The organism is Microbispora sp. NPDC046933 (assembly GCF_040644635.1).
Taxonomy (GTDB): Bacteria; Actinomycetota; Actinomycetes; order Streptosporangiales; family Streptosporangiaceae; genus Microbispora.
This window is the reverse complement of sequence record NZ_JBEYWW010000038.1, coordinates 1-57,671: the sequence shown is the minus strand read 5'-3', so window position 1 is coordinate 57,671 and position 57,671 is coordinate 1. Positions and strand designations below refer to the sequence as shown.

At 71.6% G+C, this 57,671-nt stretch carries 38 protein-coding genes and 2 pseudogenes (1 of these 40 running past the window's edge); 15 read left to right on the top strand and 25 right to left on the bottom strand.

The genetic code is table 11. From position 1 onward, the window contains the following. Positions 1-1,543, bottom strand: partial view of an FdhF/YdeP family oxidoreductase gene (locus ABZ857_RS36435; RefSeq protein WP_357052796.1) — the 5' portion only. It extends 803 nt beyond the left edge of the window; only the first 1,543 of its 2,346 coding nucleotides appear in the window; its start codon is at positions 1,541-1,543; the stop codon falls past the left edge of the window. A 362-nt stretch (positions 1,544-1,905) separates the two neighbouring features. Here ABZ857_RS36435 and pdhA point away from each other — a divergent pair, with 362 nt between their 5' ends. Continuing rightward, positions 1,906-2,991, top strand: coding sequence for a pyruvate dehydrogenase (acetyl-transferring) E1 component subunit alpha (pdhA, locus tag ABZ857_RS36430; protein ID WP_357052794.1), 1,086 nt, complete (start codon positions 1,906-1,908; stop codon positions 2,989-2,991). A gap of 195 nt (positions 2,992-3,186) precedes the next feature. On the opposite strand, the gene ABZ857_RS36425 is transcribed toward pdhA, so the two are convergent. Both ABZ857_RS36425 and ABZ857_RS36420 read right to left on the bottom strand, forming a co-directional pair. After that, positions 3,187-3,972: a DUF2071 domain-containing protein gene (locus tag ABZ857_RS36425; protein ID WP_357052791.1), complete on the bottom strand. Its 786-nt coding sequence runs from the start codon at positions 3,970-3,972 to the stop codon at positions 3,187-3,189. Positions 3,973-3,982: 10 nt separating this feature from the next. Next, complete coding sequence (locus ABZ857_RS36420; protein ID WP_357052788.1) at positions 3,983-5,476, bottom strand: GMC oxidoreductase; 1,494 nt, start codon at positions 5,474-5,476, stop codon at positions 3,983-3,985. 291 nt (positions 5,477-5,767) lie between these two features. Between ABZ857_RS36420 and ABZ857_RS36415 the strand changes: the two genes are divergently transcribed. From ABZ857_RS36415 to ABZ857_RS36395, 5 genes are all read left to right on the top strand, one after another. Beyond that, positions 5,768-7,618: an HSP90 family protein gene (locus tag ABZ857_RS36415; protein WP_357052785.1), complete on the top strand. Its 1,851-nt coding sequence runs from the start codon at positions 5,768-5,770 to the stop codon at positions 7,616-7,618. Further along, entirely contained in the window at positions 7,615-10,341 is a 2,727-nt protein-coding gene (locus ABZ857_RS36410; RefSeq protein WP_357052782.1) for a hypothetical protein, read from the top strand. Before ABZ857_RS36415 ends, ABZ857_RS36410 begins: the two co-directional genes overlap by 4 nt. Before the next feature lie 239 nt (positions 10,342-10,580). Then, positions 10,581-16,106: a ThuA domain-containing protein gene (locus ABZ857_RS36405; RefSeq protein WP_357052780.1), complete on the top strand. Its 5,526-nt coding sequence runs from the start codon at positions 10,581-10,583 to the stop codon at positions 16,104-16,106. 378 nt (positions 16,107-16,484) lie between these two features. After that, positions 16,485-17,651 carry a histidine kinase gene (locus ABZ857_RS36400; protein WP_357052777.1) on the top strand — a complete coding sequence of 389 codons (1,167 nt, stop codon included), beginning with the start codon at positions 16,485-16,487 and terminating at the stop codon, positions 17,649-17,651. After that, complete coding sequence (locus tag ABZ857_RS36395) at positions 17,648-18,322, top strand: response regulator transcription factor (RefSeq protein ID WP_357052774.1); 675 nt, start codon at positions 17,648-17,650, stop codon at positions 18,320-18,322. The genes ABZ857_RS36400 and ABZ857_RS36395 overlap by 4 nt, the downstream gene beginning before the upstream one ends. A gap of 35 nt (positions 18,323-18,357) precedes the next feature. On the opposite strand, the gene ABZ857_RS36390 is transcribed toward ABZ857_RS36395, so the two are convergent. Continuing rightward, positions 18,358-19,482: a Gfo/Idh/MocA family oxidoreductase gene (locus ABZ857_RS36390; RefSeq protein ID WP_357052772.1), complete on the bottom strand. Its 1,125-nt coding sequence runs from the start codon at positions 19,480-19,482 to the stop codon at positions 18,358-18,360. Then, on the bottom strand, positions 19,469-20,509 hold the full coding sequence (locus tag ABZ857_RS36385; RefSeq protein WP_357052769.1) for an aldo/keto reductase: 1,041 nt from the start codon (positions 20,507-20,509) through the stop codon (positions 19,469-19,471). Before ABZ857_RS36385 ends, ABZ857_RS36390 begins: the two co-directional genes overlap by 14 nt. A 105-nt stretch (positions 20,510-20,614) precedes the next feature. Here ABZ857_RS36385 and ABZ857_RS36380 point away from each other — a divergent pair, with 105 nt between their 5' ends. From ABZ857_RS36380 to ABZ857_RS36370, 3 genes are all read left to right on the top strand, one after another. Next, entirely contained in the window at positions 20,615-21,070 is a 456-nt protein-coding gene (locus ABZ857_RS36380; RefSeq protein ID WP_357052766.1) for a MarR family winged helix-turn-helix transcriptional regulator, read from the top strand. 216 nt (positions 21,071-21,286) lie between these two features. Then, the gene (locus ABZ857_RS36375; RefSeq protein WP_357052763.1) at positions 21,287-23,050 is read left to right on the top strand and encodes a discoidin domain-containing protein; all 1,764 of its coding nucleotides are present in this window, start codon (positions 21,287-21,289) and stop codon (positions 23,048-23,050) included. Positions 23,051-23,067: 17 nt separating this feature from the next. Then, positions 23,068-26,541, top strand: coding sequence for a discoidin domain-containing protein (locus ABZ857_RS36370; protein ID WP_357052760.1), 3,474 nt, complete (start codon positions 23,068-23,070; stop codon positions 26,539-26,541). 8 nt (positions 26,542-26,549) lie between these two features. On the opposite strand, the gene ABZ857_RS36365 is transcribed toward ABZ857_RS36370, so the two are convergent. The 10 genes from ABZ857_RS36365 to ABZ857_RS36320 all read right to left on the bottom strand — a co-directional run bounded on the left by ABZ857_RS36365 (position 26,550) and on the right by ABZ857_RS36320 (position 38,261). Beyond that, a complete protein-coding gene (locus ABZ857_RS36365; protein WP_357052887.1) occupies positions 26,550-27,482 on the bottom strand; it encodes an MBL fold metallo-hydrolase in 933 nt (310 codons plus the stop codon). Between the two features lie 182 nt (positions 27,483-27,664). After that, complete coding sequence (locus ABZ857_RS36360) at positions 27,665-28,150, bottom strand: DUF4265 domain-containing protein (RefSeq protein ID WP_357052757.1); 486 nt, start codon at positions 28,148-28,150, stop codon at positions 27,665-27,667. Then, on the bottom strand, positions 28,147-28,275 hold the full coding sequence (locus ABZ857_RS36355) for a hypothetical protein (RefSeq protein ID WP_357052754.1): 129 nt from the start codon (positions 28,273-28,275) through the stop codon (positions 28,147-28,149). Before ABZ857_RS36355 ends, ABZ857_RS36360 begins: the two co-directional genes overlap by 4 nt. Before the next feature lie 13 nt (positions 28,276-28,288). Next, positions 28,289-29,761, bottom strand: a complete 1,473-nt coding sequence (locus ABZ857_RS36350) for an ATP-binding protein (protein WP_357052751.1) — start codon at positions 29,759-29,761, stop codon at positions 28,289-28,291. 322 nt (positions 29,762-30,083) lie between these two features. Then, a complete protein-coding gene (locus ABZ857_RS36345) occupies positions 30,084-30,974 on the bottom strand; it encodes a MurR/RpiR family transcriptional regulator (protein WP_357052748.1) in 891 nt (296 codons plus the stop codon). 146 nt (positions 30,975-31,120) lie between these two features. Beyond that, positions 31,121-32,581 carry a M14 family zinc carboxypeptidase gene (locus ABZ857_RS36340; RefSeq protein ID WP_357052746.1) on the bottom strand — a complete coding sequence of 487 codons (1,461 nt, stop codon included), beginning with the start codon at positions 32,579-32,581 and terminating at the stop codon, positions 31,121-31,123. A 321-nt stretch (positions 32,582-32,902) separates the two neighbouring features. Next, entirely contained in the window at positions 32,903-33,046 is a 144-nt protein-coding gene (locus tag ABZ857_RS36335; RefSeq protein WP_357052743.1) for a hypothetical protein, read from the bottom strand. A gap of 100 nt (positions 33,047-33,146) precedes the next feature. Next, positions 33,147-34,697 carry a hypothetical protein gene (locus ABZ857_RS36330; RefSeq protein WP_357052740.1) on the bottom strand — a complete coding sequence of 517 codons (1,551 nt, stop codon included), beginning with the start codon at positions 34,695-34,697 and terminating at the stop codon, positions 33,147-33,149. A 71-nt stretch (positions 34,698-34,768) separates the two neighbouring features. Then, complete coding sequence (locus ABZ857_RS36325; protein ID WP_357052738.1) at positions 34,769-36,904, bottom strand: PQQ-binding-like beta-propeller repeat protein; 2,136 nt, start codon at positions 36,902-36,904, stop codon at positions 34,769-34,771. A gap of 13 nt (positions 36,905-36,917) precedes the next feature. Further along, the gene (locus tag ABZ857_RS36320; protein WP_357052735.1) at positions 36,918-38,261 is read right to left on the bottom strand and encodes a hypothetical protein; all 1,344 of its coding nucleotides are present in this window, start codon (positions 38,259-38,261) and stop codon (positions 36,918-36,920) included. A 669-nt stretch (positions 38,262-38,930) separates the two neighbouring features. On the opposite strand from ABZ857_RS36320, the gene ABZ857_RS36315 reads away from it, so the two are divergent. Both ABZ857_RS36315 and ABZ857_RS36310 read left to right on the top strand, forming a co-directional pair. Beyond that, positions 38,931-39,134, top strand: coding sequence for a cold-shock protein (locus tag ABZ857_RS36315; RefSeq protein WP_139577431.1), 204 nt, complete (start codon positions 38,931-38,933; stop codon positions 39,132-39,134). A 295-nt stretch (positions 39,135-39,429) separates the two neighbouring features. Beyond that, entirely contained in the window at positions 39,430-39,681 is a 252-nt protein-coding gene (locus tag ABZ857_RS36310; protein ID WP_357052732.1) for a hypothetical protein, read from the top strand. Between the two features lie 270 nt (positions 39,682-39,951). Here the strand turns inward: ABZ857_RS36310 and ABZ857_RS36305 are convergent, their stop codons facing one another. Continuing rightward, positions 39,952-40,875, bottom strand: a complete 924-nt coding sequence (locus tag ABZ857_RS36305) for a HAMP domain-containing sensor histidine kinase (RefSeq protein ID WP_357052729.1) — start codon at positions 40,873-40,875, stop codon at positions 39,952-39,954. 299 nt (positions 40,876-41,174) lie between these two features. Between ABZ857_RS36305 and ABZ857_RS36300 the strand changes: the two genes are divergently transcribed. Both ABZ857_RS36300 and ABZ857_RS36295 read left to right on the top strand, forming a co-directional pair. After that, positions 41,175-42,104, top strand: a complete 930-nt coding sequence (locus ABZ857_RS36300) for a hypothetical protein (RefSeq protein ID WP_357052726.1) — start codon at positions 41,175-41,177, stop codon at positions 42,102-42,104. A gap of 7 nt (positions 42,105-42,111) precedes the next feature. Then, positions 42,112-42,618, top strand: coding sequence for a hypothetical protein (locus ABZ857_RS36295; protein ID WP_357052723.1), 507 nt, complete (start codon positions 42,112-42,114; stop codon positions 42,616-42,618). On the opposite strand, the gene ABZ857_RS36290 is transcribed toward ABZ857_RS36295, so the two are convergent. Next, positions 42,566-43,582, bottom strand: coding sequence for a LacI family DNA-binding transcriptional regulator (locus ABZ857_RS36290; protein WP_357052720.1), 1,017 nt, complete (start codon positions 43,580-43,582; stop codon positions 42,566-42,568). The genes ABZ857_RS36295 and ABZ857_RS36290 overlap by 53 nt on opposite strands. Positions 43,583-44,070: 488 nt before the next feature. Between ABZ857_RS36290 and ABZ857_RS36285 the strand changes: the two genes are divergently transcribed. After that, on the top strand, positions 44,071-45,645 hold the full coding sequence (locus ABZ857_RS36285; protein WP_357052717.1) for a cellulase family glycosylhydrolase: 1,575 nt from the start codon (positions 44,071-44,073) through the stop codon (positions 45,643-45,645). A 61-nt stretch (positions 45,646-45,706) separates the two neighbouring features. On the opposite strand, the gene ABZ857_RS36280 is transcribed toward ABZ857_RS36285, so the two are convergent. The 8 genes and pseudogenes from ABZ857_RS36280 to ABZ857_RS36245 all read right to left on the bottom strand — a co-directional run bounded on the left by ABZ857_RS36280 (position 45,707) and on the right by ABZ857_RS36245 (position 56,680). Continuing rightward, positions 45,707-47,116 carry a nitronate monooxygenase gene (locus ABZ857_RS36280; RefSeq protein ID WP_357052714.1) on the bottom strand — a complete coding sequence of 470 codons (1,410 nt, stop codon included), beginning with the start codon at positions 47,114-47,116 and terminating at the stop codon, positions 45,707-45,709. A 233-nt stretch (positions 47,117-47,349) separates the two neighbouring features. After that, positions 47,350-47,853, bottom strand: coding sequence for a hypothetical protein (locus ABZ857_RS36275; RefSeq protein WP_357052712.1), 504 nt, complete (start codon positions 47,851-47,853; stop codon positions 47,350-47,352). A gap of 69 nt (positions 47,854-47,922) precedes the next feature. Continuing rightward, entirely contained in the window at positions 47,923-48,675 is a 753-nt protein-coding gene (narI, locus tag ABZ857_RS36270; RefSeq protein WP_357052709.1) for a respiratory nitrate reductase subunit gamma, read from the bottom strand. Then, entirely contained in the window at positions 48,672-49,379 is a 708-nt protein-coding gene (narJ, locus tag ABZ857_RS36265) for a nitrate reductase molybdenum cofactor assembly chaperone (protein WP_357052706.1), read from the bottom strand. Before narJ ends, narI begins: the two co-directional genes overlap by 4 nt. Further along, positions 49,376-51,022, bottom strand: a complete 1,647-nt coding sequence (gene narH / locus ABZ857_RS36260) for a nitrate reductase subunit beta (protein ID WP_357052703.1) — start codon at positions 51,020-51,022, stop codon at positions 49,376-49,378. The genes narJ and narH overlap by 4 nt, the downstream gene beginning before the upstream one ends. Beyond that, a pseudogene (locus tag ABZ857_RS36255) lies at positions 51,022-54,201 on the bottom strand (nitrate reductase subunit alpha); the annotation flags it as partial. The pseudogene ABZ857_RS36255 and the gene narH, both read right to left, overlap by 1 nt. Positions 54,202-54,759: 558 nt before the next feature. Beyond that, positions 54,760-56,019 carry an MFS transporter gene (locus ABZ857_RS36250; RefSeq protein ID WP_357052701.1) on the bottom strand — a complete coding sequence of 420 codons (1,260 nt, stop codon included), beginning with the start codon at positions 56,017-56,019 and terminating at the stop codon, positions 54,760-54,762. Between the two features lie 232 nt (positions 56,020-56,251). Continuing rightward, positions 56,252-56,680 carry a pyridoxamine 5'-phosphate oxidase family protein gene (locus ABZ857_RS36245; RefSeq protein WP_357052698.1) on the bottom strand — a complete coding sequence of 143 codons (429 nt, stop codon included), beginning with the start codon at positions 56,678-56,680 and terminating at the stop codon, positions 56,252-56,254. 163 nt (positions 56,681-56,843) lie between these two features. Here ABZ857_RS36245 and ABZ857_RS36240 point away from each other — a divergent pair. Beyond that, positions 56,844-57,671: pseudogene (locus tag ABZ857_RS36240) on the top strand (cupin domain-containing protein); the annotation flags it as partial.

Here is a 57,671-nt window from a genome sequence, read left to right as displayed (position 1 = left end):
GGATGAGCGCCTGCTCGCCGCAGACGGCGTGCGACCGGTTCAGCTTGGTCGACACCTGCACGGTGAGCCGGCAGCGGCGCAGGGCCGCCTCCGTCGCGGCGGTGTCCGGCGTCGCCGAGACGAAGTTGCCGCCCATGGCGAAGAACACCCTGGCGTCCCCGTCGCGCATGGCGCGGATGGCCTCCACGGTGTCGTGGCCGTGCTCGCGCGGCGGCGGGAAGCCGAACTCCCTCTCCAACGCATCGAGGAACTCCGGTTTGGGCTTCTCGTAGATGCCCATCGTCCGGTCGCCCTGCACGTTGGAGTGCCCGCGTACGGGACACACGCCCGCGCCGGGGCGCCCCACGTTGCCCCGCAACAGCAGGAAGTTGACGACCTCCCTGATCGTCGGGACCGACTTGCGGTGCTGGGTGAGGCCCATCGCCCAGCAGACCACCACCGAGCGGGCGGCCAGCACGTCACGGGCCGTCTCCTCGATCTCGGCGCGGGTCAGCCCGGTCGCCTCGAGCACCTCGGACCAGTCGAGCCCGCGTACGTGCTTCTCCCAGGCGTCGAACCCGTGCGTGTGCGCCTCGACGAACTCGCGGTCCACCACCGTGCCGGGCGCGGCGTCCTCGGCCTCCAGCAGGAGCAGCGACAGCGCCTGGAACAGCGCCAGGTCACCGCCGAGGCGGATCTGCAGGAACCGGTCGGACAGCGCCGTCCCGGTTCCCGCGAGGCCGGAGGGCCGTTGCGGGTTGCGGAAGCGCAGCAGCCCCGCCTCCGGAAGCGGGTTGACCGCCACGATCCGCGCCCCGTTGCGCTTCGCGCGCTCCAGCGCGGTGAGCATGCGCGGGTGGTTGGTGCCCGGGTTCTGGCCGACCACGAAGACCAGGTCGGCCCGGTGCAGGTCCTCAAGCAGCACCGTCCCCTTGCCGATGCCGAGCGTCTCGGTCAGCGCCGAGCCGCTCGACTCGTGGCACATGTTGGAGCAGTCGGGCAGGTTGTTCGTGCCGAAGCGGCGGACGAGAAGCTGGTAGACGAAGGCGGCCTCGTTGGAGGTGCGGCCGGAGGTGTAGAAGACGGCCCTGCCGGGGTCGTCGAGCGAGCGCAGTTCGCGCGCGACGACGCCGAAGGCGTCCTCCCACGAGATCGGCTCGTAGTGGTCCGAGCCCGCCGGCTTGTACATCGGCTCGGTGAGCCGGCCCTGCTGGCCCAGCCAGTAGTCGCTGCGCCGGGCCAGCTCGTCCACCGAGTGCTCGGCGAAGAACGCGCGGGTGACCCTGCGGACCGTCGCCTCCTCGGCCACCGCCTTCGCGCCGTTCTCGCAGAATTCGGCCGGACTGCGGTGGCCGTCACCCTCGGGCCAGGCGCATCCCGGGCAGTCGAAGCCGGACTTCTGGTTGACCCGCAGCAGGGTCAGCACCGTCCGCCCCGCACCCATCTGCCGGTACGCCGTGCCGAGCGCGTGGCCGACCGCCGGGACCCCGCCCGCCCAGGTCTTGGGCGAGCCGATCTCCAGGCGTTCGTCACCGACGTCCTCCCGAGGCGCCTTACGCGTCACCTCGCATCTCCTCCAACCTCATGAACCGGGCAACCTCACTGCCGAGCTTGCCCCACGCACCCAATCACGGAAAGGCCGATGTGGTGCACTCCGGTCGGGTGACGACCGGGGCGAGCAGGTCGTCCGGCCCTCGTAAGAGGACCGCGGGCGCGCGGTGCGCTCACGGCCAGGTCCCGCCGGGCCACGTCCCGCGCGCCGCGGGCAGCGGCGGAAACCCGCAGCTCATCGGCGTGGCGGGCACGTCGTGTGAACCCTCGCGCCGTACAGCCGGAATGATTGGCTGCGCACGGTGCCGACGACCCCGTCGAGGGAGACGGGTCTGGCGCGCCGGCACCGGTCACCGTTGTCAGAGAGGAGACGACGTGCGGCGCCAGGACGAGGCCGAAGATCTGGTCCAGTTGCTCACGCCCGAAGGCGAGCGTGTCGCGCACCCCGAGTACGACCTGGACCTGTCGAAGAGCCAGTATCGGGGGCTGTACCGCGACATGGCGCTGGTGCGCCGGATCGACCGGGAGGCCTTCGCCCTCCAGCGCCTCGGCGAGCTGGGGATGTGGATCCCCTGCCTGGGGCAGGAGGCCGCCCAGATCGGCTCGGGGCGGGCGCTGGCTCCGGACGACCACGTGTTCCCCTCCTACCGGGAGCACGGCGTCGCCTGGTGCCGGGGCATCGCCCCCCTCACGCTCATGGGCATGCTCCGTGGAACGACGAACGGCGGCTGGGACCCGCGGGAGACCCGCTTCCACCTCTACACGATCGTCCTCGGCGCGCAGACGCTGCACGCCGTGGGGTACGCCATGGGGGTCCGCAGGGACGGCGACGACTCGGCCGTCGTGGCCTACTTCGGCGACGGCGCGGCGAGCGAGGGGGACGTCAGCGAGGCGTTCAACTTCGCGGCCGTCTTCGACGCGCCGGTGGTGTTCTTCTGCCAGAACAACCAGTGGGCCATCTCCCACCCCGTCGGGCGGCAGAGCCGGGCGCCGATCTACCAGCGCGCGCGGGGCTTCGGCTTCCCGGGCGTACGGGTGGACGGCAACGACGTGCTGGCCTGCCTCGCCGTGACGAGAGCCGCGCTGCGGCACGTCCGCTCCGGGGGCGGGCCGTTCCTCATCGAGGCGCACACCTATCGGATGGGCCCCCACACCACCTCAGACGACCCGGGGCGTTACCGGCCGGCCGAGGAGGTGGACGCGTGGCGGGAGAAGGACCCGATCGCGCGCATGCGGTCGTACCTGCTGCGGGAGGGCATGGCCGACGAGGCGTTCTTCGCCGAGGTCGACGAGGAGGGCGACCGCATGGCCCTCGAACTGCGCAACGGGGTCATCGCCATGCCGGACCCTCCGGTGGACGCCATGTTCGACCACGTCTACGCCGACCGGCACGCGCTGGTGGAGGAGGAGCGCGCCTGGTACGCCGCCTATCTGGACCGCTTCGAGGAGCCCGGCGCCTGACCCACCGATGCCTCCGGGCCCGGCCATCCGCATGTGAACCGCCAGCTCACTGAGCACGGTTTCCCGGCGGCGCCGAGTGAGTGACTGACTTCACGCCGACGCCCTACATTCTCGACACCAGCGTCCTGGCCGACGTCGCCGGTGGAGACGCGGATTTGATCGGGCTCCGCCCAGGATTTCGACCGAGCAGGTCAATCACTCGTCATTCCCGCGCCGACCCGGACGAGTGACCGTGGCCGTCCAACGGTGGACCGGGTGCGGCATGCCGATCCGTACGGGGACGCCGGGAGACGCGTGCACGAGCGGGTTGTGGTCGGGCGGGTCGTGGCCGGGCGGGGGAAGGCCGGCCGCTTCGAGCAGTCCCTGCTCCAGGCCGGCGAGCCGGGCGCGGTGCAGGGGCCAGCGCGGGTGTTCCACCTCCGCCGTCGCCAGCCGGCCCGCGACGACCGTGAACAGCCGGTAGCGCTCGACCAGGAAGTCCGCGAGGCCGTCCCGCTCGGCCTCGGTCAGCCGAGCGCCGAGGTCGACGTCCGCATTGCAGCGCGCCCCGGAGGGCCCCGGCCACCGGCGCAGGCAGCGGTAGCGGCGCCGCGCCCCCGCGCCGGTCACGGACATGTCCGACCAGTAGTACGGCAGCCGATACGTGGCCCGGGCGCCGAGCACGGCGGGCAGTCTCCCGGCGTCCAGCGACAGGAACCACAGGCCGCCCCTCCCCCGGGCGTCCCTGGCGTACGTGCGCACGTTGGTCTCGGGGAAGCGCGACAGCCACGGCAGCGGCGGCAGGCCGGGCGCCCGCACGTCCCGCATCAGGAACGGCGTGAGCCCGACGTACGCGGACCCCTCGTAGGTGTCCACGGTTAGCCCGTCCGGCAGGAACGCCTGCACGAGTTCCGGCGGATATCTCCAGTGGATGAAGGTGATGTCGGACCAGCGGTGATACATCACGGGACGTTCGACCCGTCCCGCCGGCGTAGGGACCATGTCCCGGCCTCTACCCAGGGCGCTGCAGGTCGGTCGTGATGATCTTGTCGAGGTTGCGTTCGGCGAGTGCGGTGATCGTGACGAACGGGTTGACGCCCGTGCTGCCGGGGATCAGCGAGCCGTCCACGACGTACAGGCCGGGGTAGCCGGGCAGGCGGCCGTACGCGTCGGTGGCCTGGCCGAGCACGCAGCCGCCGAGCGGGTGGTACGTCAGGTCGTCGCCCCACACCTTGCCGACGCCGAACAGGTCCGACCGGTAGACCGTCCCCTCCTTCCTGTTGACGGCGTCGAAAACGGTCCTGGCCGCCTCGACGGACGGGCGGTTCTGGGCGGTCTGCCAGGTCAGGCCGACGGCGCCGGTCGTCTGGTCGAACGCGAAGCGGCCCCGGTTCGGGTTCCTGGTGATCGCGAGATACAGGCTGATCCACAGCTCGACCCCGGCCGGGAACGGCGCGATCTCCGCGAACACCGGCGCGCTCGACGCCCAGTTGTCGATGCCGACGACCGGCATGCCCGACTGCAGGGCGCCGGTGGGGTTCCACATGTGGCCGGCCCTGGCGACCATCACGTTGCCGTTGTTGCCCCAGCCCCGGCCGACGGCGTCGGGCAGGTCGGGCAGCCTGCCCATGGCCTTCATCGCGACGAGGAGCTTGCTCGTGCCGACGCTCCCCGCCGCGAAGAACACCCGGTCCGCGACCACCGCCTTGGTGGCGACCGTCGCGCCGGAGGTGTCGGTCTGCGTCATCTCCACCCGGTATCCACGGCCGGGGGCCGGGGCGACACCGGTGACCGTGTGCAGGGGACTGATGGTGAGCCTGCCGGTCGCCGCCGCCGCGGCCAGATAGGTCTTGTCGAGGGACCGCTTCCCGTGGTTGTTGCCGTAGATGACCTCGCTCGCGAGGGCGGAGCGCGGCACCCGGTTCGCCTGCTCCTGCTCCATGTAGCCGAAGTCGTAGACGTTCGGCACGAACGTGGTGGCGAAGCCGGCGCGTCGCGCGGCGTCGCGGCCGGCCCGCGCGAACCGGTAGCACTCGGCGGACTCGAACCAGGCGGGATCGATCTCGTTCACGCCGAGACCGGCGGTGGCACGCGGGAAGTAGGTGCGGTACATCTCGTCGGCGTCGACGCCGGGCAGGATCTCCTCGAAGTAGGCGCGCCTGGGCACGACGGCCATGCCGCCGTTGACGAGCGACCCACCGCCGACGCCGCGCCCCTGGTACACCCGGACGCCGGGGAAGTCCTCCGCGTCGAGCACACCGGTGTACCTGTCGATGCCCCGGTCGACCGGCAGCCCCAGGAGATGGCCCACGGGCTGGGCCGTCCTCGTCCGCAGCCAGTAGGCGCGCCCGTCCGGATTCAGCATGTCGCAGAAGATCCGGCCGTCCGGGCCGGGGGTGGTCCAGGCCCGGCCCATCTCCACGATGTGGGTGTCCACCCCGGCGCGGGTGAGCCGGAGCGCGGCCACCGCTCCGCCGTACCCGCTGCCGATGACGAGCGCGGGCACGTGGTCGCCGTCGGCGAGCGCGCGGTGCGGCGCCGCCGCGGCGGCCGTCCAGCGGCCCCGCGCAGCGAGCGCGCCGATAGTGAAACCTGTTGCAGCGAGGAACCCCCGACGGCTGAGACCGGGCCGTATCCCTGACCGAAAAGAGCTTTTCGCGGTGGCTTCACCCATGCCGCGCACCTCACCGGGACGGAAAACAAGAACCTGTTACAACCAGATGTACGCCGCGGGAGCCCTTCTGCCAAGGCCGCGAGCGCCCCTTCCGTGTCGGTGCGCGACGCTACGATCATGCGCATGTCGGACGACTTAGCGGGGAACGCCCGATCCTTCCAGGTCGACCTGCGCGGACTGGTCGACCTCCTGTCCCACCACCTCTACTCCAGCCCGCGGGTCTACCTGCGCGAGCTGCTGCAGAACGCGGTGGACGCGGTCACCGCGCGGCTGGCGGTGGACCCGGCGGCCCCGACGGACATACGCATCACCGTCGAGGAGAACGGGCTGCGCATCGACGACCCGGGAATCGGCCTGACCGAGGCCGACGTGCACCGTTTCCTCGCCACCATCGGCCGCTCGTCGAAGCGTGACGACCTCGAGGGGGCCCGGCAGGAGTTCCTCGGCCAGTTCGGCATCGGTCTGCTGGCCTGCTTCACCGTGGCCGAGCGCATCCAGGTGCTCACCCGGTCGGCCCGCGAACCGGACGCTCCCGGCGTGGAGTGGTCGGCGGCCTCCGACGGGACGTACTCGGTGCGGACGCTCTCGCCGGACGAGCACGCCGCCCTCGTCCACAGCCCCGGGACGACGGTGCGCCTGCTGGCCCGGCCGGGGGCACAACGGTGGTTCGCCCCCGACCTCGTGGCCGACCTGGCCCGCGACTTCGGCGCGCTGCTGCCGTACGAGGTGACCGTGGCGGGGGGCGGGCGGACGGTCCGGACCACGGACAGCCCTCCGGTGTGGGACCGTCCGTACCGGTCGGCGGCCGAGCGCCGGGCGGCGCTTCTCGCGTACGGCGAGCGGGTGCTCGGCATCACGGCGCTCGACGTGGTCGAGCTCGACGTGGAGCTGGCCGGGGTGCGCGGGGCCGCCTACATCCTGCCGAACGCGGCCAACCCGGCCGCCGGGGGCCGCCACCGGGTCTACCTGAAGGGCATGCTGCTCGGCGACGCGGTCACCGGCCTGCTGCCCGACTGGGCCTTCTTCGCGCGCTGCGTGATCGACACCGACACGCTGCGCCCCACCGCCTCCCGGGAGGGGCTGTACGAGGACGAGACGCTGGCCGCGGTCCGCGAGGCCCTGGGCGTCCGGCTGCGCGACTGGCTGACCGGCCTGGCCGCGCAGGAGCCGGGCCGCCTGGCCGCGTTCCTGTCCGTGCACGCCCTCGGCGTCAAGTCGCTCGCCAGGCACGACTCCGAGCTCCTCCAGATCATGCTGCCGCACCTGCGGTTCGAGACCACCGACGGCGCGGTGACGCTCGCCGAGTTCGCCAGAAAGCACCCCGTCGTGCGGGTCACGTCCTCGGTGGAGGAGTTCCGGCAGGTCGCCGGCATCGCGGCGGCCCAGGGCCTCGGGGTGGTCAACGGCGGCTACACCTACGACGGCGAGCTGGTCGCCGCGCTTCCCGGCGTCCTGCCGGGGGTGACGGTCGAGGAGCTGGACGCGGACGCGGTCACCGCGGCCCTCGACCCGGTCGACCCCCGCGAGGAGCTGGCGCTGGCCGCCTTCCTCACCGCCGCCCGCGCGGCGCTCGACCCGCTGGAGTGCGACGTGATCCTGCGCGCCTTCTACCCGGCGTCGGTGTCCGCCCTCCACCTCGACTCGCGGGCCGCCCGCAGCGAGCGCACCCGCGCGGAGACCGCGGCCGAGTCCGACGAGCTGTGGGCCGAGATCCTCGGCGCGCTCAAGTCGTCCGCGCCGCGCGCGCAGCTCGTGCTCAACCACCGCAGCCCGGTGGTGCGCAGGCTGGCGACGATCCGCGACCGCACGCTGCTCGTCACCGCCGTCGAGGCGTTGTACGGCCAGGCGTTGCTGATGACACACCGGCCGCTGCGGCCGGTGGACACCTCGCTGCTGAACCGGGCCTTCGACCAGTTGCTCGGCTGGGCCGCGGCGAGCGTGACCGAAGCGCCGGAAGGAGAAGGACCGCAGTGAGCAGCACCGCCGCGATCCGCGCGGGCCTGGAGGAGTGCGCGGCCCTGCCCGAGGGCCGGCAGAAGGCCGAACGCCTGGAGGTGCTCGCCGCGCAGGCCCGCACGGCCGGCGACCGCTCGCTGGAGGGCGAGGTCCTGCTCGCCCTCGTCGAGGCGTACCTGTACGCCGCCGAGGGCGACCGCATGCCGGTCGCCGCGGGGCGGCTCCTGCGGCTGCTCGACGACTTCCCGGCCGAACTGGGCTGGCTGACCCACTCCATCCACTGGCAGCTCAAGTGGATGACGCACAGCCTGGTCGACAACCCCGCCGTGCCGCTGGAGACGACCCGCCGCTGGCTCGACGAGCTCCAGAGCCGTTACCGGGAGCGCGGCTACAGCGCACGCCCGGTTCTCGCGCTGCGCGGGCTGCTGGCGCAGGAGACCGGCGACCTCGCGACGGCCGCCGCCGCGATGGAGGCGTCCGTCGCGGCGCCGAAGGACGTGATGGCCGACTGCGACGCCTGCGAGCACAACGGGTGGGGCGCGTGGCGGGAGGCCGCCGGCGACGACGAGGGCGCGCTGGAGTTCTGGGCGCCGCTGCTCGACGGCGAGCTGAGCTGCGCCGAGGAGCCCCACCGGGTGCTCGGGCAGGCCCTGCTGCCCCTGCTGCGGACGGGCCGCGTCGACGACGCCCGCAGCGCCCACCTGAAGGGGTATCACCTGGCCCGGCGCACGCTCTCCCTCCGGGCGACGGTGGGGCGGCACATCGAGTTCTGCGCGCTGACCGGCAACGAGGCGCGCGGCCTGGAGATCCTCACCGAGCACGTCGCCTGGCTCACCCCGCAGGGCGAGGAGGTCTCGCGGCGGCTCGGCTTCGTCTGCGGCGCCGCCGTGCTGCTGCGCCGCCTGACCGCGCTCGGGTACGACGACCTGACGGTGGGCGACCGTACGGCGGGGGTCGTGCTCGGCGACCTGGAGCGGGAGATCGGCGACATCTGCGCCCGTTACGACGCCCGCAACGGCACCCGCGTCGTGAGCGAGCGGGTGACGGCGCGGCTGAGCCGGGAGCCGCTGCTCGACCGGCTGCCGCTGGGCTCCCCCGTGCGGCTGCCGCGGCCGGCGGCGGGGGCCGCCGTCACGGTCCCGCCCCGCCCGGCGCAGGCGTCGCCCCCACCGGCATCGCTTGACGACCTCGTGGCCGAGGCACGGCGGCTGTCCGCACTGCGCCACCCGCACGCGGACGAGGCGTGGGAACGGGTCGGCGCCGCCGAGACCGAGCTGCCCGAGCCGGTCGCCGCGCAGGTCGAGCTCAGGAGGGCGGGGACGGCGATGGAGCGGGACCCCGGCGCCGCGCACGCGCGGCTCCTGGCGGTCGCGGAACGGTTCGAGCGGCTCGGCGACCGGGCCCACGCGCTGGAGGCGCGCGCCGCGGCGGCCGTCGCCCTGGTTCACGCGGGTGACAGGGCCGGTGGCGAGGGCCTCGCGGAGACCGTCACCGCCGAGGCCGCCGCCGCGTACGCCCAGGGAACGCTCGACGCCGAGGAGTATCTGGCGGCCCGCAGGGCCGGGGCGTACATCGCGATGAGCACGCTCGCCGGGCCGGACGGGCCGGCCGAGAGCGACGTCCTGGCGGCGCGCGCCCGGGTGGAGGCGGAGCTGTCCGCGGCGGAGGAGCTGGGCGGGACCGGCCGGGCCGGCACCTACCACGACATGCTGGCCCGGATCTTCCTCCTGCTCGGCGACATCGAGGCCGCCCGCACGCATCTGACGTCCGCGCTGGACCGTTACCGCGACGCGGGGATGCCCTGGCACGCGGCGCGGCCCGCCGGCGTGCTCGGTCAGATCGCCCTCGACCAGGGAGATCCGAACAGCGCCGAGGGCTTCGCGTCGCTCGCCCTGGAGTACGGCGGAGACCTGCTGCCCGCCGACGAGGCGGCGGGGCTGAGCTCCCTGCTCGTCGACGCGCTCACCCGGCAGCCCGGGCGCGAACTCGACGTGGTGGGGGCGGCGCTCGCCGCGGCCGCCCGCTGGGACGGCCTTTCCGAGCCGGACACCCTGCACAACACCTTCGCCGCCGCCCGCGCCTACCACCTCCTTGATCGGCACGGCGAGGCCGCCGCGCTGTTCGAGGAGGTCATGCCGCGCGTCGAGGTCCCGTACGAGGGCGAGGCCGTCGCGCGGACGCGGGCGCAGTACGGCCGGTCGCTGGCCGAGCTCGGCCGGCACCGCGAGGCCGCCGAGCAGTTCGTCATGGCCGCGCGGCTCGTGCAGGACGACCCCGGCGCCCGGGAACTGCACGCGGAGCTGGCCTGGTCGGCCGCCGAGTCGCTGCAGTTCGCCGGGCGGGCGGACGAGGCGTTGCCCGCCTTCCAGCGCGCCGCCCGGCTGTGGGCCGATCTCGGCATGGTCGTCCCGCGCGTACGCTGCCTGCGCGCCGCCGCGTGGCTGATGGACTGGACGGGCGAGAACAGGGACGAGGCGGAGAACAGAGACAAGGCGGAGGACAGGGACAAGGCGGAGGGCGGGGACACGGCGGAGGAGCCTCCGGGCGTGACCGCGATGCGAGCCGTGCTCGCCGAGCTGGAGTCCCTGGCGGGCTCCGAGCCGCCGGAGGAGGTCGCCGCCGAGCTCGCCGAGACGCGCCGGCAACTCGACGCGATGCTCGACGCCGACGACGACTCGTTCGACGACGACTTGTTCGACGACGACGGGGGCGCCGACGACGAGGGCGAGGACGAGGCGTAGACCCAGCTGACGGGCCACGACGGGCGACGCGGGGCCTGAGCGGTCGCATGCCCCGCGATCGCGGGACTTTCGTCACAACCCGGCAAAAGTTCCGTCGTTTTGCCAGAACTATCTTCACAAGTCGCCAAAAGGCGCTTACCTTCGGGACGATCACCGCTACCGCGGCTGGTCTGTGAAGCGAACACCGCGCCCACGATCGTGCACGGGCCGTACCGCACCGAGGGAAAGGAAGCTCCGCCATGCCCCCCAGGCGGCCGACCGACCGCGCCAGAAAACGCATCGCGCAGACCTGCGCCTTACTCCTGGCCTTCACGGGCCTGACCGTGCTCACCCCGGCCGCACCCGCTCAGGCGCATGCGGCACCCATCGACGCCGCCGACTACCAGCGCGTGGAGCTGGCCAGGGGCGTCGCCGAGATGGGCGAGCCGATGACGATGACCGTGCTGCCCGACCTGTCGGTGCTGCACACCGCTCGCGAGGGCGTCCTGCGGCGCACCGACGCCCGCGGCGACACCACCGTGGTGGGCACGCTGAACGTCTACACCCACGACGAGGAGGGGCTCCAGGGAGTCGCCGCCGACCCGGGCTTCGCAAGCAACCGGTTCATCTACCTGTACTACGCTCCCCGGCTCAACACCCCCGACGGCGACGCCCCGGCCACCGCGTCCGACTTCTCGGCGTGGAAGGGCGTGAACCGGCTGTCCAGGTTCACCGTCAAGCCCGACTGGACGCTGGACAAGGACAGCGAGGTCAAGATCCTCGACGTGCCGGCCGACCGTGGTATCTGCTGCCATGTGGGCGGCGACATGGACTTCGACGCCGCCGGCAACCTTTACCTCTCGACCGGCGACGACAGCAACCCCTTCGACTCGTCGGGCTACTCCCCGATCGACGAGCGGCCCGACCGCAACCCGGCGTACGACGCCCAGCGCAGCTCGGGCAACACCAACGACCTGCGCGGCAAGATCCTCCGTATCAAGGTCAAGCCGGACGGAACCTACGACGTCCCCGAGGGCAACCTGTTCCCGCCGGGCACTCCGAACACCCGGCCCGAGATCTACGCGATGGGCTTCCGCAACCCCTTCCGGCTGAGTGTCGACAAGGCCACCGGCGTCGTCTACGTGGGCGACTACGGCCCCGACGCCGGCACCACCGATCCCAACCGGGGGCCGAGCGGCCAGGTCGAGTTCAACCGGGTCGCCCGGCCCGGCAACTACGGCTGGCCGTACTGCACGGGCACCAACACGCCGGTCGAGACCTACAACACGTTCACCTTCCCCTCCGGTCCCTCCGGGGCGAAGTACGACTGCGCCGGCGGCCCGGTCAACGCCTCCCCTCGCAACACCGGGCAGCGCACACTGCCGCCCGCCCAGCCCGCGTGGATCAGGTACGGCGGCGACGCCGGCTCCCCGCCCGAGTTCGGCGGCGGCTCCGAGTCCCCCATGGGCGGACCGGTCTACCACTACGACGCCGCCCTCAACTCCGCGGTCAAGTTCCCGCAGGACCTGGACGGCCACCTCTTCGTCGGTGAGTTCGGCCGCAGGTGGATCAAGGCGATCGACGTGCAGGCCGACGGGACGCGCGGCGACATCGCCGACTTCCCGTGGACCGGCACGCAGGTGATGGACCTGGCGTTCGGCCCGGACGGCGCGCTGTACGTGCTCGACTACGGCACCGGCTACTTCAACGGCGACGCCAACTCGGCGCTGTACCGCTTCGAGTACATCAAGGGCCGCGACCGTTCCCCGATCGCCGTGGCCAAGGCCGACAAGACCTCGGGCAAGACGCCTCTCACGGTCACGTTCTCCTCGGCCGGCTCCGCCGACCCCGAGGGCGCCGCGCTCAGCTACGCCTGGGACTTCGGCGACGGCACCACCTCCACCGAGGCGAACCCGGTCAAGACGTACGACAAGGACGGCACGTACACCGCGACGCTCACGGTGCGCGACCCCGCGGGCAACAGCGGCAGCGCCAGCGTGGTCGTCACGGCGGGCAACACCGCGCCGACCGTGACCATCGAGACGCCCACGGCGGGCAGCCTGTTCCAGTGGGGCGACTCGGTCCCCTTCACGATCAAGGTCACCGACCCTGAGGACGGCGACGTCGACTGCGCGAAGGTCAAGATGACCTACGTGCTGGGCCACGACAGCCACGGCCACCAGATCAGCTCGAAGAACGGCTGCTCGGGCGAGCTGACCATCCCGGTCGACGGCGAGCACGACGACGCGGCGAACATCTTCGCGGTGTTCGACGCCGAGTACACCGACAAGGGCGGGCTGACCACCCACACGCAGCACATCCTCCAGCCGCGGCACCGCCAGGCCGAGCACTACGCGGCCTCCTCCGGCGTCAACCCGATCAGCAAGTCGCAGGCGCACGGCGGCAAGACCGTGGGCGACATCAACAACGGCGACTGGATCTCCTTCAAGCCCTACGAGCTGAGCAAGGCCAAGGGGATCGCCGCCCGTGTCTCCTCCGGCGGGAAGGGCGGCACCATCGAGGTGCGCGCGGGTTCGCCGACCGGCACCCTGCTGGGCAAGGTGAGCGTGCCCGTCACCGGAGGCTGGGAGACGTTCGTCGACGTCTCCGCGCCGCTGACCAACGCCCCGGCCGGCACGACCGAGCTCTACCTGCTGTTCAAGGGCAACGACGGCGCGCTGTTCGACGTGGACGACTTCACGCTGACGGCCGAGCCGCCCACGGGCGGGAGCCCGGGACCGATCGTCAACGCCGGCGGCCTGTGCCTCGACGTCGCGAACGCCAACCCGGCCAACGGCACCAACGTGCAGCTCTACCAGTGCAACGGCACCGGGGCGCAGGTGTGGACGGTCAGCGGCTCCACGCTCCGCTCGCTCGGCAAGTGCCTCGACGTCTCCAACGGCGGCACCGCCGACGGCACGCGGGTGCAGATCTGGGACTGTGTCGCCGGCGTCGGCGCGCAGGTCTGGACCATCGGGACGGACGGCACCATCAAGAACCCGCAGTCCGGCAAGTGCCTCGACGGCTCGAACACCGGCCAAATGGTGATCAAGACCTGTGACGGCAGCAACGCGCAGAAGTGGACGACCCCGACGGCCCCGGGCAACGGCGGCGAGGGCGAGGTCCTGGTCTTCTCGCGTACGGCCGGCTTCCGGCACGACTCGATCCCGGCCGGCATCCAGGCCATCAAGGACCTGGGCTTCAAGGTCACCGCGACCGAGGACCCGGCGGTCTTCACCACCCAGAACCTGGCGAAGTACAAGGCCGTGGTGTTCCTCAGCACCACGGGCGACGTGCTGAACGACGCCCAGCAGGCGGCCTTCGAGTCGTACGTCAAGGCGGGCGGCGGCTACGTGGGCATCCACGCGGCGGCCGACACCGAGTATGACTGGCCGTTCTACGGCGGCCTGGTCGGGGCGTGGTTCGCCTCGCACCCCGCCGTCCAGCAGGCGACCGTGAAGGTGGAGGACCGGGCCCACCCGGCGACCGCCCACCTCGGCTCGCAGTGGACCCGCACCGACGAGTGGTACGACTACCGCACGAACGCCCGCACCACCGCCCACGTGCTGGCCACGCTGGACGAGAAGTCGTACTCCGGCGGCAAGATGGGCGAGGACCACCCGATCGCGTGGTGCAAGGAGTACCAGGGCGGCCGGTCGTTCTACACGGGCGGCGGGCACACGGCGGCCTCCTTCTCCGAGCCGGAGTTCCGGCAGCACCTGCTCGGCGGCATCAGGTACGCCATGGGCGACCTGAAGGCCGACTGCCGCCCCGAGACCGGCTACACGACGCTCTACAACGGCAGCACGACCGGCTGGCAGCAGGCCGGGCCCGGTAGCTTCACGAACGCCGACGGCACCCTGACCTCGCAGGGCGGTTTGGGGCTGTTCTGGTACAAGGCGAAGGAGTTCCACTCCTACTCGCTCAAGCTCGACTGGAAGATGCGCGGCGACGACAACTCGGGCGTCTTCGTCGGCTTCCCCGCCTCGGACGACCCGTGGTCGGCGGTCGACAACGGCTACGAGATCCAGATCGACGCCACGGACGTTCCCGAGAAGACCACGGGGTCGGTCTACGGCTTCCAGTCGGCGGACCTCAAGGCCCGTGACGCCGCGCTCAACCCGCCGGGACAGTGGAACACCTACGAGATCCGCGTGGAAGGCGAGCGCCTGCAGATCTTCCTGAACGGCGTGAAGATCAACGACTTCACCAACACCGACCCGAAGCGGTCCCTCCAGCAGGGCTACGTGGGCATCCAGAACCACGGCGACGGCGACCAGGTGGCGTTCCGGAACATCCGCATCAAGGAGCTCGGCCCGGCGGAGGGCGACGTCACCGTCCAGGCCGAGAGCTGGACCGAGGCGAACGGCGTCAACACCTATCCGCACGCCCCCGCGCACGGCGGCGTCGTGCTCGGCTACGTCAACCCGGGCGACTGGGCGGCGTACGACGGCGTCGACCTCACCGGCGTCACCCGGTTCACGGCCCGGGTGGCCTCGCCCAACCCGAGCGGCGGCTTCGAGATCCGGACCGGTTCCCCGACCGGCCCCGTGCTCGGCAGGGTGACCGTCCCGAACACCGGCGGCTGGGAGTCGTACGCGGACGTGTCCACGGAGCTCACGAACGTCCCCTCCGGGACCGTGAAGCTCTACCTGGTGTTCACCGGAGCCGACTTCGACGTGGACGACTTCACGCTCGTCCGCACGGCGAAGGACACGAAGGCGCCGGTGACGACCGCGACCACCGACCCGGCGGCGCCGGCGAGCGGCTGGTTCACCGGTCCGATCTCGGTCACGCTGAAGGCCGCCGACGAGGGCTCCGGGGTCGACACGACCGAGTACAAGGTGGACGACGGCGAGTGGGCCGCCTACACCGCCCCGTTCACGGTCGGCAAGGACGGCAGCCACACGGTGTCGTTCCGCTCCAAGGACAAGGCGGGCAACCAGGAGGACGCCAAGACCCTGACGGTCAAGGTGGACGCGACGGCGCCGGTCACCGCCGCGACGTTCGCTCCGGCGAACGACGACGGCTGGCACAACGGCGCGGTCCCGGTGACCCTCGCCGCGACGGACGCCACCTCCGGCGTGGCGAAGACCGAGTACTCGATGGACGGCGGCGCCTGGACGGCGTACACCAAGACGGTCGACATCACGGGTGAGGGGCAGCACGAGCTGCGCTACCGCTCGGCGGACAAGGCGGGCAACGTCGAGGAGATCAAGGCCGTGACGGTCAGGATCGACACGAAGGCCCCGACCGTCGCGGTCTCCGGTGTCGCGAACGGCCAGAAGTACGGCGACGGCCAGAACCTGACCATCGGCTGGACGGCCGTCGACAACGGCTCCGGGATCAAGACGGTCACCGGCACGCTGGACGGCCAGCCGTTCCAGTCCGGCACCGTCAAGGCGCTGTACGAGCTGGCCCTGGGCGAGCACACGCTCACCGTCACCGCCGTCAACAAGGCCGGCAACCGGACCGTTCAGACGGTGAAGTTCTCCGTCATCACCTCGACGGACGACATCGCCGCCCTGATCGACCGCTTCGAGGCCGCCGGGAAGCTCACCGGCAAGAACGCCGACAAGCTGCACAAGTCGCTTGACGGCGTGCGCAAGGCCGAGGAGAAGGACGACAAGGGCAAGGACAGGGACGACAAGATCGTCAAGGAGCTCGAGAAGTTCAAGAAGACCGTCAACGACAAGAAGGTCGTCACCGACGACCAGGTCAGGGCCACGCTGCTGCGTGACGCCGACGCGCTGATCGTTCAGTACGGCGGCACGCCGAAGAACTGACCACGGGTGGGGCCGCGGCGCTGACGGCGAGTCGGGCCGAGGCCCCCCGAGGCCCCCCGGGGCGGCCGGGGCGGCCGGGCGACCGGAAGGAGACCCGCCGCCCCGCCGAACCGAACAGGGCACCCCGCCGAAACAGACAGGGCGCCCCGCCGAAACAAACAGGGTGCCCCGCGACGCCGGTCGCGGGGCACCCGTTTGCTCTTCAGGCCGGCCTCCGTCAGATCTCCGCGAAGCCGGGATACTCCCGGCTGAGTAGCCGTACCACGAAGGGAGCAGGCCCGAGGCGTCTGTGGCCGGAGGACGCGGCGCGGACGCGGCGCGTCCTAGCGTTGCCTGGTCAGCCACATGCCTCCACAGGGAACGGACGAAAGGGCCCGCATGGCCGCACCGCACGCACTGTCCTCACGCGCCCCCGCCGGCCGGTCCGCCCGCCCACCCGTCCGTCACGCCGGGTGGATCGCCGACGTCGCCTTCGCCGTTCTCACCGTGGTCCTCTTCGTCGCCGTCGCCCTCGCCACAGGCGTGCGCAACCCCTGGGACGGCCAGATTCCCCTCGCGCTGTTCCTCGGCGCGCTCCTGCTCGTCCGGCGTCGATGGCCGATGACCGTGCTGCTGCTGTCGGTCGCCGCCGTCTTCGCCTACCACGTGGGGCATTTCTCGCCCGCCGGGTGGATCTGGCCCGTGGCGGCGGCGTACTTCACCGCCGCCGGCACCTCCCGCGTGCGCTGGGTGGTCGTCATCGGCGTCGCCCAGCTCGCCTACTCCGCCGTCGACGCCCGGTGGATAATCGGCAGGAACCTCACCCGCTACTTCATTCACACCCTCGGTGAGGGGTTGCTGCTCGCGGCCCTCGTCGTCGCGGGCCTCGCCTACGCCGCGTCGCAGCGCCGGGGCGACCTGCTGCGCGAGGCCGAATACCGCGCCCGCGCCGCGGAGGAACGCCTGAGCGTCGCGCGCGAGGTGCACGACATCGTCGCCCACACGCTGGCCGTCGTGGGCGTCCACCTCAACGTCGCCGCCGACGCCCTGCGGGAGGAGCCGGCCGAGGCCGCCGCCGCGCTGCGCCTGGCCAAGGACGTCAGGAACCGGGCGATGAAGGACCTCAACTCGCTCATCGCCGTCCTGCGGGAGGGTCCGGCCGGCACCGAGCCCCAGCCCGACGTGTCGTCGCTCGGCGCGCTCGTCGCCGACGCCCGCGCCGCCGGGCTCGACGTCACCCTCCACGAACAGGGGGACCTGTCCACGATCCCCGCCCCCGCCTCCGTCGCGGTCCACCGCATCGTGCAGGAGGCCCTCGCCAACACGCTCAGGCACTCGGGGGCGACCATGGCCGAGGTCGCGGTCGGCCGCCACGCGCATTCGGTCACCGTCGAGATCGTCGACAACGGCAAGGGCGACTCCTCCGGCGGCGATGTCACGGAGGGGAACGGCCTCACCGGCATGCGCGAGCGGGTGCGCGCCCTCGGCGGAACGCTCATCGTGGGCCGGGTGCCCCGGGGATTCGCGGTGAAGGCCGAGATCCCTGTGGCAGGCTCGGCGGAATGACGATCAGAGTGCTCCTCGCCGACGACCAGGCGCTCGTACGGGCGGGCTTCCGCAGCCTGCTGGCCCGCTCGCGGGACGTGGCCGTCGTCGGGGAGGCCGCCGACGGCGCCGAGGCCGTACGGCTGGCCGCGAGCACCCGCCCCGACGTCGTCCTCATGGACATCCGCATGCCGGGGACGGACGGCATCACGGCCACCCGGAGCATCGTCGCGGGCCAGGACTGCCGGGTCGTCATCCTCACGACCTTCGACACCGACGAGCACGTCTTCGCCGCGCTTCGCGCCGGAGCCAGCGGCTTCCTGACCAAGGACGTCGAACCGGCCGAGCTGCGCCGCGCGGTGGCCGCCGTGGCCGCCGGGGACGCGCTGCTGTCCCCCGGCGTCACCCGCCGCGTCATCGAGCGGTTCGCCCGGCGGCAGGACCTCGCGTCCGACGCCGGGGAGCGGCTGGCCGCCCTCACCACCCGCGAGCGGGAGGTGATGCGGCTCGTCGCGCTCGGCCTGTCCAACAGCGAGATCGCCGAGCGCCTGGTCATCAGCCCGCTGACCGCCAAGACCCACGTCGCCAGGGCCATCGCCAAGCTGGATGTCCGCGACCGGGTCCAGCTCGTCATCCTGGCCTACGAGAGCGGCCTGGTGCGACCCGGCGGTCGACCACCCGCCGCTTTGTGAGCGGCCTTGTGAGCGGCCGAGGCCCGCACGTCCGGTCAGGCGGTCGTGATGGCGGATTCGATGCTGCGGTGCCGGGCGGCGCCGTGCGCGAAATCGGGCACGCCCGGCGTGCCGCCCTCGCGCAGGTCGCTCAGGAACCGCTGGTAGGCGTGAGCGACCGCGTAGGCCGGCGCGTCGGCGTGGGGGTCCAGTCGCGGGACGCGAACGTATGACTCCGGCACCGTCAGGGGAGCGAGCCCGGTGGATGTTCCGCGGCCGCCTTCGAGCGTGACCGGGCTGAGCTGGAGATGGCCGACCGGGGCGGTGAGGACGAGGTCGCCCTCGGTGCCGTTGATCTCCCAGCGGAAGTTGGTTCCCCGGGACATCCCTCCGCGGTAGTGGAAGGTGGCCACCGCGCCGCCCGGCAGCCGTCCCGAGGCCACCACCTGATCGGCGGCGGTCATGGGCACGTGCCGTCCGCTCCCGGTGTCCACGGCCGACGTACGCCGCGACGCCAGGTGGATCCGCAGGTCCTCCGGCTCTCCCAGGACGGACGCGAGTCCGTCGAGGGTGTGGGCGAAGGGGATGGTCAGCAGCGTCGCGCCGTTGGCGGCGTCGAGCACGTAGTGGTCGCCGGGGCCGACGGTGGCGCCCCAGGCGCCTCCGGAGCCGATGACCGTCGTGGACAGCACCTCCCCCACGTAGCCGTCGGCCACGAGATCCCGCACGTAGGCCAGGGCCGGGTGCGACCGCGCCTGGAGTCCGACGACGGTCGGCACCCCGCGGCTGCGCGCCTGCCGCGCCATGTCCGCGGCCTCCGCGAGCCCGTTGCCGAGCGGCCACTCGCACAGCACGCTCTTGCCGGCGCTCAGCGCCGTCCGCACCAGTTCCCGGTGGTGCGGCACCTTCACCGCCACGACCACGAGGTCGACCTCGTCGCAGGCGGCCAGTTCGGCCGCCGTTCCGAAGGTGCGCGACACACCGTGCTTGTGTCCGGAGCGCTCCGCCGACTGTTTCGAACTCGTGCTCAGGGCCCTCAGCTCGTAACCCGGGACGGCGCGCAGGGCCGGCAGGTGTGAGCGCTCGGCCCAGCTTCCGTCCGCCCCGAGCCCGATGATTCCCACTCCGATCGGCTTCTCGGACCGGGCCAGCTCGGCGAGCGGTGACTCAGATGTGCTCATGTTCCGCCGCTGTTCTCTCTGTGAGTGGCGACTCGCTGTCCAGCAGAGCCATGAGGGGCGCGGCGTACCGGGTGCCGGCCACCGCGCCGGCCGGGACGGCCTCGTCGATCGCACGGAGGTCCGTGTCGGTCAGGGCGACGCCGGCCGCGGCCAGGGCCTCCTCGACGCGGTGCGGTCGGCGGGTGCCCAGGACGGCCACGATGGTGCCGCGCTCGCCGCCCTGGGCGATGACCCAGGCGGTGGCGAGCTGCGCGACGTTGATGCCGTGCGCGTCGGCGAACGGCCGCAGCCGGTCGACGAGGGTGAGGTTGGTGGCGAGATTGTCGGGGTGGAAGCGGGGCAGCCAGTGGGCGCGCGGGTCGCCTCCGGCGGGTTGCCGGTAGGCGCCGGTGAGCAGGCCGTGTGCGAGGACCCCGTAGGCGGTGACGCCGATCCCCAGCTCGCGGCAGGTGTCCAGGATGCCGTTGGTTTCGGGATCACGGCTGAACAGGGAGTATTCGATCTGCACATCGCAGATCGGGTGCACGGCGTGGGCACGGCGGATGGTCTCCGGCCCCACCTCGGAGAGCCCGATGTGGCGCACGTACCCTGCCTGGACCAGCTCGGAGATCGCGCCGATCGTGTCCTCGATCGGGGTGGCGGAGTCGAGGCGCGCGGGGCGGTAGATGTCGACGTGGTCGCTGCCGAGGCGGCGCAGCGAGTAGGCGAGAGCGTTCTTGACGTGGGCGGGCCGGCCCTCGACGCCGACGAAGGCTCCGTCGGGGCCGCGCAGACCGCCGAACTTGACGCTGAGGAGCACCTTGTCGCGATCGCCGGCGCGGAGGGCACGGCGGATGAGGTCCTCGTTGTGGCCCATGCCGTAGAAGTCGGCGGTGTCGAGGAGGGTGACGCCGGCGTCGAGAGCCGCGTGGATCGTGGCGATGGCGTCGGCCTCGTCGGCGGGGGCGGAGTGGTCGGACATGCCGGCGCAGCCCAGCGCGAGAGGGGCGACCTGAGGGCCGCCGGTTCCAAGATGTCGGGTGTGCATGGCGCCTCCTGTGGGGCGAGAAGCATGGACGCCGCCGACAGTGCCGCTGCGATCGCAGCCGTCTGTTAGCGTTGATATTTCAACACTAGAAAGAGGCATGTTGATATGTCAACACGAGATGGAGAGGCTGCCGCATCCAACGAGGCCGCGACCGGCGCCGCGTCGGAGCCCGTCGATTTCTGGTCCGCCTTCAAGCGCGTCCACGAGGTCGTCCGAGCACTCGTGATCGCGGACACCGCCGAGGCGGCGGGCCTGTCCGAGCCGGACCTGACGATCCTCGTCAACCTCGGCAAGGCGGGGGGCGCCCTGCGCCAGAGCGAGCTCGCCGCGTCACTCGGCTGGGATCGCACCCGTGTCTCCCACCAGCTCACCCGCATGAGCACCCGCGGACTCGTCGCCCGCGAGCGCGCCGGCGGCGTCATCGTCACCCTCACCGACGCCGGCCGCGCCGCCATCGCCGCCGCACACCCCGGCCTGGACGCCGCGGTACGCCGCCACTTCACCGACAAGCTCTCCGCGCAGGAGATCGAAACGCTGGCCGCCGTGTTCAGCCGGTTCTGACGTGCTCCCGGTCGGAGACCGGGAGCACTGCGGACGATTCCGGACAGCGACCGGAACATGCGGTCCCTCGGCAACTCCCGGTCGTCGGCGGCAGTGGACGTCGCGAGTCAAGATCATTTCCTCGCATACTAAATTCAAGTATTGACCTAAGTATCGAAGGCGATCATTCTCTGGTCAGGGCTCGCCCCCGTTCACCCCCGAAGAGAGATCGCCATCATGAGAAAGCGTTCGACGATCCATCCCACGCGCCGCGCCCTGACGGCCGTGCTCAGCGCACTGGTCCTGGTCGTGGCCTGCGTCGTCGCGGCGGCGGCCGTGTCCGCCCCGGCCACGGCCGCGCCCGCGCTGCTGTCGCAGGGCAAACCCGCGACCGCCTCGTCCACCGAGAACGCCGGCACACCGGCGTCGGCCGCCGTCGACGGGAACACCGGCACCCGCTGGTCCAGCGCGTTCAGCGACCCGCAGTGGCTCCAGGTGGACCTCGGAACCACGGCGACGCTGAGCCAGGTCACCCTGAACTGGGAGGCCGCCTACGCCAGCTCCTTCAAGATCCAGGTGTCGGCCGACGCCACCACCTGGACGGACGTCTACTCCACCACCACCGGCACCGGTGGCGTACAGACCCTCACCGTCACCGGCACCGGCCGCTACGTCCGCGTGTACGGCACCGCCCGCGCCACCGCGTACGGCTACTCCCTCTGGGAGTTCCAGGTCTACGGCACGACGTCCGGCGCCGCCTGCGGCACGGCCGACGCCGCCCAGGGCAGGCCCGCCACCGCCTCCTCCGCCGAGAACGCCGCGACACCCGCGTCGGCGGCCGTGGACGGCAACAGCGCGACCCGCTGGTCCAGCGCGTTCGGCGACCCGCAGTGGCTCCAGGTGGACCTCGGCTCGGCCAAGACGATCTGCAAGGTGGTCCTGACCTGGGAGGCGGCCTACGCCATGGCCTTCAAGATCCAGGTGTCCGACAACGCCACCACCTGGACCGACGTCTACTCCACCACCACCGGCACCGGCGGCACGCAGACCCTCGACGTCACCGGCTCGGGCCGCTACGTCCGCCTCTACGGCACCGCCCGCGCCACCGCGTACGGCTACTCGCTGTGGAGCTTCACCGTGAACACCACGGGCGGCTCGACCGACCCGACGACCCCGCCGCCCGACGCCTTCTGGGGCGACACCGCGAACATCCCGGCGGCCAAGAACGTCGTCATGGTCAAGATCCTCAACCGGACCAACGGCCAATACCCCGACTCGCAGGTCTACTGGAGCTACAACGGCCAGGTCCACTCGATCGCCGAGCAGCCCTACTTCGACATGCCGGCCAACACGGCGGGCCGGATGTACTTCTACCTCGGCTCCCCCAACAGCCAGTACTACGACTTCATCGAGTTCACCGTCGGTCCTTCGGTCTTCAACGGCAACACGACCCGGGTGGACGCGTTCGGCCTGAAGCTCGCGATGCGCCTGCACGCCCGCGACGGCTACGACGTGGCGGTCGGCGAGGACTACGCCACCTTCGCCGAGTCCCGCGCGGCGACGTTCCAGCGGTTCGTCGACGAGGTGCCGGCCGAGTTCAAGCCGCTGGCCCAGGTGCAGGCGCCGTACCGCATCCCGGCTCCGGGCAGCGCGTCGATCTTCCAGCCCGGTGGCGCGTACGCGAACTACTTCACCGGCTACGCCGCCCAGCAGGGCGTGACGGCGACGACCTCGCAGGTCACCGGGTGCGCCGGGCCGCTCGCCGAGGCGCCGAAGATGTGCGCGGCGCTGAACCGGCACGTCGCCGGGCTGTCCGACGCCCAGCAGTCGGACCCGTCGAACTACTACAAGGCCGCCCCGGCGAACTACTACGCGAAGTTCTGGCACGACCACGCCATCGGCGGGCTCGCCTACGGCTTCCCCTACGACGACTACGCGGGACAGTCGTCCTTCATCTCGCACGGCGACCCGCAGTGGCTGCTGGTCGCGGTCGGCTGGTAACGCAGGCAGGAGACGCCATGAAGCACCCCCTCACGCTCCGGCGCGGCTTCGCCGTCGTCCTGGCGCTGGCGCTGGCGCTGCTCGCGAGCGTCGTCGCCGGGCCCGCCCACGCCGCGCCCGTCCTGCTGTCGCAGGGCAAGACCGCGACGGCCTCGTCCACCGAGAACGCCGGCACTCCCGCCTCGGCGGCGGTGGACGGCGACACCGGCACCCGGTGGTCCAGCGCGTTCGGCGACCCGCAGTGGCTCCAGGTGGACCTCGGGACCACGGCGACGCTGAGCCAGGTCACCCTGAACTGGGAGGCCGCGTACGCCACGGCGTTCAAGATCCAGGTCTCGGCCGACGCCACCACCTGGACCGACGTCTACTCCACCACCACCGGCACCGGCGGCGTGCAGAACCTCACCGTGACCGGCACCGGCCGGTACGTCCGGGTCTACGGCACCACCCGCGCCACCGGCTACGGCTACTCGCTGTGGGAGTTCCAGGTCTACGGCACCACCGGCACGTCCTCGGGCTGCGCCGGCCCCGACAGCGCGCTGAACCGGCCCGCCACCGCCTCGTCCACCGAGAACGCCGGGACGCCCCCATCGGCGGCAGTGGACGGCGACCCCGGCACCCGCTGGTCCAGTGCCGCCGCCGACCCGCAGTGGCTCCAGGTGGACCTCGGCTCGGCCAAGACGATCTGCAAGGTCGTCCTGACCTGGGAGGCCGCCTACGCCACGGCCTTCAAAATCCAGGTGTCCGACAACGCCTCCACCTGGACCGACGTCTACTCCACCACCACCGGCACCGGCGGCACGCAGACCCTCGACGTGACCGGCTCGGGCCGCTACGTCCGTCTGTACGGCACCGCCCGCGCCACCGGCTGGGGCTACTCGCTGTGGGAGTTCGCCGTCCACACCAGCGGCGGCGGCACCACCGACCCGCCGACCGGGACGCCGATCTCGGCGTACAAGCAGGTGACGGCATCGTCCTGGGAGGGCGGCAACGCTCCGGCGGCGGCGCTCGACGGGCGGACGACGACCCGCTGGTCGAGCCAGTACTCCGACGACCAGTGGCTGCGGGTGGACCTCGGCGGCGCAGGGCACATCACCGGCGTCACTCTCAACTGGGAGTCCGCGTACGCCACGGGTTACCGGATCGAGGTGTCCGCCAACGGCACGTCGTGGACGCCGATCCACACCACGACCAGCGGCAGGGGCGGCGTCGAGAACCTGAACGTCACCGGCGACGGCCGCTACGTCCGCTTCGTCGGCACGGCTCGCGCGACGGGCTACGGCTACTCGCTGTGGGAGTTCCAGGTCTTCGGCACCGTGGACACGGCGGCCACCACCGCTCCCCTGCTGTCCCCGCCCGCCAAGGCCCCGGCGACCACCGGCCAGTTCGCGCTGTCCACCCCCGCCGACAAGGCCATGGTCACCGACACCCGGCGGCCGGCGTTCTCCTGGGCGGCCGTCTCCGGCGCGGTGCGCTACGAGGTCTGGCTGAACGTCAGCCGCACCGACTACGACTTCACCGCCTCGGGCAACCTGATCGACCTCTACACCAAGGTCGCCGAGCCGACCGGCACGAGCTACACGCCCACCTGGGACATCCCCGACCGGTGGACGTACAGGTGGTTCGTCGTCGCGGTGAGCGGCTCGGGCGCCAGGACGACGTCGAACATCCGCACCTTCAGCCTCTACCTGCCCGACATCGAGCAGGTCGCCGACGGTGTCCCGATCGTCGACGGCGCCCGCGACCTGAACAAGAACGGCACGATCGAGCCGTACGAGAACTGGAGGCTGCCCGTCGAGACCCGAGTCGGCGACCTTCTCGGCAGGATGACCCCCGAGGAGAAGGCCTACCAGATGTTCTACAACGCCCAGACCTACCCGCTCTCGGGCTGGCACTTCGGCCCGGCATTGCCGAACGACCTGCACGCCGTCCTGCTGGGCGCGTCCGGAACCCGGCTCGGCATCCCGCCCGTCTCGGCGGGCGACACCATCGCCGGATACCAGACCACCTACCCCCTGCAGAGCGCACTTGCCGCGGGCAGGGACTACGCGCTCGACTACAGGCTCGGCGACATGCAGCGCCGCGAGGAGCTTGAGGTCGGGGCGCGCGGCGTGCTCGGCCCGCTCGCCGAGGTGGGCACCAAGGTCCTCTACCCCCGCATCCAGGAGGGCAACGGCGAGAACGCCGACGTCGCGGCCGCCCAGGTCCGCGCGCTGGTGGCCGGGCTCCAGGGCGGGCCCGAGCTCAACCCCGCCTCCGTGCTGGCGACCGTCAAGCACTGGCCGGGCGAGGGCGCGGGCGGCGAGGCCGGGATCACCTACGACGCGGTGACGATCAAGTACCACATGATCCCGTTCAGGGCCGCGATGGAGGCCGGCGCCGTCAACATCATGCCGGGCTACGCCGGGAGCTCCTACCTCGACCCGGGCGGCTCGGGCGCGGGCGACAGCAAGCCGATCCTCGACTACCTGCGGAACAACCTCGGCTACACCGGCCTCATCACCACCGACTGGCTGCCGTCCTCGGTCTGGGTCAAGGCCGCCAACGCCGGCTCGGATGTGATGGGCGGGGCCGACCCCGGAGCCACCGGGTTCACCATGGCCACCTTCCTGGCCAACGTCCCGATCGCGCGGATCAACGACGCGGTGACCCGGATCCTGCGCCTGAAGTTCACGCTCGGCGTGTTCGAGCGCCCGTACGGCGACCCGGTGAACGGCCCCTACCGCTTCCACCAGCCGTCGTACGTCGCGCTCGCCGACCAGGCCGCCCGGGAGTCCGTCACGCTGCTCAAGAACAACGGCGTACTGCCGCTGAAGCTCAAGGCGGGCGACAACGTCGTGGTCGCCGGTCCGCGGGCCACCGACGGCTCGGCCTGCTGCATCTGGACGAGCTTCTTCCACGAGGAGTACGGCTCGCAGACCCTCCTGGACGCGGTCAAGGCGCGGGCGGCCACCTCGGGCGTCAACGTCTACCAGGACACCGGCCCTTCGCCCAAGCTCGCGATCGTGGCCGTCGGCGAGCCGACCTACACGCACGCCACCGCCTGGGTGAAGGAGCAGCCCCAGTTGCCCGCCGACCAGCTGGCCGTCATCCAGAACTTCAAGAACCAGGGCATTCCGGTGGTCGTCGTGCTGACCCTCCCCCGGCCCATCGTCATCAGCGAGTGGAACGGCCTGGCCGACGCCATCGTGGTGACGTACCGGGGCGGCGAGGAGGTCGGCCCGGCCACGGCTGCCCTGCTGTTCGGCGACTACACGCCGCGCGGGCGGCTGCCGTGGCAACTGCCGCGCAGCCTCGACCAGATCCTCAAGCCGGGCGGCGGCGACGTGCTCGCCGACGCCGTCGAGGACTGGAACCTCCCCTACGACCTGGGCGCGACCGCCGCCCAGCGGTCGGAGATCCGGGCCCGCATCGACGCGGGCCAGACCGTCCCCACCACCTACGGCAACCCCCTCTATCCGTACGGAGCCGGCCTGCAGGGCTGGTCGTGACGCCCGCTTCAGACTGAAGTGGGCAGCGGCCCGCCGCGCCAGGTCATGGCGTCGCCCAGGGCGGCGAGGAGATCCACCTCGCCGCCTTCGGCCTCGGCGTAGGCGCGGTGCAGATTGAGCACCAGGCGCTCGGCGTCCGCCCATCCGGCGAACTCGCCCAGGTCGGCCGCCTGTGCGGCGGCCAGTGGGGTGAGCCCGTTCTCCCGTCCCGCCCGGGCGACGTCGAGGACGAAGCGGTAGTACCGCTCGTGCGCGGCCAGCACCTCCGGCAGCTCGGAGGCGGTGGCGAGCGGGCCGTGCCCGGGCACGACGTGCTCGGGTTCGAAGGCCGCCAGCCAGTCCAGCGACCGCAGCGCCCCCTCGATCGACCCCATCAGCACCAGCGGCGTGAGCCCGTTGAACAGCAGGTCCCCGGCGAACAGCACCCGTTCGCCGGGCAGCCACGCCACCACGTCCCCGGGGGTGTGGGCGGCGTGGCCGGGATGCCGCAACTCGACGCGGCGCGCCCCGAGATGGACGGTCAGCTCGGACGTGAACACCACGGACGGCGGGCGGCGCGTCACGTGTCCCCAGTCGGGCACCGGCGCCCAGAACGGCGGGCAGCCGTCGATGATCGGATCGGCCAGCAACGCCTCTCTCATCGCCGCGTGCCCGAAGACGACCGCGTCCTCCGGCAGCAGGCTGTTGCCGTAGCAGTGGTCCCCGTGCTGGTGGGTGTTCACCGCCATCCGGACCGGGGCGCCGCCGGTCGCCTCGGCGACCGCGCCGAGAAACCGCCGGGTGCGCGCCTCGGTCGCGCACGTGTCGACGATCAGGACGTCGCCGTCGCCTGCCACGGCTCCGGCGTTGTTCAGCCACCAGGTGCCGTCCGGCTGCACCCAGGCGAAGATCTCCGGCCCCACCTCGTGCAGCCCCGCCCCGTGCAGCCCCGCCCCGTGCAGCCCCGCCCCGTCGGCCCGTTCCACCACGCTCACGGTTCCTCTCGTCGCCGGTCCTCCCCGGGGGACCCTACCGGCGAAATCGCGCGACCTGGAAAGGCGGGGACGAGGCTGAGACTCTCGCGAGAGGCCCGACGTCCACGGCGGGGCAAGGGCCCCCCAATGGACGTGATCGGCCGGGGGATTCAGGCGGGATCGAGCGCGCGCCAGGCGTCGGTGACGCAGCCTTCCTCGTAGTCCCACAGTCCGTCGGCCTCCCCCTGCACGAGAAGGCGCCGCACCGCGGCGAGGTCCGCGGTCGGCGGCACGTTCAGCGCCACCAGTCCGAACTGCTCGGCTCCTTCGCCCTCCACGCCCCACGATGCGAAGGCGTCGAGCACGGCCTGCCGGCCGGCCGGTTCTCGGGTGAAGGGGACGACCCGGATCGTGCAGTTACCGGAGAACTCGACCGCCTCCGCCGCCCTGACGACCCCTTCGTCGTCCGTCTCGATGCGCACCACGTCGCCCAGGGCGACCCCTCGGACGAAGAAGGGGATGTTGTCCAGCATCACCCGGCCCGGCGCCACCGGGACCGCCCACATCCGCTCGGACGCGGCCGGCGGCCAGCCGTTCTCGTCCTGAGGAAGATCGAACACCACGCGCACGCGTGCGGCCTCCTCGCTCTGCGTCACGCGAGCAGGATGCCCACTCTGGCCGGTTCGATCCAGCCGGCGCTCAGATCGCGAAGATGGAGCGAGGCACCGGAAACCGTGCGAGGCAGCGCCTCCAGCGGGAACAGGTCCAGTGGAGGAAGCACCAAGAAAGGGGCGTCAATCCCGGCCGTACACCGTCGCCAGATCGATCAGGTGCACATCAGGTGAGGCAGCCGCCCCGGCCTGCGCCTTGTCGTCGAATCCGGTGCCGCTGAAGCAGATGAGACGGGTACGCGTGGTGTCATAACGGCCCGACTTGGCGATCAGGTCCCTGATGTGCCGGAGACGTTCGATGTGGGCGGCTCCCATCGTGTCGTTCCACTTGGCCTCGCCGATGGCCAGCAGCGGCGGTTTGCCGCCGTCGGCGATGCCGATCACGGCCACGTCCACCTCATGACCGGTTCTGGCCTTGGGATCGTGAACGACGCCGTGACCGACGCGGGCGGGCAGGCCGCCGAACAGGTCCGGACCGGCGTGATGCAGCGACCACTCGCGGCAGATCTGCTCGAAGTGCGGGCCGAGAACGTTGCTGACGAAGCGTCGACGACTGGCCTGCCAGACCCGCGCGGCACTGCCCGGTCGCTCGAGCTGGTCCCAGACCGGACGCATGATGGCGTGATAGAAGCGGATCAACGGTTCGGAGATGCGATATGTGGCGCGGTTGTCGCGGAAGGCGTCCGAATCGCGATGCAGCAGGCCGGCGTCTTCGAGGACGTTGATGGGATGCGCGATGTCCGTCGCCTTCCGCTCCAGGTAGCCGGCCATGCCCCCACGCGTGGCGTTGCCGTCGGCGACGGCCGCCAGGACGGACAGATACAGGGCCCTGTCCCGCAGGTCCGGCTCCTCGGCCAGCAGGTAGCGGGCCTCGCGGAACAGGGGCGTCTCCGGATTGAGAACGGTGCGGACCACCCAGTCGTCGAAGTCGTCAGGTCCCGCCGGGGCGTCGCCGCGAGCGAACTCGCGACGATATGCGGGCGTGCCGCCGACGACCGCGTTGACCTTCAGGGCAAGCACCGGATCGGAAATCCCCCAGAACTCGGCGGCCAGACGGTGGTCGAGCGGACGGACGAGCAGTTCCAGTCCCGCCCGTCCACGCAACGGGGCGTTGCCGGACAACAATCGGCCCATGAAGGACAGGGCCGAACCGCACAGCAACAGACGCGTACGGGATCTGGCGCGCTGGTCCCGCATGGGCCGGAACGCCTCCTGAATGAGGGAAGGCAACTCGGGGTTCGCCCGTGCGAGGTAGGGAAACTCGTCGATCACGACGGGAATGGGGCGCTCGGCACCAAGAGCGAGAAGCGCGTCGAGGGCTTCGGACCAGTCGGCGAAGTGGTAGGGGGTGGCAGGGCGGGCATGAGCCGTCAGCGCGGCGCTCAAGCGCCGCAGCGACTCGGCATCGGCAGCCTCTGTCGCCCCGAAGTAGAAGCCCCCCGCGGCACGACATGCGGCGTCCAGGAGGAAGGTCTTGCCCTGGCGGCGTCGTCCGGAGACCACGCCGAGAGTCGCGCCTGATTGCTCATCAGTGATGAACCGCGCCAAGGCAGACCATTCGTAGTCGCGGTCGAACATCTCGACCGGCTTGTCCATGCGTACCCTCACAGATATAGGACTACAGTTACATTAACTGTAGTCCTATAAAGGTGATAGCCGGGCGCCGCGTGCACCGTGTCACCGCTTTAGCACGCGCCCCTCGACGTCCTGCTCGTCGGAGACGACGACCTCGGCGGCGCCCTCCTCGACCAGTCGCCGCCTCTTGGCACGGGTGCGGGTGACCGCGATCGGCGTGGCCCCGATGCGGCCGGCCGTGTGGATCGCGGCCAGGCCGACGCTGCTGGACGCCGCGGATGAACTCGCTGGGCCGCGCCGAGATGGACGAGGTGTTTCCCGGCCTGCTCGACGCCCTCACCCGTCAGCCGGTGAGGAAGACCTGACGCTCGGCGGCCCTGTCGTCGAACGCCTCCAGCCGGGCCTGGCCCTCGGCCGCGAGGGTGTCCAGCATGGTGTGCAGCAGCGCGGTGCACAGGACCGTCGGGCCCGCGTGGGAGTCGAACGCGAAACCCGAGCTCACCGGGGCCAGCAGGACCTCGTCCGCGAGGTCGGTGAGCCGGCCCACCGGCTGGTCGGTGACGAGGGCGACCTTCAGCCGGACCCGGCGCGCCCAGACGAGACCCTGCTCCAGCTCACGCGGATAGCGCGGCAGGCCGATGGCGAGCACCCATTCGGCGCCCGATTCGGCCGCCCTGCTCAGCCGGTCTTCCAGGATCGAGCCCGGCGCGTCCAGTACGCGTACGTCCGGGAGCACCTTCTCGGCGAGGTAGCCGAACAGATGCGCCAGCGGCGCGGAGATCCGCAGGCCCATGACCAGAAGCGGGCTCGACCTGGCCAGGTGACCCGCCACCCGCCGGAGCTGGCCGGAATCGGCCAGGCCGTCGCGCAGCCGTTCCAGGTCGCGGATCTCGGAGTTGACCAGTTCCTGGATCTCGTTGTAGCGGTCGCCCGTCGCGGCCGGCCTCCGATCGCCGAACACGGACGTACGCAGCGCCTCCCGGAACTCGGGGAACCCGCGGAACCCGAGCGCGGCGGCGAAGCGGGTGACCGACGGCTGGCTGACGCCGACGCGCTCGGCGAGGTCCGCACTGGTGAAGAAGACGGCCTCCTGCGCGTTGTCCAGCAGGTAGCGGGCGATCCGGCGTTGTGACGGCGAGAGGCGATGGCCGTCGAAGAGCGTCCGCAGGTTCGCGACGATCCGGGAGGCGTCCAGCACGGCGAGCGACCGGCCGGTCTCTGGGACGTGCCTCATCCTGGAACACTTCCCTTCTTCGTGGAGTGACGGACCCGGCCCCGGGCCGGTCGCCTTACCCATGAATCGCGAAGCGCCTGCCGGATGCAACGCCGCCGGGCGGCCCCCCGTGGGGACCGCCCGGCTACGCCGCTTCGTGATGTCGGTCAGTTCTTCGGGCCGTTGCCGTTGAACCTCGTCTTGCACTCCTGCAGCCGCACGTCGACCTGCTCGCCCCGGTCGACGGTCACGTGCACCGTCTCCAGAACCTCGCCGGTCGGGCGGGCGCAGGTGAGCGTCCAGCTCTCCTTGATGAAGTTGCCCGGGCCGGTGGCGACGACGCCGGTCTCCGTGTAGGCCGGGGCCGGCCGTACGGACGGGTTGACGTGCCAGGCGAACTTGCCGTTGGCCGGGGCGACCAGCGTCGACTCCAGGTGGGTGGGGACCCTCTGGGGCGGATCGAAGGCGTTGTTCGCCTGCCGGATCGGCGCGGTCCACAGGTCGAAGTCCTTGGTGATCTTCAGGACCGCGCCCTTCGGGGCCTTGCCGGTGATGACGGAGTGCGCGGCCGGGTCGGCCGCGTACTCCAGGGCCACCATGAACGCCTCGCGGTTCGACTTGCCCTCGTAGCGGCCGGTGCCCGTGTAGTCCTCGATCACCTCGGGGTAGGTGTTGGTGGTCGACTGGGTCTTCATGATCTCGAAGGTGAACCCGAGGCCGCGGGTCGCGTAGTACGACCAGTCCGGGGTCTCGCCGGTCGTCTCGTAGTCGAAGCCCGACTTCATGCCCGTGTAGCCGTTCTTCGCCGTGATGGCGTCGGTCAGGGCGGCGTAGACGGCCTCGTCCGGGGTGTCGCCCGCGCGCTTCTCCAGCGGCGGGCGAAGGACGGTGTGACCGGAGGTGTGGTTCGTGATCAGGACGGTGACCTGGTTGTTCTTGGTCAGGTCCATGATGTTCTGCACTTCCGGCTCGGAGCCGGGGCCCGGGCCGCGGGTCGTCGCGTTGGAACCGGCGTTGCTGCCCCAGCCGAAGGGGTAGTTGCGGTTGATGTCGACCCCGGCGCTGCTCGCGCACGTCGGGGACAGGCCGCAGCTCGTACGCCGGTTGATGACGAACCCGTCGACGTTGACGACCGGGACGAAGATGACCCGCGCCTTGTCGAGCAGGCGCGTGACCTGGGGGTCCTTGCCGTCGTTGTCGATCAGGTCGTAGGCGAACTCCATCGTGTGCTCGCCGGAGGGCCACTCGTTGCCGTGGTGGACGCCCATCATCAGCAGGACCGGCTTGCCGTCGGCGGCGCCGACGTCGTGGGTGACCTCGATGCCGTACACCTCCCGGCCCTGGCGGGTCCTGTGCGGCAGCGTGATGTGCTTGACGAGGCCGGGGTGCCGGGCGCTCAGCGCCAGCATCTCGTCGTTGTAGTCCGTGATCGTGCGGTAGGCGGCGCGCCCGCTGGGCAGGCTCGGCGCCTGCTGCTGGACGATCGCCTGGGTTTCCGCCGTGGCCGCGACACTGGCGCCGGCGGCCGGAATGCCGAGACCTCCCAGAAAACCGACGCCCAACACCAGCGTGAGAACGCGTTTCCTGGCGACAGAGGCAGTGGAGGGGAACGTGCCTCCTGAAGACATGCTGAAACCTTTCTCAGCCACGGACGAGCGGGAAACGAAAACGCGTCCTTTTCTCCGGGCCGTCTTTCGGCAGTACGCGACACCCCCCGAACAGCCGCTGACTGCAAAGTTTCAGTAAGTCTGCGGGCTGAATGTTACCCTGTCAACCCAGAACGGCTGGTTTCCGACGCCCCCTTTCGGGGAGGGGCGCATGCCCGGCTCCGGGCTTTCCTCGCCGGCCATTCACCGAAATACGGCCGTGGAGAGCGTCGGAGAGGTATTTCCGCCACCGGCAAACACGGCGAATATGCCGCCGCCCTTGAAGGGGCGGCGTGTTCCCGCTCACGCGGCTCGCGAGGCCTGGCCGGCGGGCTCGGGCAGGCTCCTCGCCGCCACGGCGAGGGGAGGCGTACGGTCGGGCTCCGGCTCGAACGTGACGGTGCGTAACGAGGCGTGGAACGGCGCGCTCGCCGCCAGCGCGACCACGCGGCTTCATCGGCGGAGGGTCCTCGGCCACCCCGGCGGTCACCTGCACCAGCCCCTGACGTGCAGCGAATCGACGGGGACCCGTCCGTCGGACGGGACCTCATCGCGCACCGGTCGAATAACCGTCCCCCGGGCTGTGCGAGGACACCAGCGCCGACATCACCGTGAGCGGCAGTGACGGATTGGCGGCGGCAGCCTCCACCACCTCCCGGTCGTCGTCCGCGAGCAACTCGACGACGACCTCGGGTGGCAGGGCCGGGTGTCCCGCGGCGATGGGCCTGGCCCGCTGGTCCCGCAAGCACGCCGACAGCGCCCGGGCCGTCGCGTTGGGGTGGCGTGCGACCTCGCGGAACACCTTCTGCACGGGCGGCCGGTGCCGCACCAGGTCCTCCAGCAACGCCGGTGACACGTCCGGATTCCTCGCCACCCTGGCGAGGACCCGTACGCCGTGCCGGTCGACCATGGCACGCAACCGGGCTTCGGACAGGCCCGGGTGCGGCGCGATGGATTTGATCACCTTGGCGTCGGGGTCGGCGGCCAGCGCGTCGCGGATCTCGGCCGGCAGGTCGCGCCGTTCGGCCACCAGCATCCGCACGACCGGATTCCGTGAGGCGGCCAGTTCCCCGGCCTCGGCGGGCGTGGCGGTGGCGATCCGCGGCAGCAGGGTGGAGCCGATCCTGACGGTTCCGGCCAGGCGGGTCAGCACCTCCAGCGGCACGCGCGGGTTGTGCGCGAGACGACGCCGCACGTCGTGGCCGGGGTCGGCGGCCAGCCTGTAGATCAGGCGGTCGCCGATCGCGGGATTCTCCGCGAGGGTGGCACGGACGACGGGTTCCGGGCTGTCGACGAGGCGTTCGTACACCTCCGGGGGCAGGTCGGTGCGCTCGGCCAGCTCCCATCGCAGCAGCGTCGAGGGATGGCCGGCGAAGCCGACCGCGGCCGCGGTCGGCGTGGCCGGGTTTCTCAGTGCCAGCTGCCGCATGTCGTGGACCGTGGACTCGTGGGAGCCGTCACACGAGGCATCCGATGGCAGCTCGCAGTCGGGCTCGGGGCAGTACGGATCGTGGACGAACGGCGTCTCCTTCCGGTCGCAGACCAGGCACCGCCGCGCCGGGGACATCCCTTCGCCGGTGAGCAGCGCTGCCAGCACCGCCGGTGGGGTCGCCTCGTTCACGGCCACCGCGCGGCGGACCTCGGCATGCGGGTGCTCCGCGAGCCGCGCCGCCATGTCCGCCGTCGTCCGCAGCGCGAGCTCCGCGACGACCCGGATGTCGATGTCCGCTGCGAGTGTCTCCGCCACATCGGGCGGGAGGCCGGGGCAGGCGGCCAGCCGCTCCCGGCAGTCGGCATCCGGATCCACCGCGAACAGGCGCGCCCACTCCGGGCGGCCGGCCCCCTCGGTGAGCAGGGCGAACGCGGCGTGCGGCTGCGCCGCCGGATCGATGTCGGCGGCCGTCAGCAACCCCCGCTCCGCGAGCCGCGCGGCGATCTTTTCGACGCGCGAGACCAGTGCAACCGCCTGCGCACGGGTCAGGTCCGCACGCCCGGCCAGGCTCACGGCGATGTCCTCGTCGGCAATCGTGACCAGCCGGTCCACGAGATCGGATGGCAGGGCCGGATTCTCGGCGAGGCCGCGCAGGACGTGGTCCACGGGGACATATTGCCCTGCCGTGATCACTTCGGCATGCGAGTTCCCGGCCGCGGCGACCTGGCCCGGTCCGGTCAGCTCTCCTGGGTGTCGACGTAGGCGACCGCGTGCTTGGCCGTGACCGAGGTCCACGGCACGATGACGACGGCGCCGTTCCGCTCGAACACCCGTGCGTCGTCCCCCTCGGTGCCGTACTTCTGCGGCAGCTCCGCCACCTCCGCCGCCTTGCCGGTGGCCGCGTCCAGGCGGACGAGCCGGGGAGGCAGGTCGCGCCAGTCGCCGACCTCCAGGGCGAGCAGGCCGTGGTCGTCGGCGCGGACGAGGTTCAGCATCGTGGGCTGGGTGCCGGACGACTCCCACACCTGCTTGCCGGTCGTGAGATCGAAGGCGAGCGCCTTGTCGCCCGACCGCGCCTTGCCCGGCACGTTCTCCGGAAAGGTCGTGAGGTAGAGACGGTCGCCGTGCACGGCGTAGCGGCGCTGCTCGAACATCCCGTCCACAAACGCGACCGTGTTCATCGCGAGCATGTCCACCTTGCCGGTCGTGAACTCGCTGACCTTGCCGCCCCGGTCGTCGACGACGGTGAAGGTGCTCTTGTCGCCGTTCTCCTGGCGGACGATCAGCGGATCGGCCGACAGCACCAGGCTCATCAGGCTGAGATCGCCCATCTTGTATCGCCACCCGGTCCTGCCGCTCTTCGGGTCGAGCACCTGCACGATGCCGCCCGAACCCTCGAAGCTGCAGTCGAGGAGCAGGGCCACCCGCGTGGCCGCCGTGTTCACGTCCTTGACGTGGCAGCCCTGGGGAAACTGGGCCGTCCACTGCTTCGCGCCGTCCGACAGGCGGTAGCCGGACAGGACGCGGTTCGCGTACACGACGGCGACGCCGCCCGCGTTCATGATCCGAGGCACGGTGAGCGAGTTGGCCAGCCGGGACTTCTCCGCCGGGATCCTGATCTTCCAGGTGATCTTCCCTGTCGCGGCGTCGACCCCGGCCAGGTGGTCGCACAGCCGGTCACTGCCGTACGCCACGGCGCCCTTGCCGTTCTCCAGGTCGGCGGCGGCGCCGCAGAGCTGGTCGCCGGGCGAGGGGGTGCCCCAGGCGCGCTTGCCCGAGGCCAGGTCGTAGGCGAGCACCCCGTCCCGCTGCACCCGGATCACCGTTTTGTCGGTCAGCCAGCCCGCGAACGCGAGCCCCTGGGTGAAGTCCATGCTGTCGGCACTCGCGAGCGGGACGGACCACTCCCCCGCGCCCCCGCCGGAGGCGGTGCCGGATCCGCCGCCCGCGACGAGCCAGGCGGTTCCCGCGCCCACCGCCAGCAGCACCACCAGCCCGAGCGCGACGAACAGCGCCGTCCTGCCCGTGCGGCCGGGCACCTGCGGCTGCGGCGGAAGCCCCTGGGCGGGATGTCCCAGAGCGGCGTAGCCCTGGCCGGCGTAACCCTGGCCGGGGTAGCCCCCCTGCTTAACGGCGTAGCCCTGCTGACCGGGGTAGCCCTGGCCGGGGTAGCCCTGCTGACCGGCGTAGCCCTGCTGATCCGGATACCAGGGCGCCTGGCCCTGCCCGGGCGGGGCGGGGGCCGGAGCGGCCTGGCCCGGCTGGGGCTGCGGCTGCGGCTGCGGCTGTCCCCAGGGCTCCGAGTACGGCGAGCCCCGGTATCCCTGACCCGGCTGGCCCTGACCTGGCTGGCCCTGACCTGGCTGGCCCTGACCCGGCTGCCCGTAGGGCGCCGGTGCGCCGGGGGCACCCGGACCCCATGGCACGGCTTGGCCGGGCGGGCCGTACGCCGGAGGGACCGGGGCCTGCGGGACCAGCCCGGCCTGGCCCGACGACGCGGGTTCACCCCACTGCCCCTGACCGCCCGGCTGCCCGTACGCCGTCTGACCGGGCGCGGCCTGGCCATAGGCCGACTGGCCGTACGCCGACTGGCCGTACGCCGACTGGCCGTACGCCGGCTGACCGGGCGCCGGCTGACCGGGTGCGGCCTGGCCATCGGCCGAGTAGCCGGGTGCGGCCTGACCCGGTGCAGGCTGACCCGGTGCGAGCTGATTGGGTGCGAGCTGGTGGCCCCAGCCGCCGGCGTCACCCGGCTGTCCCTGGCCGAGGTGCGGCTGATCCTGCTCGCCGTAGGGCGATCGGCCCGGGCCGTAGGGGTACGGCGAGGGCGGGGTGGGCCCGCCGTACGGGTTCCCGGTGTGCTGATCCGTCACGTCTGTCCCCCGATCACCCGAGCTGGGCGCGGACGTAGTCCGCCCACTGCCGCTCGAAGTCCGCCTTGGTCACGCCGAGCACCTGAAACAGGGCAGCCTCGCTGTCGTCACCCGGCGCCCGGTAGGCCGCGACCACGCCCTCGACCAGCTTCCGCTCGCCGTACCGCTTGGCGGCGAACCGCATGGCCAGATGCCCCATGAGGTAGTTGACGCTGGTCATCTGCTTGAAGTCCCAAAGGGCGTTGGTCGGCAGCTTTCCGTCGAACGGCATGGCGAGCCGTCCCGCCACGTAGGCGCGGCCCTCGTTGATACGCCGGTTCTGGCTGATCGGCCGGTTGCGGCCGGCCACGTACTCGGCGAAGCCCTCGGTGATCCAGTTCGCCCTGCCGAACAGGGCGAACTGCGCACTGTCGAGCCCGGCGACGAGCGAGTGCGCGAGCTCGTGCTCGGAAATCTCCACGATCCCCTGCTCGTTCCCGAAGAACTCGGACGTCGTGTCCATGACGACGCGAGTGCCGCCGATCTTCACGGTGTCGTTCCCGATCCCCCAGCGCGGCATGGGGATGGAAACGCCGGCCTCGTTCGCCTTGGCCGTACGGAACAGCCTGCCGAGCTGGGCCTTCCCCTCGACCAGCGCGACCACGAACCCGGTCGGCACCGCCGCGTCCGGATCGCCGTTCTTCTGCCAGAAGGCCAGATCGCTCGCGGCGGCGGCGGAGACGGCCGGCGCCACGCGCCGGGCCAGGGCGGCGTCCCGCGGCCTGGCGAGGACGAGGCTGCCGCCCGCCTTCACCACCGCGATGTCCGGCCAGATGTCCCACGGTCCGGGGTAGTACATCGTCTTCGACGCCTCGCCGCTGATCGTCGGCGGCGCGCCCTCCACCTTCGTCACGACGAGGGGCGCTTTCGGCGACGCCTTCTCGATGGTCCAGCGGTACCACTCGGACACCGGGCGCAGGTCGATGCCGGCGAACCGGTGGACGAACGCGACGTCCTGGGTGAACTTCACGCCACGCCCGAAACTGTCCTGAGCCCGGCCCTGGCGGCGCAACACCTGGTAGGACTTCTCGGCCAGCGGCATCTTGCGCAGGTTGGCGAAGACTCTCGCCTGGTCGCGGACCAGAGCGGCGTTCTTCCGATCGAAGATCGAGGTGAACGCCTTCGCGTCACCCGAGGCCAGTGCCCTGCTGTGCGCCTGCACCAGATTGGTGATCTCGTCGTCCTTCACGACGACCGTGTTCGGGTCGGTGGCGGCGTCGCCCGTGGTGTCGTCGCCGGAGCCGCCGCCCCGCAGGACCAGGCCCACTCCCGCACCCACCGCGACGACGAGGACGAGGGACAGGATGCCGAGCGTCACCCACAGCCCCGTCTTACGCCCGGGGGTGGGAGGCGGAGGGGGAGGCGGAGGCTGCCACTGCTGTGGTGGAGGGCCGTACCGCCATTGCTGCGGAGGGGGAGGTGGAGACTGCCACTGCGGCGGAGGCTGAGGCGGATACTGCTGGTGATAACCGGGCCCCGTCGTCACTCTTGCCCCGTAATGCTCAGAGTTACCGAAAGGCGTAAAGCGTATCAGTGGTCAAGAAGCGGGCACGGGCGCTTCCCCAGATGCGCCACGAATACCCTCGAACCTCCTCTGACCAGGCGTTATGGAGCCTGAAGCAGGGCGCCAGGCGTAGCCGAACAGTCCATCCGCCCGGCCACGCCTCTGGTGAAGCGGAGGCCGGACTCGACACGGCCCAGTCGCGCAGCGTCCGCGTGCGGCGCCGACGCCTGATCGTCTACGGGGATGCCCGCGGCCGGGGGCGTACGGCGATCCCGCAAGCAGGCCACACAGGCACGTCTTTCGGGTAGTGTGCAGAGAAACAGGTTGTGTCGAAGTCCCAGTATGCGTAACAGCGCCTGCGGAGCTATGACAGCGGGCGTCTACCGTACGAAGCCAAGCCACGGCTTTCAGAAGGCGGTCGGTCGCAGCAGCCCGAGGATCACACCCGTGGCTCTCGAGATCGTCTCATCAAGGAGAGAAAGCATGGCTCAGGGAACCGTCAAGTGGTTCAACGCCGAGAAGGGTTTCGGCTTCATCGCCCCCGACGACGGCACGCCTGACGTCTTCGTCCATTACTCGGCCATCGACGCGGGTGGCTACCGGTCGCTGGAGGAGAACCAGCGGGTCGAGTACACCGCGGGCCAGGGCGCCAAGGGCCCCCAGGCCGAGCAGGTGCGGCCGCTGTAGGCAGCGCCGCACGGCGGCCGATGAGGGCTGGGTCGATCCGGCCCTCATCCGACAGGCATCCGGCCCCGGGCTCTCGCCGAGCCCGGGGCCGTGTCATGCGCACGACGACTCCCGGCGGAACTCAGGCAGCGGCTCCGAGCGCCCTCGCCGGTGATTCGGCGGGCGGTTCGCCTGCCCCGGCCCCGGCAGCATCGGCACCGCCGCCGACGTTCAGGTAGGCGGCCGGAATGCTGTGTGGGGGCCGTGCGGGGATACCCACGTGGGCCGGTCCCATCCTTACGATGAGGAGAAACGTATGACCACGGGCGCTCCCGCCGGGCTGCTCTACCTACTGAGCGTCGGCAAGGAAAAGGAACTGATCCTCCGTGTGCACGGCACGATGCCCACGGCGGAGGAACTCGTCGAGTGGATGAAGCAGGGCAGCGTGGTGTCCCTCCAGATCTCCCACGAGGGCGAGGCGGGCACCTTCACGTACGTGGTCAATTTCGGGCATGTGGTGGCAGCTCGGCTCGCTCCCTACACCACGACACGGATCAGCAGCTTCTGATCCCCCGCGCACGGCCCGCTACGGCTTTCCGGGCCGTCGGCTCGGTTCGACCCCCCGCCTTCCGCGCTGTGGAGTCCTGCGCCTGTGTCGCGGACAGGCTCCGGGCCTTCGGTTCACCGCGGGCACACCGTGCCGGGCGTCGCCGTACGCGTCGCTCGCTCGGCACATCCTCGCGGCGACCGTAGCCATCAGGCACGACCGGGCGACCGGATGTCCCGTCACCCGATTCCTGATCGCTCAGGAGCACGGATCGGACTTCGGACCACTCCTCTAGTGGGCCGCGATGGGCAATTGGACGATGAAGCAGGCGCCGCCGAGCGGGGAGGATTCGACCCAGACGGCTCCGTGGTGGGCCTTCGCTATGTCTCGGGTGATGGCCAAGCCGAGGCCGGTGCCGGCGCAGCCCCGCTGGGAAATGGTTTTGAGCTGGTACAGCCGGTCGAAGATGCGTTCCCTGTCCTTCTCGGGCACGCCCGAGCCGTCGTCGGACACTACGATCCGCGCATTGCCGTCGCTGCGCTCGACATGGACCTGCACCTGGTTGGTGGCGTGGTGCTGAGCGTTGTCCACCAGGTTGGTGATGACCTGGCAGAGCCGTGTGCGCATGGCCATGACCTCGACACCGGGAATGCAGATGACCTGGGTCGGAATGGGATCGTTGCGGTAACCGATCTCCTGCCTGACCAGTTCGCACAGGTCGATCCGTTCCCAGTCGGCTTGGGCGGCGCGGGAGCGGGCGATCAGAAGCAGTGCGGCGACCAGCGCCTCCAGTCGATCCACTCCGCGTAGTACCGCTTCCAGCACGCGGGGATAGTCGGCTTCGCCAGGACGGGTGGTCGCTTCTTCCACCGTGACGCGTATCCCGGCCAGCGGAGAGCGGATCTCGTGGGCGATGTTGAAGGCGAACTGCCGTTCACGGTCCAGCATGTCCAAACTCGCGTTGATGTTGTCGACCAGCTGCATCACCTGCCGAGGGTCATGCTCCTGAGCGATCTGGGCGTGTTCATCGCTGATGTTGATCTCGGCAAGGTCGCCGGAGATGGCGCCCACCCGCCGCAGCAGCCGGTGGACCAGGATCCGGCCTGCCACCGCGGCGGCCAGCACCACCGCGAGGCTCCGCCACCGCATGAAAGAACTGGCGTCTCTCCTTGGACCTGCGCGCTCCAGCCGCTCTCTCAGGATCGATCTGCCCATCAGATGCTCCCCAAGCACCATCCCGCCGTGGGTTCCCTACCCTCCCGATCAGCCGATTCACCCTCGGACGAATCCCTGGCTGATGGACCGTGCCGGGTTGACGGAGGCCGGGTCGGCGGCGCGGCACCGGCCGGACAGGGCGCGGAGGCCGTGCGCGGCGCCACGCTGAGATCACGGCTGCCCCGTCATCCGCGCGGGTCGCCGAGATCGGGGCGCCGAGGTGGTCCGTTCCGTCCCTCCAGAGGTCCCGCTCCGGTAGGGCGGCTGTCGAGCCTCGACCGTGACGAACGCGTGACGTCGTGCTGAGGACCTTGGTCCCGGCGATCGTGGGCTTTACGGCCGCCCCCGGCCCGACCTGGCTGGTCGCGCTGAACGCCGCGACCCTGGCCGTGCTGTACGGCGTGGCCGCCGGGCCGTGGCCGGTGGCGGCGGCCGGGGCCGCGGCGGTGGTCGGCGTGGTCGTCTGGAACGCCACGGTGCTGGCCGGGATGCTCGAACGGGCGCTGCCCGGTCCGTTCCGCCATGTCATCGGCTGGTACCTGGCCGCCGCGGGTGCGCTGGCGGTGGGCGGCACCTTGGGCGGGCTGCTCGCCGCGCACGTGGCGAACGGCCCGATGCACGAGCGCCTGCACGCCGCTCACGCCGAGACGAACCTGTTCGGCTGGGTGGCCATGACGGTGCTCGGCACGCTGTTCACGCTCTGGCCGACGGTCCTGCGGACGCGGGTTTCCCCGCTGACCCGGCGCAGCTCCCGCCTCGCGCTGCGGCTGGCCGTGGCCGGCCTCGGTCTGACGCTGCCCGGCCTGCTGCTGGGGTCGCGCTGGGTCGTGGTGGCCGGGCTGGCGGTGTATCTGGTCGCGGTGGCCGTCGCGCTGACCCCCTGGCGGAGACGCTGCGGCGGCGCCGCCCGCAATTCAACGGCACCGCCGCCGGTTACGACCACGCTCCCCTCGCGGCCAGGGCCGGCGAACGGGTGCGCATCTGGGTGGTCGCGGCCGGTCCCGGGTCGGGAACCGCCTTCCACGTGGTCGGGGTGCCGTTCGACACCGTCTACAAGGAAGGCGCATATCTGCTCAAGAGAGGCGAACCGGGGGGCGCCCAGGTGCTGGACCTGGCCCCGGCCCAGGGCGGCTTCGCCGAGCTGGTCTTTCCCGAACCCGGGCACTACCCCTTCGTCGACCACGCCATGCCGCGCGCCGAGGCCGGCGCCCACGGAATCTTCGCGGTGACCGCGCCATGACCTGGTGGTCGGTCATCCGATTCCTGCACGTGGTCGGCGCGGCCCTGTGGGTCGGCGGTCAGCTGGCGGTCTCGCTCGTCCTGCTGCCACTGGCCCGGCGCCTGCTCGACGCCGAGCGGCGGGCCGCCGTGCTCGGCGCTGTCGGGCGGCGGTTCGGCCTCTTCACCGTCACGGCGTTCCTTCCCGTCCAGCTCGTCACCGGGGTCGCCATCGCGGTGCACAAGGGCGTCACCTGGGCCGCGCTGGCGGAGCCGGGTTACGGGCGGATCCTGGCCGCGAAGCTCCTGCTGTTCTGTGCGGTACTGTCGGCGGCCGGGCTGCACGGCTGGGCCGTCGGCACTGGGCGGCCGGCCGCCGCGCGGGCGCTCGCCACCGCCGCGCTCGTCGGCTCGCTCGGCGTCGTGCTCCTGGCCACCGCCCTGCCCGCGACGTGGCTCAAGCGCCTGTCGATCAGGCCGGCGGTGAGGTGGTGCTCGCCCGGACGACCAGACTGGCCGTGCTGACCTGTCGCGAGCCCGGGGAACGGTCGTCGATCGTGTCTGCCAGCACCCGTGCGGTCTGCACGCCGTACGCCTGGATGTCCCACGAGAGCGCGGTCAGCGCCGGGCGTACCATCACGCACAGCTGCGAGTCGTCGCCGGCCACGATCGACAGCTCATCCGGTATGGCGACGCCCATTTCCTGTGCCACGTTGAGCGCGGCGGTGGCCATCACGTCGTTGTCGAACATGATCGCGGTCGGGCGGTCGCGCTGGGACAGCAGCGTCCGCGTGGCCCGCATGCCTTCCTCCCAGCTGTAGTCGGTCTCGACGACCTGTGGTTCGCCGAGGCCGTGGCCGAGCACGGCCTGGCGGAAGGCCGCGATGCGCACCTGCGTGTGCTCCAGAGCGGGCAACCCCGCGACGCGGGCGATGCGGCGGTGTCCGAGCGCCACGAGGTAGTCGACCGCCGCGACCACGGCTGCCGCGTCGTCGGTCCAGACAGCGGGTAACTCGGTGTCCGGCCGGGGCCGGCCGACCAGAACGGCCGGGATCTGGAGTTCCTCGAGCACCGGGATCCGCGCGTCCTCCGTCCACAGGTCGGTGATGACCATGCCGTCGACGCGCCGTTCGGCCCAGCACAGCCGCATCGCCTCGATCGCGGCGTGGTGGTCCTCGACGACCTGGAGAAGCAGTGCGGTGCGCCGCCCGGACAGTTCGCGTTCCAGCCCGGCGATGAACCGCATGAAGAACGGCTCGACACCGAGCGTGTCCGCGGGGCGGGCGATGATCAGGCCGACGCTGTGCGCCCGGGACCCGGACAGGGACCTGGCCGCCACACTCGGCCGCCAGCCGATCTCGTCGGCGATGTCGAGGATGAGTTTGCGGGTTTCCGCGGACACCCCCGGCCGGCCGTTGAGCGCGTACGACACGGCGCCGATCGAGACACCGGCCCGTGCCGCGATCTCGGCGATGGTCGGCCGCTTCACTGCATCCCCCCTCACGGTCCTGACCATTTTGTTACCGCTGCCCGAAGAGGAACAGCACCGAATCGCTTTTCCCATGCCTGTCGGAGGGCGGGGACGTCCGCCAGAACCGCGAAGGATTCTTAAGCGCTTAAGTCATCAGGTTGGCGAGATCCCCGTTACCAAGCGAACGACCAAGGAACACGGCGACCGTCCGGCGCGTGGTCGACGTCCGGGGACGTTGCTGAAACTTTCTCGATACCCGCTCACCATTTACGATCTTGAGCATCCTCCGCTCTGGCCGCGAGCATTCGGCAACCGTCGACAGACCCGCACGTCCAGATCGACTTTTCACGTGGCGTGACGAGGAGGACCACTTCTGTCGCCTTGCGTGTCCCAACCCGCTTCACGCCCTCGCCGAGAGACGGCCTTGACTTAAGCACTTAAGTAACCCACCGTTCATCCACAGCGCTGCTCTCGACGGCCGTCCCGGTCCCAGTAAGGAGGCTTCGATGCAACTTCGTGGCAAATTCGCGGCAGCCGCCGCAGGAATGCTGGCCGCGGCCGGCACGTTCGCGATATCCGTCCCCGCCACGGCCGCCCCCGGCGGGTGCTCTGTGCAGTACAAGGTCGTCAGCGAGTGGCAGGGCGGCTTCCAGGGCGACATCGCGATCACCAGCCTCGGCGGCTCGCTGACCGGCTGGACGTTGGAGTTCGACTTCCCCGCCGCCGGCCAGGGCGTGAGCAACGGCTGGAGCGCCGACTGGTCGCAGTCCGGCGCGCACGTCACCGCCAAGAACCTGAGCTGGAACGGCAACGTCCCCTCCAACGGCTCGGTGTCGATCGGCTTCATCGGCAAATGGGGCGGGAGCAACCCGGTTCCCGCCGCGTTCAAGGTCAACGGCGTCACCTGTACCGGCGCGTCCCCGAGCCCAAGCCCAAGCCCGAGCCCAAGCCCGTCCCCGAAACCGAGCCCGTCTCCCAGCCCGTCCCCGTCCCCGTCTCCCAGCCCGTCCCCGTCCCCGTCTCCCAGCCCCCCGCCCGGCGGGCCGGCCCCGCAGTTGCATGTCTCAGGCAACACGTTGGTGACTTCGGCCGGCAAGCCGTACCGGCTGCTGGGAGTCAACCGCTCCAGCGGCGAGTTCGCCTGCATCCAGGGCAGGGGAATGTGGGACGGCCCGGCGGATCAGGCCTCCGTCGACGCGATGAAGCCCTGGAACATCCACGTGGTGCGGATTCCGCTGAACGAGGAGTGCTGGCTGGCGACCGGCAACGTGCCCTCGGGCGGAACCAGCGGCGCGGCCTACCAGCAGGCGGTCAAGGACTACGTGAACCTGCTGATCACCAACGGGATCACTCCGATCGTCGAGATGCACTGGAACTACGGCCAGTACACGGGGGCGGGCGCGGGCTGCTCGGATGTGGCGGCGACCTGCCAGAAGCCCATGCCCGACGCGAAGTACGCCCCGACGTTCTGGACCCAGGTGGCGAACACCTTCAAGGGCAACAACGCCGTCATCTTCGACCTGTTCAACGAGCCCTATCCGGACGCGGCCAACAACTGGACGGACGCCACCGCGGCGTGGACCTGCCTGCGTGACGGCGGCACCTGCACCGGAATCGGCTACGAGGTCGCCGGCATGCAGGCCCTGGTCGACGCGGTCCGTGCCACCGGAGCCGTCAACGTCATCATGACGGGCGGTCTGACCTGGACCAACGACCTGAGCCAGTGGCTGAAGTACAAGCCGAAAGACCCGACCGGCAACCTGATGGCCTCCTGGCACTCCTACAACTTCAACGGGTGCGTGGACACCACCTGCTGGAACAACACGATCGGCGCCGTCGCCGCGCAGGTGCCGGTGGTGGCCGGTGAGATCGGCCAGAACACCTGCGCCCACGACTACATCGACAAGGTCATGAACTGGGCCGACGCGAACGGTGTCGGTTACCTCGCCTGGACCTGGAACGCCTGGGGCGTCTGCGACAGCTCGGGCAACGTCCTCATCACCGACGCCAACGGCACTCCGACCAGCACCTTCGGCGAGGGATTCAAGGCCCACCTGGTGACACAGAACCCCTACGCGTGATCCCCTGTCCCAGCCACAGCACGGGCCCAGCCACCCTCCGGCCGGCTGGGCCCGTCGCCGATCAGCGGGGTGCGGCGGACGCGGACGTCGACGAGGTGCTCGCCCCCTTCAGGATGCGGTCCACCACATCGGCGGCCGAGTAGTCGCCGGGCAGCCCGTCGAGAAAGCCGATGTCCTGGCCGAGGGTGAGCAGCGGGGGCTCCGCATAACCGTCCGGGCGGTGCTGCCCGAGGCCGATCGCGGCGAGCAGCCCGTTGCACAGGCACCGGCGCTCGGCGGTCTCCTCCGCGCGACCGCCCTTGCGGACGTAGGTCTCCACGGGTTCCGCCGGGCAGCGGTAGCCGACCCCGCCGTCCGGCTTCTGGTAGGGCGTGCGCAGGTAGCCCAGGTCGCACAGCCGGGCCCGCTCCGCGTAGACGCCGGAGTCGGACAGCGTGCCGGGGACGTGGGCGACCTTGAAGGGGAAGCCGGCAGGGGACGCGTGAGGGTCGTTGCGGACCTCGAGTGTGCCGTCGGCGGCGCCGCGCAGCAGTCGCCGCCTCAGCTCGTCGTCCAGACCGGACTCCCGGCACAGGGCGAACGCCGACCCCACCTGGACCCCGGCGGCCCCCATCTCCAGCGCTCTGGCGAGCCCGTCGGGCGTGCCGTACCCGCCTGCGAGCCAGAACGGCAGGCCGAGCGCCGCGACCTTGCCGGTGTCCACCTCGTCGCGCGGGCCATACACGGGTTCGCCCGCCTCGTCCAGCCGCAACCGGCCGCGCGGCGGCGCGCTGTGGCCGCCCGCCGACGGCGACTCGATCACGAACCCGTCCGGCCTGGTGCCCCCCGAGCGCGCGAGGTAGGCGGCCAGGACGTGCGAGGAGACGATCGCCAGCAGCCGGGGCCGCGCCGGCGGCGCGAGCGCCCCGCCGAGCAGCGCCGCCGGATCGAGGCCGACCGTGTGCGGCGTCTCGCCGCCGGCCACGGCCACCGAGATCTCCGCCGGCCGGTGCGCCGCGAGGTCGTCGAGCAGCCGCGGGATCTCCGCGGGGATGCCGGCGCCCATCAGCACGTAGTCGACCCCGGCGAGCATCGCCCCGTAGACCGCGGCCGGCGTGGCCATCTGGATCTTCTCCAGGTAGTTGACCCCGATCAGGCCGTCGTGCCCCTCCTTGGCGAGCAGGACCTCGGCGAAGTTGGCGACCACGGCCAGCTCGTCCGCGACCTGGCCGCGCCGCAGCCCCAGACGCGGCACCGGCCGGTACGGCCTGCCGCTGCCGGCCCCGCCGGCCACGAAGTAGCGGGCCAGGATCCGCTCGGCGATCTCGGGGACCGGGAAACGAGCCAGCGCCCGGCGCAGATGCCCTCCCGGATCCCCCTGCTGCAACCGCCGGGCCAGCGTGACGTCGAGCGCCGTGCCCGACACCACACCGAGCTGGCCGGCGCTCGCCACCGCGCGTGCCAGCCGCCACCCGGACACCCCCACACCCATCCCGCCCTGTATCAGGACGGGCGGCGCCACCCCTGCGGGCCCGGTCCGCGCTACCGGGAAGCCTTCCGTACGGCGATCCACGTCGGACAACCCGCATCCCCCCAAAAATCCCAGGTTCTCGCCTGCTGCCCGCCGGCGACAGGACACGGCGGGGCCGATCATGAGTCCACCACGGCCGGAGAGGGGGCTGTAGTGACAAAGGTCCCCGGGCAGGGGGGCGGGGGTCCTCCCGCCTACCGGTCCGAGGCCAGCGCGGCGCCCGTGGCGACCAGCGCGGCGCCTGTCCCGGTCAGCAGCACACCGAGGCCGATGACCAGTGACGTGAGCTCCCAGGCCTGGTGCGCGTTCAGCAGCGAGGCACGCAACATCTGGCCCATGAACGCCGTCCGCCGCGCCTCCGCCAGTTTGTCGTCCCCGCCCTCCGCCGCCAGCAGCTCGGCGGAGACCTGGGAGTAGGTGCGGCCACCCGTGGCCCGCAGCACGTTCCTCCCGATCACCTCGGCGTACGCCCTGGCTTCGGGACCGGTCTCCACGACCCTGCCCTCGTCCCTGCCCTTGTCCCCGGCCGGCTCGGCGGCGGACTCCTTCCCCGGCACGGCGATCATCTGGCTGCGAAGTTCGGCGCGGATCGCCGCCCGGGCCCTTCCGCCCCTGACCACCAGCACCGGGCCCGCGGTCAGCATCGCGGTGCCCGCGCCGGCCGAAAGCACCGTCGCCAGCCCTCTGACGAACCTCATCCATGGCTCCTCTCGTAAACCTCCGGAACCCCCTTCCGGGTCACCGGACGCGGCGGGGCCGCTGGGGTGTCAGCGGCCGGCTGGGGACACGCTCCGGCGTGTGGCCGCCTCCCGCAGGGCGGCCGGCGCGGGCGGCGCGGCCGGGACGGGCCCGCGCCGCGCGCGGTAGACGACGTACGGGCGCCACAGGTAGGCCAGCGGCGCCGACCAGACGTGGACGAGCCGGGTGAAGGGCCACAACGCCAGGAACAGGAAGCCGCCGATGGCGTGCGCCTGGTAGACCAGCGGCGCGCCGGTCATCAGGTCGCTGCGCGGGGAGAGCCAGAACACGCTGCGGAACCAGACGGCGATCGTCTCCCGGTAGTCGTACCCGGGCCCGAGCAGGTTGACGGCGACGGTGGCGGCCATGCCGAGCGCGATCATGACCGCCAGGGCGGCGTAGAGCACCTTGTCCATCGGGGTGGTCGCGCGCCGGACCCGTCCGTTGACGAAGCGGCGGGCGATGAGCAGGACCAGTCCGGCCACGAGCATGGCGCCGGTCAGCGTGCCGCCCCAGACCGCGGTCAGGTGGTAGAGGTGCTCGGGGATCCGAAGCGCCGCGGTCACCGAGGCCGGCACCAGCAGCCCCATGGCGTGCCCGCCGATGACCCCGAACGCGCCGAGGTGGAACAGCGGCGATCCCAGGCGCAGGATCCGGCTCTCCAGCAGCTGGCTGGTGTGCGTGGTCCAGCCGAACTGGTCGTGGCGCCACCGCCACACGTGGCCGCCGACGAACACCGCCAGGCACAGGTACGGCAGGACGATCCAGACGACGGTGTTCATCGGGCCTCCGAGGAGGTGCAGGTGGGGTAGGGAGCGAGGCCGACGCCGCTGAGGGAGTCCGGGCCGAAGGAGTCCGGGCCGACGGGGTCCAGGCCGACGGACTCGACCGGCGGGCCGTCGAGGGCCAGGTCCGCGACGGCCTCCCGGTCGGCGTCGGTCAGCTCCGGCAGGACGGCGGTGATCGCGTCGAGGAGCAGGTGGTACGGCGTGCCGAGGTCGGCGAGGGCGGCGCGCAGCAGTTCGATGCCGCGCCGGTGCTGGCGCAGCGGCGCCTCCCCTTCACCGGGGCCGATCGTGGCGGCGAACTCGAGCACGACCGGCAGCAGGTCGGGCAGTTCACCGGCGGCCAGCCGCAGGCCGTGGGCGCGGTAGCGCCGCTTGAGGATGAGCAGCGCCATCCCCCGCTTGCGGGTGTCGCCGTGCAGGTAGTACGTCAGGTACAGGCCGGACCGGCGGCGCAGGTCGAAGGTCTGCACGTAGTGCCGCTGCGCGTCGATCGGCTCGGTGCCGCTCAGCCAGGAGAGGAACTTCTCGACCTGGCCGCGCAGCCGCGGGTGCTCGATGCGGGCGGCGGCGCCGCGCAGCTCGTCGCGGGCGTCGAGCAGCTCGGCGTCCGGGTAGGTGAGCAGCACCGATGTGAGCTGGAACAGGCGGGTCCGGTCGGCCGCGGTCACCGGAGCGGCGTCGATCGAGGGCGCGGTCATGACCGGCCCCGCCGCGCGGGGTCGATGGACAGACCCGTACGCCCGTCGGGCCGCCGCGACGTGAGCCCCCGCCGGTCGGCGTGCACGTCGTCGTCGCCGCCGACGAGGTGGAAGCGCTCCACGGTGGCCGGCTGCGAGCCGCTTGTGCCCTGCCCACCCATGCCGGGGCCGCCCTCGCAGTCGAGCGAGCAGCCGTCCGTCGCGGCGGCCTGCGCTTCGAGGGCGGCGGCGTCCCCGCCGTAGGCGGCCGGGATGACGTACCGCTCGTCGTACTTGGCGATCGCCAGCAGCCGGTACATCGACTCGACCTGCTCGGCGGTCATCCCGATGCCGTCCAGCAGGTCCTGCGCGACGGTGCCGTCCAGCGTGCGGGCCCGCATGTACGAACGCATCGCGGCCAGCTTCATCAGGACGCCGGCGGCGGCGTCGGCGTCACCGGCGGTGAACAGTTCGGCGAGGTACTCCACCGGGATGCGCAGGTCCCGGATGGTGTGGAAGACGTCGTCGGCGTCGGTGTCGTCACGACCGGCGGCGCCGGTCGCGTCGAGCACCGGCGACAGCGGCGGGACGTACCAGACCATCGGCAGCGTCCGATACTCCGGGTGCAGCGGCAGCGCGATCCGATACTCGCTGATCAGCCGCCACACGGGGGACGCCTTCGCGGCCTCGATCCACTCCTCGGGCATGCCGGCGTCGCGGGCGGCCTGCCGCACCGCCGGGTCGTGCGGGTCGAGGAGGACGTCACGCTGGGCGTCGAGCAGGTCGCGCTCGTCCGGCACGGACGCGGCGGCGAGCACGGCGTCCTCGTCGTAGAAGACGATGCCGAGGTAGCGCAGCCGCCCCACGCACGTCTCGGAGCAGATGGTGGGCTGGCCTGCCTCGATCCGCGGGAAGCACAGGGTGCATTTCTCGGCCTTGCCGGTGGCGTGGTTGACGTACACCTTCTTGTACGGGCACGCCGGCACGCACATCCGCCAGCCACGGCACCTGTTCTGGTCGACCAGGACGATGCCGTCCTCCTCCCGCTTGTACATGGCGCCGGACGGGCAGGCCGACACGCAGGCCGGGTTGAGGCAGTGCTCGCAGATCCGCGGAAGGTGGAACATGAAGGTCTTCTCGAACTCGAACCTGACCTTCGCCGCGGCCTCGGCGGGCATCCGGGTGATGTTCGGGTCGCGGCCGGCCCGCTCGTGCGCGCCACCGAGGCCGTCCTCCCAGTTCGCTCCCCATTCCACGGCCGCCGGTTCGCCCGTCAGCGCGGAGTACGGCCGCTTGACCGGCGTGTCGGCCAGGCCGCCGGGCGCGCTCACCAGGATGTCCTTGTCGAACGTCACCGGCTCGTAGTAGTCGTCGATCGACGGCAGATCGGGGTTGGCGAAGATGCGGGTCAGCCGCTTCATCCGGCCGCCGGAGCGCAGGGTGAGCCGGCCCCTGCCGTCGAGCTTCCACCCGCCGTGCCAGCGATCCTGGTCCTCGTAGTGCTTGGGATATCCGATGCCGGGCTTGGTCTCGACGTTGTTGAACCACACGTACTCGGTGCCCTCGCGGTTGGTCCAGGTCTGCTTGCAGGTGACGGAGCAGGTGTGACAACCGATGCACTTGTCGAGGTTCATCACCATCGCGACCTGCGCGCGGATCCTCATCAGTACTCCACTTCCTGGGCACGGCGGCGGATCACCGTGATCTCGTCGCGCTGGCTGCCGATCGGCCCGTAGTAGTTGAAGGCGTAGGTGAGCTGGGCGTGCCCGCCCGCGAGGTGGGTGGGCTTGACCAGCAGCCGGGTCATCGAGTTGTGGTAGCCGCCGCGCCGGCCGCTCTTCTCGGCCTTGGGCACGTTCACCGTCCGCTCCGGCGAGTGGTACTGGAACACCGTGCCCTCGGGCATCCGGTGGCTGACGACGGCGCGGGCGACGACGACGCCGTTGCGGTTGTGCGCCTCGATCCACTCGTTGTCCCTGACGCCGATCTTCGCGGCGTCCTCGACGCTCATCCAGATCACCGGCCCGCCCCGGGACAGCGCGAGCATCAGCTCGTTGTCGTGGTACATCGAGTGGATCGACCACTTGGCGTGCGGGGTCAGGAACCGGACCGTCACGCCGCCGTCGACGAGCTCGCCGGGCCTGCCGAAGTGACGCGCCATGTTCAGCGGCGGGCGGAAGGCGGGCAGTTGCTCGCCGAGCTCGGCGACCCAGTCGTGCTCGACGAAGAAGTGCTGCCGCCCGGTGAGGGTGTGCCAGGGCTTCGACCGTTCGACGTTGAGCGTGAACGGCGAGTAGCGACGGCCGCCCTTCTCCGATCCGGACCACTCGGGGCTGGTGAACACCGGCTGCGGCGCGGCCTGGGTGTCCGGGTAGGAGATGTGGTCGGTCTCGTGGCCCTCGATCAGGTCGGCGAACCGCTGCCCGGTGCGCAGTTCCAGAGCGGCGAAACCGGCGGCGGCCACCCGGCCGTTGGTCGTGCCGGACAGCGCCAGGATCGCCTCGCACATCCGGTCGGCGGTCGCGAGCGACGGGCGTCCGGCGAACGGGCCGTCGGCGACGACGCCGTTCTGGTGGGCGAGATACTCGATCTCCGGCGTGACGTCGACCGTGATCGCCTTGGTGGTGGTGCCGAGGGTGTCGAGCAGCGGCCCCACCGCGCGCATCTTGGCGCCGATCAGCGTGTAGTCGCGTTCGATCTCGACGAGCTTCGGCATCGTCACGCCGGGCACGGGCGGGCACTCCCCCGCTTTCCAGTCCCGCACCCGGCCGCCCGGCATGGCGAGCTCGTCGGGTGTGTCGTGCTGCAGCGGCACCGCGAGGACGTCGCGGCGTACGCCGAGGTGGGTGGCCGCGAGCTCGCTGAACCGGTCGGCGAGGGCGAGGAAGGCGTCGTAGTCGGTGTGCGCGTCCGCCGGCGGCGCGACGGCCGGGCTGAAGGCGTGCACGAACGGGTGCATGTCCGTGGTCGAGATGTCGTGCTTCTCATACCAGGTGGCGGCCGGGAGGACCACGTCGGCGTGCAGCCCGGTGTTGGTCATCCGGAAGTCGATCGCGGTGAGCAGGTCGAGCTTCCCGGTCGGCGCCTCGTCGCGCCAGACCACGTCGCGGGGCCGCTGACCGGGGTCGCACTCCTGCGCCCCGGCGAGGGAGTCCACGCCGAGCAGGTGCCGCATGAAGTACTCGTTGCCCTTGCCCGAGGAGCCCAGCAGGTTGGCCCGCCACAGGGTGAGGCAGCGGGGGAAGTTCGCGGGGTCGTCGGGATCCTCGGCGACCGCCTTGAGCCGTCCGGCCTTGAGTTCGTCCACGATGTGCTGCCGCACGGTGCGGCCCGCCTCGGCCGCCTCGTCGGTGAGGTCGAGAGGGTTGCGGTTGAACGCCGGGTGGCCGGGGCTCCAGCCCATCCGCTGAGCGGCGGCGATCGTGTCCGCGAACGTCATGCCGGTGAACCGGCCGGTGCCCAGCGGCGAGGACAGCTCGTCGGCGGGCACCCGCTCGTAGCGCCACTGGTCGGTGTGCAGATACCAGTACGGCGTGGCGGCCTGGTGGCGCATCGGACGCTGCCAGTCGAAGGCGAAGGACATGTGCTGCTGGCCGGTCAGCGGCCTGGCCTTCTCCTGACCGACGTAGTGCGCCCAGCCGCCGCCGTTGACGCCCTGGCAGCCGGTCAGCGTGACGAGCGCGATGAAGGCCCGGTAGGTCATGTCGGAGTGGAACCACTGGTTGGCGCCGGCGCCGAGCACGATCAGGGAGCGGCCCCGGCTGCGTTCGGCGTTGCGCGCGAACTCGCGGGCGATCCGGGCGGCGAGCGCGGCGGGAACCCCGGTGATCTGCTCCTGCCAGGCGGGGGTGTTGGGCTCGCCGGCGTCGTCGTACCCGGTCGGCCAGCTGCCCGGCAGGTCGCCGCGGCGCACGCCGTACTGCGCCATCAGCAGGTCGAACACGGTCGTGACGAGGTGGCCGCCCATCCGCGTGACCGGCACGCCCCGGCGCATCGTGGCGCCGCCTTCGGTGTCTCCGACGTCGAACCGGGCCAGCTCGACCTCGACGGCGTCGGCGGTGAGCCCGAGCAGGCCGAGTGCGGGCACGGCCTCGCCGAGGTCGAGGTTCCACCGGCCTGCGTCCCGCTCGCCGTAACGGAACCCGAGCGAGCCGTTCGGCACGACCGGCTCGCCCGTACGCCGGTCGACGAGCACCGTCTTGTGGGCGGCGGCCGGATCGTGCTCATCGTCCCGGTCGTCGTCGCCGAGGTCCCTGGCGGTGAGGAAACGGTCGGGCGTCCAGGCGCCGTTGTCACGCTGCCGGAGCGTGACGAGGAACGGCAGGTCGGTGTATCGGCGGACGTAGTCGGTGAAGTACGGCACCTCGCGGTCGCGGAAGAACTCGGTGAGGATGACGTGGCCCATGGCCATCGCCAGGGCGCCGTCGGTGCCGGGGTGCGGCGCGAGCCAGTCGTCGGCGAACTTGACGTTGTCCGCGTAGTCGGGGCTCACCGCGACGACCTTGGTGCCCCGGTAGCGGGCCTCCGCGAGGAAGTGCGCGTCCGGGGTCCGGGTCACCGGAATGTTGGAGCCCCACATCATCAGGTAGGTGGAGTTCCACCAGTCGCCCGCCTCGGGCACGTCGGTCTGGTCGCCCCAGATCTGCGGGGACGCGACCGGCAGGTCGGCGTACCAGTCGTAGAAGCTCAGCAGCGTGCCGCCCAGCAGCGCGTGATACCGGGTGCCGGCGGCGAACGACGCCATCGACATCGCCGGGATCGGGGAGAACCCCACGACGCGGTCCGGGCCGTACGTCTTCGTCGTGTAGACGTGGGCGGCGGCGATCATGGTGATCGCCTCGTTTGAGGAAACGACGCGCGGCCAGCAGGGGCGCCACACCGGGCACCGAGTCGGTGGCGGGAGAACCGGCGGCGTCCTGGGACGGGCGTGGTGACACGGCGATGCACTCCTTCGATGAAGCCGATGCGGCGCGCGGCGCGCCGCGTATGCCAGGCTCCTCCGATGCGGGGTCGCACGGCAGGTGCCGGCCGTCCCGTCCGGCCGGGACCTTGGTCCTGTGGTGATCGGCAGCCCCGCGGTGATCGGCGGGCGTGGCGGCGGGTGCCCCCAGAAACCGGCACCCCAGAAACCGGCAACAGCGTGCCGACCCGGGCTCGGACCTTCTCGACGGCCTCCCATTCGTCGGTGCCCAGGGCCGCCAACGCCGCCGGGAACACCCCGTCCTGCTCTTTGAGGATGTGGGCGCGCAGGAGGTTCAGGACGTCGAGCAGCCTGAGCGGCCAGCCCGGGTCGGCGGGTGCGCCGTCCGCGGCCTCCCCCAGGACCGCCTCGACGCGCCGGTGCAGATCGTGCTCGCGGGTCAGCTCGCCGATCGCGGTCACGGCCTGGCAGCCGCAGTACTCACACATGTGCTTTCGACCCTTCGATCAGGCCCGGCCCGGCCGCGCGACGGGCCGTCCGGGCGACGGCGGTGGTGTCCAGCAGCAGGGCGGCCAGCGCGACCAGGGCCAGCAGCGCCAGCCCCAGGGCGTAGGTGCCGTACCGGCCGTAGATGAAGCCCATCAGCAGTGGCGGCACGAAGCCGCCCAGACCGCCCGCGGCGCCCACGATCCCGGTGACCGAGCCGACCTTGTTCGCCGGGGCGAGCAGCGCCACCAGGGCGAAGGTCGCGCCGCTGCCGGCGCCGAGCGCGGCGGCCATGGACAGGAACGCGACCGTGCCGAGGGGCGCCAGCGGGGGCGTGAACGCCTGGACCGCGGCGCCGGCCACGACGACGAGCAGCGTGCCGGCGAGCACCCTGGTCGGCGCGAACCGGTCGGACAGCCACCCGCCGACCGGGCGCATCAGCACCGCCAGCAGCACGAACCCGGCCATCCGATTGGAGGCGTCGGCCTGGGCCAGTCCGTACGCGGTCTTGAGGTAGGCGGGCAGGTAGACCGAGAACGCCACGTATCCGCCGAACGCCACCGCGTACAGCGCCGAGGCCTGCCAGGTCACCCGCAGCCGCAGCGTGGCCGCCAGCCGGCGCGCCAGCGACTCGGCCGGCACCGCCCGGCCCGGCGCGTCCCGCAGCAGCAGGGCCGCCACCACCGCGTACGCGACGAGCACGACGGCGGTGACCACGAACGGGGTCGCGGTGCCGCCCGCGTCGGTCAGCGTGACCGTGGTCAGCGCGCTGATGGCGGTGCCGCCCATGCCCGCGCCGAACACGCCGACGGCCAGGCCGCGCCGCGTGGGCGGGAACCAGGCGTTGACGAACGGCACGCCGATCGCGAAGGCCGTGCCGCCGATGCCGAGGAAGAAGCCTCCGGCCAGCAGCCCGGCCAGCGACGTCTGGCCCGCCAGCCCCAGGTAGAGCACCGGCACGACGGTGGCCAGCGACACCAGCGGGAACATGACGCGGCCGCCGTACCGGTCCGTCAGCGCACCGACCGGGATGCGGCCCAGCGACCCGACCACCACCGGCACCGCCACGACCAGCGCCTGCTGGAAGGGGCTCAGGTGCAGGGCCTCCTTGAACTTCGGCGCCAGCGGGCTGAGCAGCGCCCAGGCCCAGAAGTTGATCGCGAAGCCGACCGTGGCCAAGGTCAGCATCAGCGCCGGACGCCCGCCGGCCGGTCGGGCGTCCGGCTGACCGGCCGGCGCGTCCCCCGCACTCATGGTTGCCTCCACTGTGTATCGCTCTGGGCGCGGCGATCGAAGCTGTCACCGCTGGGCGTACACAGCGTCTCCGGCAGGTAGATCAACGGGACAGGGACCTTGGACCTCTCCGCACGGGCCCCGCGTCACCCCTCATCACGGACGGTCGCCCCGGAGGGGAAACCGGTGGCGCGAGGTGATGCGCGCGGCATCGCGCTCGGGACGGTTCGCCGGCGGGCGGTTCCGGCGGAGGTCAGTACGCGTAGCGGTGCACGGTCTCCGGGTGGATGACGACGCGCAAGAGGTCGGCGGCCAGCATCGTGGCGAGATCGTCGGCCCGGGCCTGGTCGTCGAGGTCCCAGTAACGGGCGGCGAGGCGGGAACACAGGTCGTGCGCTCCGTCGGCCTCCACCGTGGCGCGGCCGGCGACGGACACCCAGCGCTCGCGCTCACCCACCGGGGCTGCGACGACGATCGAGGCGCGGGGGTCGCGGCGCAGGCGCCGCACCTTCAGCGAGTCCGGCTCCGTGAAAAACTGGATCGTCCCCTCCGGGGTGGCCTCGAACCACACTGGCCGGGGCTGTGGCGGCTGTGTTCCCCCGGCCACGGACAGGAACCCGTGCAGGGGGCGTCCGAGGAACTCGAGGTCCTCGGCGGTCAGCAGGCCGGTGGCGGTGCTCATCGCGGCCCTTTCGGAAGAACCCGCGCCACGAACTCCTGCACCGGTCCGTGCGCCGAGGACGAGGGTGGTGTCGTTGCTCATGGCAGCGATACAACGGCACCCGCTCGGACGAATCCATAGGTGAAAAGCCGGATCGCCTGTGTGATCGTCTAACGTCGGTGGAGTGGACGCGTTCAGTGACCTCTTCCGCGGGATACGGGCCCAGGGCTCGTTGTTCGGCAGCTCGACCCTGACCCCGCCCTGGGCGCTGCGCTTCGTGGACGGCGCGCCGCTGATGTTGTGCACCGTCCTCGGCGGGGCGGGCTGGATCGTGCCGGAGCACCACCCGCCCGAACAGCTCCGCGCCGGCGAGACGGTCATCGTGCGGGGCCCCGCACCGTTCACCTTCGTCGACGAGGTCGGCACCCGGGCCGAACCGATCGCCTGCGGCGAGCACTGCGCGACGCCCGAGCAGGGCGGGACCCGGCATCGGCGCGGTTGGAACGACAGCTGCGGCGACTCCGGTGACGGCGCGACGACGCTGATCGTCGGCGCCTACCCGGTGCGCGGCGAGATCAGCCGCAGGCTGCTGGACGCGCTGCCCGTCGTGCTGCGCGTGGCTTCCGGCGGCGGGGCCGACGCCGTCCTGGACCACCTCGCCGCCGAGGTCGCCGCCGACATCCGGGCCAGCAGGTGGTCCTGGACCGGCTGCTGGACTGGATGCTGGTCTGCGCACTGCGCGAGTACTTCGACCGGCCGGGCGGCGAACCGCCGGCCTGGTACGCCGCCCAGCGGGACCCGGTGGTCGGAGACGCGCTGCGCCTGCTGCACACCGAACCGGCGGCGCCCTGGACGGTCTCCTCACTGGCCGACCGGACCGGGGTGTCGCGTTCCACACTGGCGAAGCGGTTCGCCGACCTGGTCGGCACCCGCCCCCCGAGGCCGCGGTGGATGCGACGGCCCACGGCGACTGCGCTCTCACTGCTTTCACCATGGGGCCGTCGCCTTCCCC

Excerpts from the sequence above, each read along its gene's own strand:
- ABZ857_RS36425 (WP_357052791.1), bottom strand. The coding sequence starts at position 3,972 with ATGGTCCCTACGCCGGCGGGACGGGTCGAACGTCCCGTGATGTATCAC.
- ABZ857_RS36415 (WP_357052785.1), top strand. The coding sequence starts at position 5,768 with ATGTCGGACGACTTAGCGGGGAACGCCCGATCCTTCCAGGTCGACCTG.
- ABZ857_RS36405 (WP_357052780.1), top strand. The coding sequence starts at position 10,581 with ATGCCCCCCAGGCGGCCGACCGACCGCGCCAGAAAACGCATCGCGCAG.
- ABZ857_RS36400 (WP_357052777.1), top strand. The coding sequence starts at position 16,485 with ATGGCCGCACCGCACGCACTGTCCTCACGCGCCCCCGCCGGCCGGTCC.
- ABZ857_RS36395 (WP_357052774.1), top strand. The coding sequence starts at position 17,648 with ATGACGATCAGAGTGCTCCTCGCCGACGACCAGGCGCTCGTACGGGCG.
- ABZ857_RS36390 (WP_357052772.1), bottom strand. The coding sequence starts at position 19,482 with ATGAGCACATCTGAGTCACCGCTCGCCGAGCTGGCCCGGTCCGAGAAG.
- ABZ857_RS36385 (WP_357052769.1), bottom strand. The coding sequence starts at position 20,509 with ATGCACACCCGACATCTTGGAACCGGCGGCCCTCAGGTCGCCCCTCTC.
- ABZ857_RS36380 (WP_357052766.1), top strand. The coding sequence starts at position 20,615 with ATGTCAACACGAGATGGAGAGGCTGCCGCATCCAACGAGGCCGCGACC.
- ABZ857_RS36375 (WP_357052763.1), top strand. The coding sequence starts at position 21,287 with ATGAGAAAGCGTTCGACGATCCATCCCACGCGCCGCGCCCTGACGGCC.
- ABZ857_RS36370 (WP_357052760.1), top strand. The coding sequence starts at position 23,068 with ATGAAGCACCCCCTCACGCTCCGGCGCGGCTTCGCCGTCGTCCTGGCG.
- ABZ857_RS36350 (WP_357052751.1), bottom strand. The coding sequence starts at position 29,761 with ATGGACAAGCCGGTCGAGATGTTCGACCGCGACTACGAATGGTCTGCC.
- ABZ857_RS36345 (WP_357052748.1), bottom strand. The coding sequence starts at position 30,974 with ATGAGGCACGTCCCAGAGACCGGCCGGTCGCTCGCCGTGCTGGACGCC.
- ABZ857_RS36340 (WP_357052746.1), bottom strand. The coding sequence starts at position 32,581 with ATGTCTTCAGGAGGCACGTTCCCCTCCACTGCCTCTGTCGCCAGGAAA.
- ABZ857_RS36315 (WP_139577431.1), top strand. The coding sequence starts at position 38,931 with ATGGCTCAGGGAACCGTCAAGTGGTTCAACGCCGAGAAGGGTTTCGGC.
- ABZ857_RS36310 (WP_357052732.1), top strand. The coding sequence starts at position 39,430 with ATGACCACGGGCGCTCCCGCCGGGCTGCTCTACCTACTGAGCGTCGGC.
- ABZ857_RS36305 (WP_357052729.1), bottom strand. The coding sequence starts at position 40,875 with ATGGGCAGATCGATCCTGAGAGAGCGGCTGGAGCGCGCAGGTCCAAGG.
- ABZ857_RS36295 (WP_357052723.1), top strand. The coding sequence starts at position 42,112 with ATGACCTGGTGGTCGGTCATCCGATTCCTGCACGTGGTCGGCGCGGCC.
- ABZ857_RS36285 (WP_357052717.1), top strand. The coding sequence starts at position 44,071 with ATGCAACTTCGTGGCAAATTCGCGGCAGCCGCCGCAGGAATGCTGGCC.
- ABZ857_RS36280 (WP_357052714.1), bottom strand. The coding sequence starts at position 47,116 with ATGGGTGTGGGGGTGTCCGGGTGGCGGCTGGCACGCGCGGTGGCGAGC.
- ABZ857_RS36275 (WP_357052712.1), bottom strand. The coding sequence starts at position 47,853 with ATGAGGTTCGTCAGAGGGCTGGCGACGGTGCTTTCGGCCGGCGCGGGC.
- narI (WP_357052709.1), bottom strand. The coding sequence starts at position 48,675 with ATGAACACCGTCGTCTGGATCGTCCTGCCGTACCTGTGCCTGGCGGTG.
- narJ (WP_357052706.1), bottom strand. The coding sequence starts at position 49,379 with ATGACCGCGCCCTCGATCGACGCCGCTCCGGTGACCGCGGCCGACCGG.
- narH (WP_357052703.1), bottom strand. The coding sequence starts at position 51,022 with ATGAGGATCCGCGCGCAGGTCGCGATGGTGATGAACCTCGACAAGTGC.
- ABZ857_RS36250 (WP_357052701.1), bottom strand. The coding sequence starts at position 56,019 with ATGAGTGCGGGGGACGCGCCGGCCGGTCAGCCGGACGCCCGACCGGCC.
- ABZ857_RS36245 (WP_357052698.1), bottom strand. The coding sequence starts at position 56,680 with ATGAGCACCGCCACCGGCCTGCTGACCGCCGAGGACCTCGAGTTCCTC.